The organism is Bacillus cereus group sp. BfR-BA-01355 (assembly GCF_022663675.1).
In the GTDB taxonomy this organism is placed as follows: Bacteria; Bacillota; Bacilli; order Bacillales; family Bacillaceae_G; genus Bacillus_A; species Bacillus_A thuringiensis_S.
In genome coordinates this window covers 1-57,671 of record NZ_JAKUFY010000029.1, presented here as the reverse complement: position 1 = coordinate 57,671, position 57,671 = coordinate 1, and the positions used below count along the sequence as shown (strand labels likewise).

Below are 57,671 nucleotides of genomic sequence, written 5' to 3'. Positions count from 1 at the left end.
ACTCTGTTGAACTACTGTCTAAAAAGAAGTTAGTCGACATTCGTACGAACGCGATTAAGATTAAGGATTACGAATCACAATGCGATGATATTCGTCGTCATGCGATTAAGCACTTATTCTCTCGTGAAAAAGATCCGATTAAGATTATTCAATTTAAAGAGATTTACGAAGAGCTTGAAGAAGTAGCTGATAGCTGTCAAAGCGTTGCAAACGTATTAGAAACAATTATTATGAAGAACGCGTAAGGAGTTTGATCATGGATACACTCTTGATACTGACCGTTTTAGTAGTCATTTGCGCTTTAGCTTTTGACTTTATCAATGGATTTCACGATACAGCAAACGCTATTGCAACGGCTGTTTCAACGAAAGCTCTAAAGCCTAGACATGCAATTATTATGGCAGCTATTATGAACTTTTTAGGTGCAATGACATTTACAGGTGTAGCAAAAACGATTACAAAAGATATCGTTGACCCATTTGCTTTACAAAATGGTTCTCTTGTAATTTTAGCTGCTTTGCTTGCGGCGATAGCATGGAACTTAATTACTTGGTACTACGGTATCCCAAGTAGTTCTTCGCATGCAATTATTGGCTCAATCGCAGGTGCAGCCATTGCTGCTGCTGGTATTAGCTCATTAAACCTTAAAGGATTCATTAAAATTCTTGAAGCTTTAATCATTTCACCAATTATCGCTTTCGTTATTGGTTATATCGTTTACAGTATTTTTAAAGTGGTCTTTAAAAACTTTAACTTAACGAAAACGAATAAAAACTTCCGTATATTCCAGATTTTCACTGCAGCATTACAAGCCTATACACACGGTACGAATGATGCACAAAAAGCAATGGGAATCATTACGATGGCTCTTATGGCTAATAACTATCATACTTCTAGCGATATCCCGTTCTGGGTACAATTATCTTGTGCTATCGCAATGGGACTTGGTACTTCTGTCGGTGGATGGAAAATTATTAAAACTGTCGGTGGACAAATTATGAAAATTCGTCCTGTAAATGGTGTAGCTGCCGATTTATCATCATCACTTGTTATTTTCGGTGCAACATTCATTCACTTACCGGTTAGTACGACGCACGTTATCTCTTCTTCTATTTTAGGGGTTGGTGCTTCTCACCGTGTGAAGGGGGTAAAATGGGGAACTGCAAAACGTATGTTAATTACATGGGTTATTACACTTCCTATTTCAGCTTCTTTAGCTGCTCTGTTTTACTACCTATTACATTTTGTTTTCTAATCAAAAGTCGTCTTCCTTATTTTTCTAGGAAGACGACTTTTTTGTGAACAAGCCTATTTCTCATTAAAAAGCGTGTATAATAATTGGTGGATAAGTTATTTAGAGGAGTTGGCAATTTTGGAATACATCATGTTACTTTTCATCGGACTAATCGCCGGGACAGTCGGCAGCCTAGTTGGGCTTGGAGGCGGAATTATTATTGTTCCGTTATTAATTGGATTACACAGTTTATCACCACAACTTGCAGTAGGGACTTCTATGGTAACAGTCGTTTTCACAGGACTATCTTCTACCCTTACTTACATGAAGCATAAGCGAGTGGATTATAAAAGTGGACTTATTTTATTTATCGGAAGCGGTCCTGGTGGTATTATCGGATCATGGGCAAATAAATTTTTAAACCAAGACACATTTTCTTTATACTTTGGGATTTTCCTTATATTCGTCTCAATTCTACTTATGCTTCGAGACAAATTAAAACCTCTTTCCCTCTCAAATACGTCTGTAATTAAGCGTTCTTTTACAGATAATGATGGAAATGCTGTACACTACCAATTCCCACCGTTTCTTGCTATCTTTATCGCCTTTATAGTTGGGTTTATATCTGGGTTATTTGGAATTGGTGGCGGTGCCTTACTTGTTCCAGCAATGATGCTTCTTTTTGCATTCCCAGCACATATTGCAGTAGCAACTTCAATGTTCATCGTATTTCTATCAGCAATTGTAAGTTCTGCAACTCACATCTCACTTGGAAATGTCAGCTGGATTTATGCATTAATCCTTATTCCTGGTGCATGGATCGGCGGAAAAATCGGGGCTTACATTAATACAAAACTGAGTGGTAACGCCGTAATTAATTTATTACGTATTACGTTAATTATTCTTGGAACTAGATTAATCATTATTTCCCTTTTATAACGTATTCTTTTTAGAATGCGTTTTTCTTATACACATGAATATAAAAATCCTCCGAGGAGAACAAATAAAATTAAACAAGCACTTAATAACATATAATTTGAAATATGTACTTTCTTCAAGTTGACCACTCCTATAACTGCGACTGTTATCTTTATGATAGCGAAAAAATAGTTCACTTGCAGTTACAGAGTGCTAACAATGCAAAATCAATTATTACAAATTTTATCCTTATATTTCATTTCTTTGTATATTCTATCGATTTAATAAAAAAAGATGTCATATTGACATCTTTTTTAGTGAAGAAGTGACCATCCCATAAAGTCTTCATGTACTTGGCACGCCCTCTTATCGTTTCGATCATATAATTCAGCATAACTATCTGTTTCTTCATCATAAGCCATCGTATAAATAATTTGGCCGTCTACTTCAACGGATAAAACGACTCCACCTTTCATCTCTTCTACATGAATGATAGCATTCGCCGGAATTCTCATATCCGTCATTCTTATCGCATCTAACAATATACTAAACCCCCTACAGCGTATTCATTGCTAGTACTATTACACACTAAATAGTATACTACTGTAATAGCATACATTTCGTCAATGAAATTGCTGTTGAAATAGCATATTGTCTATATACATATACGCTAAAATAGAAGAAATAGAAACATATTAATGGGGGGCTAACATTGATTCTACACAAAGGAGATGTACTATTCCGTCAAGGCGAGGACGGTCCTTTATACTTTATAAAAACAGGCTTATTAAAAGTAGTTCGGCTAGAAGAAGACGGAACACCATTTTTATTCAACATTATCGTTCCAGGTGAAACGATACCTCATCATTCTTTAATTTCACCGAAAGAATATCACGGTACAGCTATCGCTTTAATAAAGACAGAAGTGGAACCGATCACTAGTAGTGAATGGTACGAGAGACTTCAAGCAAATCCCGAATCGTATGCCAACATCGCTATGCAATTGCAATCTAAATTAAGAATGATGCAACAACGAATTGATCAATTGACAACTGTCTCTCCGAAAGAACGTCTTCATCGTTTACAAGAATGGTTCACATTATATTTAGGTGACATTCCTATATATGAAATATTAACACAAACTGAAATTGGTCAACTGATAGGCATACGCCGTGAAACAGTTAACCGTTTATTACGAGAACAAATAAAAAACGAGGTAAAATAAATACCTCGTTTTTTTGTTTATTCTCATCTGTCTTATTGTAAGCTTGTTGCTGGGCCGAAAAATTCATAATGAATATGCTCTTGTTTCACACCTAAATCAGTTAGTGCAGCATTTATATGCTTCATAAATGCTACTGGACCACAGAAATAAAATTCTGCTTCAGTTGTCTGAATAATAGTTTTTAACCATTCGCTTTCAACGAAACCTTCTTTATCAAAGTTCTTCATTTCTAAATCTTTTTCAGTCGGTGCAGAATAACAAGTATATGCTTTAACTTGTTCATATTCATTTTCTACTGCCTTAACGTGTTCTTTCATTGCATGTGTATTACTATTTATTGCTGCATGAATAAAATATACATTACGTTTTGAATCTTGTTCAATTAACGTATTTAACATACTCATCATCGGTGTAATCCCTACGCCACCACTAATTAGTACAACTGGTAATGTTGAATCCATATTTAACACGAAATCTCCCGCTGGTGCACTTACTGGTAAAACATCTCCTTCTTTTACATGTTCATGTAAGTAATTAGACACTTTACCGTCTGGTGTATCTACACCTTTTTCTTTCTTTACACTAATACGATAATATTCTTTCCCAGGTGCATCGGATAAACTGTATTGACGATTATGTGTATATGTCTCACCTTCAATATTGATTTGAACCGTTACATATTGACCTGGGATGAATGAAGAAACTTTCCCTCCATCTTCAGGTTTCAAATAAAATGACGTAATAACATCGCTTTCCTTCACTTTTTTAACAATCACAAAGTTACGGAAGTCTTTCCATCCACCTTCTTTATGTGCAGCTTCTTCATACATCTCTGCTTCAATGCTAATAAATGCATCAGCAATGACACCATATGCTTCTCCCCATGCATTTAAAACTTCATCAGGTGCACCTGCGACCTCTTTAATGGCACGTAGTAAACATGTACCTACAATCGGATAATGCTCAGCTTTAATACCTAAACTTCTATGCTTATGACCAATTTGTTTTACAACTGGAATAATTGCTTCTAAATTATCAATGTACGTTGCAGCTGCATAAACAGCATTCGCTAACGCTTGTTGTTGTCTTCCCTTTTTCTGATTCGTATGGTTGAAAATATTCAATAACTCCGGATGTTCTGAAAATAAAATTTCATAAAATCTCGTTGTAATTTCAACGCCTTTTTCTTGTAATAATGGTACTGTTGACTTTACGATTTCAATTGTTTTTGCACTTAACATTGTATCCCACTCCTCTATTTCCTTAACTGTTTTTAGTTTAACTGAATCTTATAATGCAGATTGTGATTTTAATCACTATTAACACGTTGTTTTTGTGAATAATATATGAACATTGTACTTACAAAAGAAAATAAGCTAACTAGAATTCTAGCTAGCTTATTATTTTGTTTGTATAGCTTGTTCAATTACTTTTATATCTTTCCCCTCGCCAAACTCTGTATACCCCCAGATATTCGTTTCCCACCTATATTTATTTACGATAATATCCAAGTCATGATATACACGGTGGGCATACACTACATACTCAATATTTTGAAGTTCCACACCTTTTTTTACAATTTCATAGCTTCTATTTACATCGCGTTTTATTTTTTCATTCTTTATTTCCGTATGTATATTTTTTAAAGATGGTTCTTGTTGTTGAAACCATTGCTTAAATTGATTCCAATCCCCGTCTGTATAATTCTCTGCTTTACCGTAATTTAAGAAATTATTATAGCTTTCATGTGTCATTCGAATAAAATCTAGCACTTTTGTCTCTTCTTGCACATCTTCTACTTGAGCTATTGTATTTACCTCAGCAGGCTTATTCGCATAATGTAACAGCACTTTCATAAGACTATAACTCGCGATGATCATTACGATAATAATCCCGAATACACGTAGCAATTTCTTCATATACAGAACTCCTTCTCTACTAAAGATATTATAATGTATGGCTATACTTGTAACATTCTCTCGTAGAAATATACTTCCTGTATAAATTCTTCCTATCATTTCGACAATATTTTTCTATACATTTCTCGTTGGCAAATGTTCTTGTAAAACAATATATCCTTCATAAGCTGTGTAACCGAGTATAGCCATTAATCCGATATAACAAGCAAATACTGTCCATTTCGTTTTCGCATCCACTTTATAATAGTTTTCTTGTTGTTCTTTTTCTATTTTCCATTTATTTAATTTTCTTTCTGACGCTTCAAATGCTTCCCTTATGTGAATTGTATACTCATCTTTTTCATCTTCATATGGAACATAATCTAACGGTTCGAACTTCGGTAAAAGATACTCTAACACTTCCATTTTTTGAAGTTCACCTATTTGTAACTCTTTTTCCCGTTCTCTTTGTCTTAATGCATTCATCTCATGATGCATCATGTATATAGTCCGATGTACAGCACCCGTTTCTTTTAATTCCTCTTCAATCCTAGCAACATATTCTTTCATCCCATCAATTTTATGCCCTAATTCCTTAATCGGCTCATCTCTCTTTATCACTCTATATAATTCCATACAACCGATAATAACAATAAATCCTCCCAAAATACTTTTAAAGTAAATTGAATAGCCAAGTAATAAAATAAGGCCTGCTCCCCAAATTTTAGTGCTGACAACTGAAATAATTCGCCCACCATCTAGCGGCGAAACGGGAATTAAATTAAAGAAATTAATCATACTTCCAAGCAAAATAACAAGCGCCCAAAATGGTTCTTTCGTCATTATGTAAAGCGGTATCGCGGGTAAATATGACAGAAGCCCGAAAAGCGGACCCATATAGGCAATGTAAGCTTCATCTTTTGCATTTTTCGGCATCTCTTTCATTCCAATAAGAGCCCCCATAAATGGGATAAAGATTGCTGGCGATGTTGGAATCCCTTTTCTTTTCGCAGCCCATAAATGGCCCATTTCATGAACAAACAACAAATAAATGAGCGCCACCCCAAATTTCCAACCATATAGAACTGCGTATGCGCCAAGCGATAGAAACATACTAAATACCGTTGAAAACTTTGCTAATTTAAAAATTGCAAATACCCACTTTAACTTAGACAGTAAAAATAATCCTATGGCAACAATAATTCCCCATAATCCTTTTTTATTATTTTTCATCTCTCTCCTTTAACCCCCTGTAACGAGTCATACAAGCTCATCAAAAATTATTCTCCTCTTTATTATGACATATTTTTTTCTATTGTTAGAAATAATGTTTATTTAATCCATTTTTAGCCAAAAATATAAATAAAGGAGGTATATACGAATGAATTTACAATCTCTCATAATAAGTGTTTTATCATTTTTAGCTTCAACTCTTATTTTTTATACAGTGAGCTATGTATTATTATTAGATTGGTTGCCAAATCACTTACTTATCACTCTTATCATTCTTTCCGCTCTTATGATTTCATTTCTTATTACACGAAAATCAATGAATGAGCCATCTGCAAAAGCAAAATAATAGAGAGGGTGTTCTTCTCCCCTCTCTATTATCATTTCCTAGGAAAGGCTATATAGAATTTACAATTCAGTTACAGCCAATAAGGGCCTTACCCCAAAATTCAGTTGAAACAAAGAAGTTAAGTGAGAGTCAACGCCGAATTGGCAAAGACTATTAATCAATGAGAAATGAGCAGCCTCCGCCGATTAAATTCTCACTTTATCTTTGGAAATTCATTTTTTCACCATACTCTTTAACGATTTGAATTATATTTTGAAACACACCTATTTTTTCTTTTTCACTGTTTAATATTTTAAAATCATACTTTTCGTAATATGTTTCTAATGATTTTAATTGTGATTCTGAAGCGCCTTTTACCTGCACAGTAGCATGCAATTCATATTGCTTATACCCTTCCTTTACTTTTTCACCTAAAATCATTTCACTCTCTTTTGCTCCAATTAATTTTTGAACTTTTTCTGGGAAAGTGAGTTGCAAATAATATTCTTGTTCCTTCACTAACTTGTTGTATAGTGATTGTGAAATCGTATACCGTACCATATAATTCACGTTTTGATCGCCTGCTTTAATATGAAACGCGGTAATCTGCAAATCTTTTTTTGTTACCTCCGTTAAAGGACCTACCTGCATCTCTTCTTCTTTTTGTTCTGAAACATTTGGAAATATAGCCAAAAGCTTTTCCGTATCTTTTTCATTCAACATATACATAACTTTCTTATATTGCACCCATCCTCGTCTATCTTCTCCCCTTAACCATGCATAATAAGTTTCTTTTTTCCCCTCTCTACTAATTTGTATTTCATATTCAGGTTCACCGAAGCTTCCGGTTATTTCTTGTTTCTCAGCTTTATCCAAAATGTCTATTACTAACTTCGCTTCTGATTCCTGCAACTTTTTCTCTTTATGTTTTTTTTGTATAACGGTTACCCCTATTGTTTCTTTCACTTCATTCACCGTCTCTTCTACTTTTTTTGTTTCTTGTTTTTGCTCAGCTTGACCACAAGCTGCTAGTAACATAACAAATAACAACAATACATATTTCCCTTTCAAATTAATCCTCCTTTTACGATAAGAAATTCTTATAATCTTCATACATAAAACAAAAACGTGACATCCTATTAAATAAGTTATACTAATCATTGAAAGGAGGTCTTTATCATGTCCATTAATTTTCATGATGCAAATAATAAATACACATACGCAACAAGAAACGCTCATATTTCTTGGGCTGAAATGGTAAAAAACATTACAGACATACAAAACAAGCAAATAATTGATATTGGCTGCGGTGGCGGGATTTATACGAAAGAACTCGCTCTTATGGGAGCCAAAAATGTTGTGGGACTTGATTTTTCAAAAGAAATATTACAAGCTGCAAAAGAAAATTGCAACAATTTCCCAAATATTTCTTTCATCCACGGTGATGCACATAATATCCCATACCCTAACGAAACATTCGACATAGTTATTTCGCGCGCAGTTATTCATCATTTACAAGACATTCCTACATTTTTATGTGAAGCTTCTCGTATATTAAATAAAAACGGTGTACTTATTTTACAAGATCGAACGATTGAAGATTGTACAGTTCCAGGAAGTCCCGAACACATTCGTGGATATTTTTTCTCTATATTTCCAAAACTCATTGAAATAGAGTCAAAAAGACGTCCAAAAACCAACACGATACAGAAAGAATTACAAAAACATTCTCTTCACGTGCTTCCCACACAAACACAATGGGAAGTACGAAAAATACATGATTCTGTAGAAGCATTGCTACAAGATTTATCTCCTCGAACAGGTCGATCCATTCTATATGAGTTAACAGATGATGAACTTTCTCAACTTCTACAACATATACAGACCACATTACAAAACGTCTCTCCTATTATTGAAAGAGATCGATGGACAATTTGGAGCGCCATGAAGTTGTAAGGAAGGAAGCCTCACAAAATAATGTGAGGCTTCCTTTCTTTCATAATCTAATTTTGCAACACTCTTGATATCCTCCACTTCTGGCCTGTGCACTTCCACACTTCGGACATACTAAATATCTAGACTGATTTGTCAACAAACTACCTTTTTGAAAGAGTAAAACTTCTGCTTGTTTAAACGAACGCGAATAATATAACCACATAAAACCAATTATAGCAATAATGCCAAATAATACTCCCATCGCAAGCATTTCAGTCACCTCTTTTGGTTTGTTCTTTCCAGCAAGTGGATTGTTGTAATATTCTCTGTAAATTCAAATAATCCCTTCTTTACTCCTATAAATATCAACTTTCTCTATAAATTTTACAATTCTCCACAAATTTTTACTCCCATTTTACAATTCATTATTCCTTTTGCAACAACGAATATTACTTTCGATATTTCCGTATATAAATATATCTTTCAAAAAACATATTGACTTTCTAAAAAAAACATGCAACAATACTGTCAGAATACTTGAATAAAAATTCATTGACGAGAACGAGTACGTTATAGAACTGTTCCCCAGAGAGTTGGCGATTTGCTGAAAGCCAACGTTCAGTGCGTAACCGAAAATCATCTCCGAGAAGTAGAACCGAATGTTACAGTAAGTTCTTACCGGCCGTCCCCCGTTACAAGGAACACGTATCATGTTGTACGTTGCAAAGCCGTATACATATAGATTTATTTCTACATGTGTAAATTAGGGTGGTATCGCGGGTAAATATAACTCGTCCCTTTCTTTAGGGACGAGTTTTTTGTGTTCTTACAAATGAATTTAAAAAAGGAGGAAAAACAATGAACACTGTATCAAAAAAACATATTTTTTTCACGGGTCTTATGCTATTTTCTTTATTTTTTGGGGCAGGTAATTTAATTTTCCCTCCCATGCTTGGCCAAAACGCAGGTGAAAACTTTTGGCCCGCAATGATTGGATTTTTACTAACAGGAGTTGGCTTACCACTACTTACTGTTATCGCAATTTCTCTATCAGGAAATGGAATGCAGCAACTTACAAGTCATGTTCATCCATTATTCGGAATTTTCTTTACGGTAGTTGTATACATTGCCATCGGTCCATCCATGGGCATCCCACGTGTTGCAAATGTTGCTTATGAAATGGGTGTTAATTCTTTCTTACCAGAAACAATCCGCTCTAGCAGCCTAGTGCTATTTGTATATACAATCATATTCTTTACTATCGTATTTTGGCTGAGTTTAAATCCATCTAAACTTGTCGATCGTATTGGAAATATATTAACACCTATTTTATTACTCTCAATTTTCTTATTGTTTGTTAAAATTGTCTTTACACCACTTGGACAATCAGGACCAGCTATGCAAGAGTATCAAACTTCTCCAATCTTCAAAGGCTTTATGGAAGGGTACTTAACAATGGACACCATTTCAGCACTTGCATTTGGAATTATCGTTGTAAATGCAATTCGCTCTAAAGGTGTGAATGATCGTAAGTCCATTGCCATCGCCACAGCAAAAGCAGGGCTTATTGCCGCTACAGGACTCGTACTTGTATATGGTGCACTCGGCTGGCTTGGGACAACTAGTGTCTCTCTCGGATATGCAAAAAATGGTGGACAGCTACTTACTGTTATCGTACAACAATTATTCGGCCCATACGGTTTGCTCCTATTATCTCTTATCGTTACACTCGCTTGTTTAACGACATGCGTTGGACTCGTATCTGCGTGCAGCCAATATTTTTCAACATTATTGACTACATTTTCATACAAAACGTTCGCGAGTATCATTTGCGCATTAGGATTATTAGTTGCCAACTTAGGTTTAACAAAAATTATCGCAATCTCTGTTCCAATTCTACTTGTTGTATATCCAATTGCGATTGTACTCGTACTACTATCGTTACTTCATAAATACTTCGGTGGATATCGCTCTGTTTATGTAGGTGCTTTAATCGGAGCAGCAGTTGTGAGCGTATTTGATGGATTAAAACAAGGCGGTATTCCAGTCTCGTTTATCACGTCCAACTTTGAATTTATTCCTTTATATAATGAAGGAATAGGCTGGCTATTACCAGCATTAGCCGGAGCACTTATCGGATTTACTATCGCTAAACTAAGCGGTGCTAAAAAAGTTCCCTTAATAACCGACGCAAAAGCATCCTAAAAAAACTCCCGAAAGGGAGTTTTTTTACATTTGATAAGCAGTATGATTAAAACTACTTATTTTATACGCTTTCGTATAATATTCAATATTCGTATCAACTGTTTCTACCTTAACAACATCATAGCAGTCTTCTTGCTTTACTAAAAATAAATAGTATTCCTCTGTTGCCTCAATAATCGCAATTTTATCTGTTTCAACATTATATTGTTCACAAAGCGCTTGTAATGCGTTCACATAATCCCCTAATTTTTTAGACTTATCCATTCCGAATATAGTTTGAACTAACATATACATTCTCCCCTTTGTATGTACTGTTAACAACTTAATGATAACGCTTACATTTATTAGCGTCAATAAAAAGATTTGATGCAAACTAATAATCAATGGGGATAGTCCCCCACTGATTAAAGTTGCACTTTATCATTTCGTTAATTGATGTCTAAATGCATAAATAACCGCCTGTGTCCGGTCACTTACATTTAGTTTATTTAATATATTACTCACATGTGTCTTTACTGTTTTGAGGGCAATAAACAATTCATCTGCAATCTCTTGATTACTTTTCCCCTCTGCAATTAATAACAAAATTTCAGACTCTCTTTCTGTTAACTCCTCATGCAAAGGTTGCTCTTTCTTTTGACGCATACGGGACATCATTTTCCCGGTAACTTTCGGCTCTAATACCGTTTCCCCATCATAAGTAGCTCGTACAGCGTCCGCTATATCACTTGCTCTTGATGTTTTTAATAAATAACTAGTCGCCCCAGCCTCAATAACAGGATACAATTTTTCGTCATCTAAAAAGCTTGTTACAACTACAATTTTTGCTTCTGGCCATTCTTGAATAATAGCACGTGTTGCTTCGACACCATCCATCTCATCCATAACAAGGTCCATTAAAATAATATCCGGTCTTAATTGCAGTGCTAATTCTGATCCTTTTTTTCCATTTTCAGCTTCCCCGACCACTTCAATATCTGGTTGTGTAGATAAATATGCCGATACACCCATACGAACCATTTCATGATCATCGACAAGCAATACTTTTATCATACTTCTCCCCCTCTCTCAAGCATAATCGGTACTTTCACTTCTATTTGTGTACCTTTGGCCGGGAAACTCAGTACCTTGAGTGTCCCACCAATTTCATGAACACGCTCTTGCATCGATCTTAAGCCATAGGAACCGGCTTTATTAACGCCTACTTCAAACCCAACACCGTCATCAATGATTTTTAAAATCGCATATTGATCAATTTTTCGAAGGCGCACTTCTGTTTTCTTTGCCTTCGCGTGTCGCAACGTATTTGATAGCGCTTCTTGCACAATACGGAATAAATGATCTTCTACACCTTTTTTTAATTCTATTGGCTCAATAAGCCATTCAATTTTCATATGTTGTTTTCGCGATAATTCCGTTAATAATTCCTCTATACCTTCTGTCAGTTTCTTACCTTCCAATTGTACAGGACGTAAATGAAGGAGCAATGCTCTCATTTCTGATTGAGCATTTACAACCATATTTTCAACAAGTTGTAATTGTTTTTTTGTCACATCTGGAAATTCAGTTATTTGTTCATTAATCGCTGACATCATCATCGACATTGCGAAAAGCTGCTGACTTACTGAATCATGCAACTCCCTTGCTAAGCGATGCCTTTCTTGAGAAATCGCTTCTTGTCTCATCTCTTCATTCCAATGAGCTCGTTCATTCGTTACTTTTTGAAAGAGTCCAGCTTGCTCCTCTAATCGACGAGCCAGAACGATTACTTTTCGCTCCACTTCATGAAATTCATCATCCGCAGTAAACGAAACATCACTCGGAAAATTCCCTCGCTCTACTTCAAATAGAAAAGTATTTAATCCTTGTATACGCTGCTCTATATAGTAACCGATTGCATATCCTACAATTCCCCCGATAAGTAAACTTGTAGTCATAATAAACAAGCCAATTGGAACAGAAGCGATGGATTCCTTCCATAATAAATCATACACTTGTTGCTCGCTTTTCCATACATATACAATTGTACAAATGAGTGCGATACTAACAGAGGACAACATAGAATAACGAATATACATCCACGAAATATTTTTTTGTTTCTTCATTATACTTTCCTCACTTCCGTGTCGCCTACGACAAGCGAAGAAATAATTTTAATACGACGAGGAGCCTCTTTATACTGCTCTGTTCTAAATGTAACATTGCGGTTAAACCCTGTCTCTTCATGACCTGGCAAGAGCACACGGCCGACAATAACAGAGTGATTTAAAGAAAGTTCAATATCATATGGCACATATAAACGAATATTACCAACGACACCTCGAATAACAATTACTGTTTCTCCTTCTGGAATCATAGCAGTTGTTAAATCTATTTCCACATCACAAGCACCATATTGAACATTAATATCCTCAAGTTCATAAATATGATCCATCATTCGTACATTGCCTACAAACATATTTTTCAAATATGGTTCTGTACGATATATTTGCTTCTCTTCGTCTATAATCCCTTTTTCTTTAATTTCAACCTTCATTGCTTTTTGCTGATGTCCTTGTTGAATCAATTGATAACCAATTAAAGCTAAACAAGCAAATACGACAAGAACAAATGCTGCTGATGAAAATAAGAAAAATAAAAATACGATACCACCAACAAATAAAAATACATTCCCCCGTACATAACGATTCTTTTTACGATAATGCCTTCCAAACATAAGCATAATAAATGCAAAAATGAGACCACCTGGTTCAAAATGTCCAAGTATCATATCAAGAAAAAGACCGAACCCAAATATGATGAGGAGCATCCCCATTAATTGTGTCTTTGAAAAATGTTTCTTCACTTCAGCTCCCCCCCTTCTTGTCACATATACATAGAAGAAAAGGCATTGCTTTCCAACACCTTTTCTCCTATCACTATATCATAAGCCTGTTTTATAATATACTACTATTATTTTGTTAACTCTTTCGTTAACGATACATCATTCTTTTCTTTCATTTCACGCTCAAGTTTTGCAATTTTCATATCAAATGTGTCACGCTCATGCCCTTCATTCATACGAGTTTCTAAGTCACGAATGTGATCTTCAATTTCTTCAAATCGTAAGAACGGATTATTTTCATCCATTTTATGCATCGCAGTATTCATCCGACGATTTGCATGTGCCATATTTTCACGTGCCATTAGTTCCATACGCTTTGCGTGCATTTCTTTTAATTTATTTTTCATTTCAGAAAGACGACGCTCTAACTCATCAATTTGCTCTACAACACCTGCATACATTTCTTCTAATCGAGTTACTTGCCCTTCATAATAAGCTACCTCTTCTAACGCACGTTCGTGCAATTGTAATTCGCCTGCTTCTTGAGCAACGATAGCTTGCTTTGATCTTTTATTAACGAAATAACGTGCTTGCTCAAGCTCACGAGCGAAGTTAGATTTTAATGTTTTATGACGCTCAATTAACTTCTCAATTTTTGTTATTTCACGCTCACTATCACGTAAATATTGGTTTAACATCGCAATTGGATTTTTTCTTTCCTTCTCATCTAACACGTTATGAAAATCAGCTAAAATTGCATCGCGTACACGTCCGAATAAAGATTGTTTCATTATAAATCTTCCTCTCTTCTACTTTAATTATAATTTGATTTATTGTTTTAGTTTTTCATTAATTTGTTCCACTCATCTTCAAAGTTGCTATATGGTTTAGAACTTTCTGGAGCAGATTCAACAACTACATCTTTTTCTTTTTTCCACTCACGGTATCCGTAGTATAAAACCACTAAAGCAGCGATACCGATTAATGCTGGTGAATGAGAAAGTGCAATGGATAAACCGATTAAACCAACAATACCCCAAGCTAACTTTCCAAAAAATGATTTAGCTCGCACAAATGATTTATAGCTCCAATATACAACTCCTGCTCCGATTGCGAATCCTACAATACCAGCAAGACTACCAAGAGCAATTAAAGCCAAAATACCGGCTGCGATAAACGCTAGAAATTGTTTCATCTTGTGCTTGCCTCCCTTCGATTTGATACTCTTATCTTAACTATTTTTTCATCTTTCCATAACGAGCTTAAGAACCGTTTTTAACTCAGACTTAAGACCGAGTCATATTCAGCCCTTTACGCAAAAAAACGTGCAGAGTCTATTCTCTGCACGTTTTTTAATTACTAACGTTCATATTAGATTAAGCTGTTTTATGATACTTTTTTTTCTCAGCTACTTTCGAAAACCTTGGAAACCCAATTAAAATAGAAACAATCCCACATACTCCAACTAAAATTGGATAAAATGCATATGGTAACAATTCAACCGGAGATAACGCTGCAAATCCTGCTGCCGTTAACATTTGGGCACCGTACGGGATCAACCCTTGCACACAACATGAGAAAAGATCTAATACACTCGCTGATTTACGAGGATCTATTTCATATTGATCCGCAATATTTTTTGCAAGCGGGCCTGTAAAAATAATCGAAATCGTATTATTTGCTGTACACATATTCGTCATACTCACTAAACCAGCAATACCAAATTCCGCTCCTTTTTTCGAACGAATATTACGTGTTAATACATTCATTAAATATTGAATACCACCATTATATTGGATTAATTCAACCATACCGCCAATTAATATAGCAAGTAATACTAACTCCATCATACCGCCCATTCCAGTCGTTACACTTTTAAAGAAACTTTCTAACGTGTAACTTCCATCTATAAGACCGATAACACCAGATAGTACAGTTCCACCAGTTAATACGATAAGTACATTCCAGCCAAGTAGAGCTGTAATAAGTACTCCTGCGTACGGTAAAATCTTTATCCAATCAAAGCTATGCGCTTTAACCTGCGTATCACTTCCTGAAGTAACTATTACTAATAGTACAATTGTAATAATAGCCGCTGGTAATACAATTAAAAAGTTCGTTTTAAACTTATCTTTCATTTCTGTTCCTTGTGAACGAACAGCTGCGATTGTTGTATCTGAAATAAATGATAAATTATCACCAAACATCGCTCCGCCAACAACAGTAGCCATCGTAAGCGCAATTGAGATATCAGTTTGACCACTAATACCTACAGCAATTGGTGCTAACGCTGCAATTGTTCCCATTGAAGTCCCCATAGCTAATGAAATAAATGCACCAATAACAAAGATTCCAGCTACGATAAATCCTGGCGGTAAAATAGTTAACGCTAAATTAACAGTTGAGTCTACCCCGCCCATTCCTTTAGCAGTTTCAGAAAATGCACCAGCAAGCACAAAAATTAATACCATAATCATAATATCTGGATTTCCTGCACCTTTAGCGAACCGCTCTACTTTCACATTAAAACTTTCTTTACGATTCATCACTAAAGCAACTCCTACAGCAATTGAAATCGCTACAAGTATCGGCAATTTATAGAAATCACCTGTAATAATTCCAGAACCAATAAATAGCGCCAAAAATATCCCAAGTGGTAATAAAGCTAAACCATTTCCTCTCGTTTCTTTCAAAGTACCATCTCTCCCTAGTTTCAACCTTTTTCTAATGAATAACAAAAGACCTCTTCCGATGAGAAGAGGTCTTATACATCTATAAGAAACACTCTTCTCATCTTTCAAGCACACGCTTGCTGGATTTGGCACAGCACTCTGAAATCGAGTCCGCTGCCGAGGCATCGTAGGGCCAGTCCCTCCGCCTCTCTTTATAAGAAGGTTTCATATTTATTTTTTAATAATAATTTCTTCCCTAACTTTACTCGCTTACAAAACAAAAGTCAATTATTTTTTGTATAGATTTTTTTGGTAATTATACAAAAATTTGAATACAACAATCATTTTAACTTTTCGATTTCTTCTTCCAATATTGAAATCCAATAAAATTCACTATTTTTTATTGCTGCTAATATCCATTTCGTAGTGTACCAAGCTAACTCATACTCTTCCTTCGTGACATCGCCACTTTTATAAGCATCCTCTAGCTCTTCTTCATCTAATATATACACCTTACCGCTGGGTAATAATACTACATCTAAATATAAATCATCAAAATACGGTAAACCACGATCGTCTATTTCATATTCTTTCGTCACATCAATATAATATTGCACTAAATTGTGCCTATCATCTAACATAGCTGTAATCGCAAAGTTCTTTCCATTAATGAAATATTGAACCCACGTATACCCATCACTTGCAATACAAATTTCTTTACCATCATATTCTTTACAACTAGGCTCTCTCACTTTTTTTATATCCAGTATTCCGAGCATTCCCTCTTCCACTTGCTTAACCGTATAACTCTTTTCTATTAGTCTTTTCCACGAAGCACCGTCACCATATTTACGTTTCATTATGTCTGCTCCTCTTCTATATACAGAAAAGCTCCCACATATTATGTGAGAGCTTGTTCATATTATAATTAAGCAGCTTGACCCTTTTCAGAAATCTCTTTTAAATAAGCTTGTCCTTTTTCAGCGTCATATTGACCTTCCCACTTAGACATAACTACAGCTGCTAAAGAGTTTCCTACAACGTTAACTGCTGTACGAGCCATATCTAAAATACGGTCAATACCAGCAATGAACGCTAAACCTTCAGGTGGAATACCTACTGTACCAAGTGTCGCTAATAATACAACGAATGATACGCCCGGTACACCTGCGATACCTTTTGAGGTAACCATTAATACAAGTAATAATGTAATTTGTTGTGTAATAGATAAATCAATACCGTACATTTGCGCCAAGAAAATCGCCGCAATTGCTTGATATAAAGTTGATCCATCTAAGTTAAATGAATAACCTGTCGGAATAACGAAAGATGTAATTGCTTTCGGACAACCGAATTTCTCCATTTTCTCCATGATTTTCGGTAAAACTGTTTCTGAGCTTGCTGTAGAATACGCTAAGATCAGCTCGTCTTTTAAAATCTTAAAGAATTGGAAAATGTTAATTCCAAATATTTTCGCTGTAAGTCCTAAGACAACTACGACGAAGAAGATCATTGCTCCATATACGACAATTAGTAATTTCCCTAATGGAATTAATGAAGCAAGACCAAATGTAGAAACTGTAACACCAATTAGTGCAAACACACCAAATGGTGCAAATTTCATAACTTGGTTTGTTACATAAAACATTGCGTCAGCTACACCTTGGAAAAATTGAAGAACTGGTCTTCCTCTTTCACCAATTGCTGCTACACCTAAACCAAATAGTACAGAGAAGAATATAATAGCAAGCATATCTCCGTCAGCTAATGACTTCATAATGTTCGTTGGAACAATATTTACAAATGTATCTGCAAATGAATGACTTTGTACTTGCTCTGTTGTATGTGTATATTTTGAAATATCTGTCTTTGTTAACTGCTCCATATTCACGCCTTTTCCTGGTTGGAAAATATTCGCTATTAATAGACCAACAATAATTGCAATTGTTGTAATAATTTCAAAGTAAATAATTGTTTTTCCGCCTAGTCGACCTAGTTTTTTAACATCGCCAACACCAGCAACCCCAACAACAATACTTGCTACAACAATCGGTACAACGATCATTTTAATTAATCGGATGAAAATATCACCAATTGGTTGTAAATAACTCACTACAGCCGGATTGCCAAAGAAAATCGCCCCAACTGCAATACCAAGTGCAAGTCCTATTAATATTTGCCATGCAAGTCCTATTCTTTTCATATTTGTTGTAACCCCCTCTTCGATGTGTCACTCTATCTCTCATTCTATCTCTATAAAACTAAGAAATTAAGAGTATTACATATTATTCGACAATTCACTACATTTTGTCCCTGTTAAAAATCATAAATCAAAATTTAAAATCTGACAACAAAATAACTTTGCTCGAACACAAATAATTTTCTTGACAAAAAATAAACTCATGTCAGAAAACCTCACATGAGAACGATTCCTTACTAGTATTTCATTGGCTTTCTAAGTAATATTTCACCCCATAAAAACTCTTACTTCCCTCCTGCATTTTACAAATAAATCAAAAATTTACCTTTGTTACACATATAAATAAAATGTAAGTACTATGACAATTAAAGTTGAAAAATGATAAATTCCGACAAAACTTAGCAATTTTATAAAGTTTTCTTTACATTATGATTACAACGATAGACACCCTTCTTCTTATGATATATAACATTCATAGGGAAAGGAGTCAGACAACAATGAAAAAGAAATTTGCAGCGTTTAGTGTTTTAGCAGCAGGAACGATTTTTGCTTCCCCGTTACTTTCACCCGTATACGCTGAAACGAATCAAGATAAATTAACTAACATTCAATCTGAATTAGAAGGCAAACAAAGTGACTTACAAAATAAATCAGTCGAGAAAGAACAAATAGAAAAAGAAATTCAAGAATTACAGAAGAAAATCGATGAATTAACTACTTCTATTAATAAAAACGAGGCTGAATTAAACGATACAAAAAAAGAAATTAGCAAAACACAACAAGTAATTACTGACAAAAAGAAACATATAGAACAATTACAAACAAACATAGATACACGTCAGGAAGTTATTAAACAACGATTACAATCTATGCAAGAAAAACCGCGTACAAATATCATTACAGAAGTATTAACAAACTCTACAAACATTGCTGATCTTGTTGATAATATGTACTCCGTAAGTTTAATATTAAACAACGATACAGATATTGTAAAAAAACAAACATCTGATCAAAATGCTGTAACTACAGAAAAAGAAGCTGTTGAGAAAAAAGAACAACAACTGAAAGAATCTGAGCAAAAACTAGAACAAAAACAGCAAGAATTACAAAATAACCAACAACAGCAACAAACTCTTATTAACGATCTACATACGAAAGTAGCAAAAGTAGATTCAGAGATTGAAGGATTAGAAGAATCCAAAGGTATTTTAGAAAATCAACGTCAAGCTGTTCAAAAAGCAATTGAAGAAGAAAAACGTGCCGAAGAAGCTCGTAAAGCGGAAGAAGCTCGCCAGGCAGAAGAGGCTCGCAAACAACAAGCTACTAAATCTGCTCAAGCAACTCAAGCAGCTCCAACACCACATGATACAAATATCGGTGGCTTTATCAAACCAGCAGCTGGATCAAAAACATCCGGATTCGGTGTACGTTCTTTAGATAACCATAAAGGAATTGACATCGCTGCTTCGGGAACGGTTCCAATTATCGCTGCTGCAGATGGCGTTGTTATTCGCTCAGAATTATCATCTAGTTACGGAAACGTAGTGTACTTATCTCACCGTATAAACGGAAAAACATATACGACAGTATATGCTCATATGAATAGCCGTTCCGTATCGAATGGACAAACTGTAAAACAAGGCGATCAGCTTGGATTTATGGGGAATACGGGCCAATCATACGGACAACATTTACACTTCGAACTTCATCTTGGAGAATGGAATGTCGGCAAGACAAACGCAGTTGACCCATCTCCTTATATCGGATTATAAAAAACCTCGGTGCCTACCGAGGTTTTTTATTTACACTTCACACAATATAGGCATTCTACATAAACTATAACTAAATGCCTATAGTTTACGAGGTGATCCATATGAATACGCAATTACAACAAAAAATAGAAGAAGCTAGAACGACATATATCGGCCGGATATTTACATTTGGCGGCTCAGTTTTATTTTTAATCGGTTCATTCCTCGCAGTCACCACAGCCTATAAAGCGTATAATCGGCTATTACATTCATCAACATAAAAAAGACGGTAGATCCCCGTCTTTTTTATGCAAACATTTTAAATATACCTATCGCATTTAAAAATACAATTATTACAGTTACCGGAATGACATAACGAAGTAAGAAGAACCAAATGTTAAATAACGTTTTCCCTTTCGTTTCCGTCACTTCTAATTCTTTCATCAACAATTCTTTACTCATTTTATTTGGTACAAATAATGAAATAGCTAGTACTCCTAACGGCAGCAATACGTTACTTACTGAAAAGTCGACTAAATCAAAAAATGTTTTCCCGAATATTTTCACGTCACTCATTATTCCAAATGATAACGCTGATGGAATACCGACTGCAAAAATAAGAATACCAATTAATAATGATGCTGACGGACGCTTCTTCTCATTACCTTTCGCAACAGATGCTACTACAATTTCAAGCATTGAAATTGCTGATGTTAAAGTCGCAAAGAAGAATAAAATTAAAAACATAATAAAGAAAAATTGACCAAATGGTATTTTTGCAAATACTGCTGGAAGGACGATAAACAGTAATCCCGGTCCTTCAGTCGGTTTAACTCCTAATGCGAAAATCGCTGGGAAAATTGCTAATCCTGCAAGTACTGTAACAAAAACAGTTAAACTTACAATAGATGTTGCTGATTTCGCTAAATGTTCTTCTTTCTTTAAATACGAACTATACGTTACCATTACCGAGGCACCTACAGTTAGCGAGAAGAAAGATTGTCCCATCGCATATAAAATCGTATCTGCTGTAAGCTTTGAAAAATCTGGCTTTAAGAAGAACTCTACTCCAGCAAAAGCACCATCGAGTGTTAACGCACGAACAATAATCGCTATAAATAAAATAAATAATAGCGGCATCATGTACTTACTTGCCTTTTCTATACCTTTCTCTACACCTTTACTTACGACAAAAATTGTACAAAGCATAAAGATAAATTGTGCTCCAATCGCACTTAACGGATTTGAAATCGTTTCACCAAACAATTGTCCATAATCAGCTACTCCATTCCAGAAACTGCCTGTCACACTATAATATAAATAAAGTAAAATCCATCCACCTACAACACTATAAAAAGATAGTACACTAAAACAAGTAACAACTCCCATACGACCAATCCAAGGATATAATTTGCTATTTGGCACTAATACTTTATAAGCTGTAACCGCCTCTTTTTGCGTGCTACGTCCAATAACAAACTCCGCTATTAGAAGAGGCATACCTATAAATAAAGTTAATAGTAAAAATACAAGGAAGAATGCTCCTCCCCCGCCATTACCTGCAACATATGGAAATTTCCATATCGCACCAAGACCTACTGCGGCTCCGGCTGCTGCGAGTACAAAGCCTATTTTCGACGTCCATTGCTGTGTTTCTTTCATCATAAATTCTCCTTTTCTGAATATTTAAACTTTTGTTAATTATACACTTTCATTTCATACTCGCACACCTCCTTTAGAAAATAAAAAAGTCCCCTACACGCAAATATGCATGTAGAGGACGATATATGTAATGTAAATACCGTGGTACCACCTCAATTGGATTGATAAATCCCACTTGTTCAAGTACAGGAATAATTCCGATACTCTATCCTTTTAACGGCGGAACCCGGGTTGCCTACTACAATGTTCAACATACCTCTCGCAAGCCCATTCTGTATAATTTATCGTACCGGGCTCCCACCTAACCCCAGCTCTCTGAACGCATCAAATATACGTACTCTTCTTGCTCATCGATTTCATCTATTGAAGTTACTAGTGATTATAAATTATATTTTTATATTTGTAAAGCGCACTTTATCTTTTATTATTTTAAAACCTTTTCCTCTAATTCTCGCAAAAAACTTTCTCTTTTCCCCTCGTTTTGCATATATACTGATTTCAACACTTCCTGGAGCAATATATTTCGTTCCCTCTTTTCTAACTGTAAATCTTTTAACTTCACCCTTACTTCATATAAAAAATCTAAATACGATTCATATGTCTCATCATATTTATTTGCAATCTCATCTCGAATTTTTTTTGCGAGCTTCGGGCTCGCTCCCCCAGTAGAAACTGCTATATTAAGCAAACCACGATGAATCGCTGCCGGAAAATGAACATTACCACTTTCCGGATTTGTAATAACATTTACTAATTGATTCTCCGCGGCATCTTCAGCAACTTGTTCATTTAATATTGAATCACTACTCGCTGCAACAACTAAAAAAGCACTTTTAATATCACTTTTTTCATATTCTCTTTGATACCAACGAATTTTCTTTTCTTCCACAAGTTTTACTAAATTCGCATCTAATTCTGGACTGATTACAACTATATCTGCACCTTGTTTGAGTAAAGGAATAATTTTAAATCCTGCAACTTTTCCCCCACCAATAACAACAACACGTTTCTCATTAACTCGCACTGTAAGTGGATACATACTGATCTCCCTTCAATAACTCCGTCGTTTTCTGAATTAACATATCTTGAAACGCTTCATTCTTCCCTAAATATGGACTGATTTTTATCTCTTCCAATTCATATTGGCGCACTTCTTTCTCAATATGTTTCATAAGTAAACCTGTAAATAACAAGTAAGGCAGTACAACGATGTTCTTTTCTTTTCGTTCTACAACTTCCTTTAACTTCTCCTCAAATTTTGGCTCTGCAGCCGCTAAATAACAAACTTCTACTTTTTTAACCTTCTCTTCCGTTTGAAATAAAGAAGCAATCCAGTTTATATCTCTTAATACTTCAGGATCACTGCTCCCTCTTGCAACGAGAAGTAACGTCACTTCATTTTTATCTTCCTGTTCGATGCCACTTCCGCTATACACCGATTTAACAAGTGTTTCTGACACACCAAACGGATTACCATAAGTCACTTTAACATTCGGATATTGATTCTTGAGCTTTACCAATTCAAACGGGATATCTTTTTTTACATGACCTGCCGCTAATAAAAAAACTGGAATAACAATAACCTCTGTAGCACCACGCTTCAAACATATACGGAACCCTTCATCAATATTTGGATTCGCTAACTCTAAAAAACAAACTTCTTGAATATTCGCTTCTATACGACTCATACACGATGTAATAAATTGAATCGCCTCTTCTTTTGCTGTCTTCAAACGACTTCCATGACATATATATAAGACGGCTTTCATTTTACAACACTCCACTTACTTGATAAGCATTTTCCGTTTGCTTCTCAAACCAATGGATTTTTTCTCTAAAACGGACAACTTCTCCAATTACAATCATGCTCGGATTTTGAATTTGCTCTTTTTTCGCAACATCTACAATTGTCCCTAACGTTCCAACAACTGTGCGCTGCATAGACGTCGTCCCCTGCTCAATAATAGCAACTGGCGTACTTTTATCTTTTCCATGCTTCATCAGTTGTTCGCATATGTAGGGTAAATTACTAACCCCCATATATACAGCTAACGTCTCTACACCTTTCGCTAAATTTTCCCATTTCACTTCTTCTTTAGCACCTTCTTTCCTATGCCCAGTCACAATAGCAAAACTTGCACTTGCATCACGGTGCGTCACTGGAATACCAGCATAAGCAGGTACAGCTATTCCAGACGAAATGCCTGGGACGATTTCAAATGGTACACCTTGCTTTGCTAATGCTTCCGCTTCTTCTCCTCCTCTACCAAATACAAATGGATCACCGCCCTTAAGCCTCGTTACAACTTTTCCTTTTTTCGCATACTTAATAAGAAATGTATTAATTGTTTCTTGCTTCATCGTGTGATAATTCGGGAGTTTCCCGCAATAAATTAAATCCGCATCAGGCTTTGCGTGTGAAAGCAGCTCTTTATTCACAAGGCGATCGTATAAAATAACATCTGCCTTCTCAATACATTTCAATCCTTTAACAGTAATTAAATCTGGATCGCCAGGACCCGCTCCAACAATATAAACCTTTCCCATCATCTCTCCTCATTTCTTCTATTAAAATGAAACTTCCATTCGTATATAAGAATGGAAGTTTTTATTTTTTCGTATTACTGATCTCTACTCATGAATAACAAAGCCCGCACCTTTTCGAATCTTCTTTTTTTCAAACAAAGAAATCTCTTTTACCTCTGGCAACGGTAAAAAATGCTTTTCAAGCTCAATCTCCGCAAGCTTAAATGCCTGTTCTTCACTTTGAGCAACAACAACAATCGGAACAATATCACTCACTAATACAGCTTCAAATCGATATAAATCCATATTGTCCTCCCTAAGACGCTATGACATCTTCTAACACGTTATTTAACGCTATTTGTAATGTATCTACACCAACACGACCTACAAAATCATAAAATGTTTCGGCTGGTAATTTATTCTCTTTGAAATAACTTATAAATGATGCGAGTACATCAGGTAAATCCTCGCCATCTATTTTTCCTTTTAACTTTTGATTGTAGGCACCGCCATCTAACAACGTTCCACCTACGTATATTTCAAACGCTTCAACAATTCCCTTTTCCTTCGTTTTCATTTTCACCCCTTGTAATCCAATGTCAGCAATTTGACGTTGACCACATGAATTCGGGCATCCTACCATATGAATTCGAACTGGAACATCAAGTGCAATTTGTGTATCTAAGTATTCTGCAATTTTTCGTAATCTTTCTTTCGTTTCTACTAGTGCAAGATTACAATATTCAATACCAGTACATGAAACCGCATGACCAATAAATGATTTGGGGCTTGCAGATATCGCTTCAAACAACGGTTCACTAAGTAATCCTTTTACATTTTCCGGCGGAACGTTCGGAATAATAAAATTTTGTGAATTACATGTACGAATTTGTCCATTTCCATATTGCTTTGCGATTCTTGCAATCTCAAACATTTCTTCTGCATGTAAACGACCTACTGGTACATTAAAACCTACATATTTTAATCCCTCTTGTTTTTGGTCTTGAACACCATAAAAATAGCCTGCATTCCATCCTTTGAGTGCACTTTCCCCTTTACTTTGTAAAGGCCCTGTATACTCTATTAGTTTCTCTTTAAATCTCTCTGCTCCCCAGTCCGCAACAAGAAATTTCAAACGGGCTAAATGACGTTTCTCACGATATCCAAAATCACGGAATATAGTAGCAATCGCAATCGCCACTTCCTTCACTTCTTCTGGTAAAACAAACACATCTAATTCATCAGCTAAATATGGACGGGCTGATAACCCTCCGCCTACTTTTATATGAAAACCAACTTTTTTCTCACCATCTATTTCTTTCGTAGCAGGTGTAAATGCAACACAGTTAATCTCTGCGTTTGCTGAGTTATAAATATTAGAACTAATAGACATTTTAAATTTACGTGGCAAGTTAGAAAACTCTTCATTATGTTGGAAGTAGTCATATACTTCTTTCACAATATGTGTCGTATCAAATAGTTCATTTGCATCAATTCCAGCAAGCGGATTACCTGTAATATTCCGCGTAATATCACCACAAGCCCCCGCTGAAGATAATCCAACTCTTGCTAATCTTTTAAAAATATCTGGAATTTGCTGAATTTCTAACCAGTGAAACTGAATCGCCTGTCTCGTAGTAATATCTATTACATCACGTCCATAATCCTCAGCGATAGAAGCAAGTACTTCTGCCTGCGCATTTGTAATAATCCCTGACGGAATATTTACCCGCATCATAAAATAACCAGCTTCTTTTGGACGTTGTAAATACAATCCTGCCCATTTAAAGGCATCCCACTCTTCTTTCGGAATAGATTCAAATCCATTTTCCGCATAGTAAGGAATATCATTAAAAATTTCTAAACCATCTTTTTCTAATTTATTTTTCTCCGTCTGATTTAATTTTTCATTGTTAGCCCATACTTTTTCATAACTCATTTTTAAATCCCCCTATATAAAGTGAAACTTTAATCAGTAGAGTTTTGTTCATCCCACGCTGATTATTAGCCTTAACCAATCGGGTATTTACGGGCAACCCGACTCCCACCTAACTTCTTTGCCCCAACCGAATTTTGAGGTGGGAATTTTACTTCCCGGCAAATAGCGGGATAAAACTACGCTCTTGTAAGTACTTCACGATTTGTTCTGCACATTCTTCAATAGAATATTTGTGCGTTTCTACAATTAATTCTGCTTGTTCTGGCTCTTCATAAGGCGAATCAATACCTGTGAAATCCTTAATATCACCTTTTCTTGCCTTTTTATAAAGCCCTTTCGGATCACGTTTCTCACACTCTTCAATCGGACACTTCACAAAAATTTCAATAAATTCATCTGCCGCTAATAAATCTCTTACTTGTTTGCGATCTACTCGAAATGGCGAAATAAACGCTGTAAGGACAACTGTTCCTTGATCTACAAATAACTTTGCCACTTCGCCAATACGTCTTATATTTTCCATGCGATCACTTTCAGAAAATCCTAAGTCTTTATTTAAACCGTGGCGAATGTTATCCCCATCCAGCACATAATTTCCAATATTCTTTTCAAACAGTTTACGAGCGACCGCATTCGCTACTGTAGATTTACCCGAAGCTGATAAACCAGTAAACCAAATTACAAAACTGTGATGTCCATTCTTCACTCTTCTATCATCTTTTGAAACCGAAGCTATATGCCAAGTAATATTCGTATCCATCTCGTTCTCTCCCTATTCTGTTACTACTTCTTTTTTTAAACCTTTAATTAGCACTTCTACTACTTCTTTACGACTAAATGTACTTGGCGGAATCTCACCGTTTCTTAATAATTCTCTTACTTTCGTACCCGATAAAATAACATGATCTTCTTTTCCGTGCGGACATGTTTTCGTTGAAGCCATCGCTTCACATTTCGTGCAGTAAAAACTATGTTCAAAGAATAGTGGTGTAATGCCTAACTCTTCTATCGTAAAATTCGTGAAGATTTCTTGCGCTTCGTATGTTCCGTAATAATCTCCTACTCCGGCATGATCACGCCCTACAATAAAGTGTGTACATCCAAAATTCTTTCTTACTAACGCATGAAATATAGCTTCCCTTGGTCCTGCGTAACGCATTGCAGCAGGAAATACACTTAAAAAGACACGATTTTTCGGATAATAGTTTTGAAGGAGTACTTCATAGCTTTCCATTCTTACATCAGCAGGAATATCATCCGATTTCGTTTCTCCAACGAGTGGATTTAAAAAGAGACCATCTACAATTTCAAGAGCAGATTTTTGAATATACTCATGGGCACGATGTACCGGGTTTCTCGTTTGAAATCCGACTACTGTTTTCCACCCACGTTTTTTAAATTCTTCTCTCGTTTCAATTGGGTCTAAACGATAAGAAGGAAATTGATTATTTTCAAAGCGTTTTGTTAGAATAATAGTTCCTCCAACGTAAACGTTTGGCCGTTCATATAACTTTTTCACTCCTGGATGAACCTCATCCGTTGTTTTATATACAAGTAACGCTTCTTTTTCTTTATCTGGTACGAAAATATCTTCTATTTGAATAACACCATATATATTTCCATTGTTGACAAGCTTTACTTCCTCTCCAGTCTTCAGGCTTTCTGCGACTTCTTCTGTTACCGGTAATGTAATCGGTATACTCCACACACTACCATTTGCTAAACGAAGCGTTTCTACGACTGAATCATAATCTTCCTTCCCTAAAAAACCAGTAAGCGGGCTATATCCACCTGTCGCCAATAGTTCTAAATCACTTAAAGCAATATTGTCTAATTTAATTTCTTTTTCAATTTGTGATACCTCATATGTCTCATCTATACGGTTTACTAATTCGTTTACTGTGCTCATTTTCTATATCCCCTCTTAGCTTTATTTCAAGATTCATCTTATTGATAATGAAGACCACATTCGGTTTTCATTTTCCCAGCCCATCTACCATCTCTTGAATCGCCACCATCCCCTACAGGTAAAGTACATTTCTCACACCCAATACTTGGATAGCCAACATCATGCAACGGGTTATACGGCAAGCTATGTTTGTATACATATCGCCAAACTTCTTTCCACGTCCAATGAATGAGTGGACAAACTTTAATAGATTGAAAACGATGATCTTGATTTATAAACTTTGTATGCTTACGTGTTTCTGATTGTTCCCTTCTTAAGCCCGATATCCATGCTTTTTCCACGACTAATGATTTTTCTAAAGGTAAAATTTTTCTAATCTTACAACAAAGATTCGGATTGCTCTCCCACAGTTTTTCACCATGCAACTTCGCCTGTTCATCAAGTGTAAGTTCTGGCTGTTTTTCTATAATATTCAATGAAGGAAATCGTTCCCTCACTCTTTGAATTAATTCATACGTTTCTTGAAAATGAACATTTGTATCTAAAAATACAACTTTAGCAGATGGATTTACTTGGTTTATAAGGTGCAGCAATACCATACCTTCCACCCCAAAGCTACATGCATAGACGATTTCATCTTTATACTCTTCATAAGCCCAATTTAATACTGATAACGCGCCTTTTGTTTCATCTTCTTCCGAAAATGAAACAACATTTTCTTCCCACGTTTCATACGTCAACATGTTTTTTCCCCCTGTAAAAGCAAAAAGACGGTTTTAACCTAATGAAAATAGGTTAAAACCGCCTCTAGTTTTTCTAGTCAGCGCTTTTCACTTTAAACGTACTTTTTCACTTTTCTCTAACTGAATTACTTTTCCATCTTGCACAACAATTGTAATTGAACCATATTTCATATCAGCAAGCATCGCTTCAATCTTCTCGGATACTTCATCAAAATGTTCCCGTACACTCACGCGAACAGCCCCCCTTTTTATTCATAAAAAAAATCTTTCCCATTTCGAAAAGACTGTTCGGTAATATATTTTACCTTATCTTTCAAAATGGATTCCATTTTGCTGGATTTAGCACCTTGCTTTCTATAAGCAGGTTGCCGAGCTTCTTCGGGCCAGTTCCCTCCGCTTCTCTTGATAAGCTTTGTATTTGTATTTTATCACAATTCTGATTTTTTTCAATCCTAGTTTTCCGATATATTTTAATTATTTTATTTTACAAAAAAGGAATTGCCCATCCGAACAACTCCTTTTCTATTTAGACAAGCTCTTTAATACGTATGCGATCGTTCCCAATAATATTTTCATATGTTTCGCGTTCCACAACTACTTGCGATGTTCCGCCTTTTGCAAAGACCACGGCTGGTCTTCGAATCCGATTGTAATTATTCGCCATCGAATACCCGTAGGCTCCTGTACAGGAAACTGCTAGTAAATCAGCAGAAGCGACTTTTGGTAAATGAATATCCCAAATCAACATATCTCCACTCTCACAGCATTTCCCAGCAATCGAAACGAGTTCCTCATTCTCATCATTCCCTCGATTCGCTAACATTGCTTCATAACGCGCACTATATAAAGCAGGTCTTAAATTATCTGTCATTCCACCATCGACTGATACATATTTCCGAATACCAGGAATATCTTTCACAGATCCAACTGTATAAATTGTTGTCCCAGCATCACCTACAATGCTACGGCCTGGTTCAATCCATATTTCTGGCAATGGATATTCACATACAGTAAATTGTTCTCTCACTGCACTTGTTACAGCTCGCACATATGTCTCAAGAGTTAATGGTGTATCCGACTCTGTGTAGCGTATTCCAAATCCCCCGCCTACATTTAACACTTTTACTACATAGTTTGTTTGCTCTCTCACTTCTTCTAAAAATTGGCGAAGAACTTCAATTGCTCGAACAAAACCAACTGTTTCAAATATTTGCGATCCGATATGTGAATGAATCCCTAGCACATTATAATTTGATTTTTGTAAAGCAAATCCAATTGCCTGCATCGCTTGACCGTTTGAAACGCCAAATCCAAATTTCGAATCATCTTGGCCTGTTGTAATATATTCATGTGTGTGCGCCTCTACTCCAGGCGTTACACGAATTAATATGTTCACAAATTTTCCATGTTGCATCGCTAAATCGTGTAAAATTTCTAATTCAAAGAAATTATCTACGACAAAACAACCAATATTCGCCTGAAGAGCCATCACTATCTCTTCTTCTGTTTTATTATTTCCATGAAAATGAATACGTGATGCTGGAAATCCTGCTTGGAGCGCAGTATATAATTCTCCCCCAGAAACAACGTCTAATGACATATTCTCTTCACGAGCTACTCGGCACATCTCCATGCACAAGAACGCCTTGCTTGCATATGCTACTTGATAAGAGAAACCACTTTCTTTAAAAGCACGATGAAACGCTCGGCATTTTCCTCGAATAGACTCTTCATCGTATACATAAAGTGGTGTTCCGTATTGCTTTGCTAGCTGCGTCGTATCGCACCCTCCAATTTCTAAGTGTCCTTGCCCATTAATTCGGCTTGTGCCGTGTAAATACATTTAAATTCCTCCCTTATTTCCTCTAAAACTCATAACCCCAATCTTCTATTCATTGCAGCACGCTTTTAGATAGACAAAAAACGCGCGGAACAATGTTCACACGCGTTTCTTATTAGGAAAAATATATATTGAAAAAATAAACGAGTTGTTATCTCCTCAAAATAAGAAACCGCATCAACATCTCCAAATAGCTCTCCATAAAATAAATCTTATGACAGTACTACATTTATTCAATGTAGTCCCAATATATGAATAAGATGGTTATTCTTATATTTCGGCAATAGTCCCTTTCAACCTATGATCACAGATTCCATTAAATCTCCCATAGCTTACTCTTTCCTATCGCGGCCTCTACCTTTGAGAGTAGATGAGGTAAGTCTATTTAATTTTCAAACATCTAATTGTTGCTATTAACAATACCAAAGGACCATTTTATTTGTCAAACAATTTTTTATATTGTTTTTTTACAGTTTAATTTTGTATCGTTTGGTAAGCGCTTTACTGAAATCTTTGTCACTTCCCATTCGCCTTCTTCGTTATTAAATGTAATCGTTACCTTCTCAAATGGTGGAGCAATTTTCCCAGCAACACGTTCATACTTTGTCACTTCAATACTTGCTTGAAATAAATATGTACCGCTATACACTTTTTTTAAACTAATAATTTTAGGACATTGATAAGGTTTCAAACTTCCATATTGTTTTTCAATTGCTTTATTTATTTTTGGAAATAAAACAGAATAAAGTGCATCTTCCATAAGAGGTGCATCATATTGAGCTACCGACACACTCGGTGAAGTAAAAAGTATAACACTACTGCATGCTATAAAATATAATAATTTTCGCATTATAACCTCCGTATATCACGCGATTCTTTCTACGTACGATAATTATCATACATAGAAATTCTGTTTTATTGTCTCCCACCAATCTTTTTCTACTCGATTATTATAAAAAAGCCCACAACCCCCTTTTATTTTCGTATAATGATACTCATAGTATAATAATCATAATAACAAAGGACTGTTCGTATATATAAAAGGAGTCGTTAAGCAAACTGACTCACAAGAACTGTCATGCTTTTTAGGAGAGGAGTATATTATGCTACAACATCTGTTTCCAAAACTGCGATTTGCACTCGTTGCAGTCGTTTTACTATGGATTAAAACATATATTGTGTACAAGCTAGCATTTGATATTAAAATTGATAATTTCTTTGAAGAATTCATGCTTTTTATTAATCCACTAGCTGCGTTACTTTTATTTTTCGGCTTAGCTTTACTTGCATCTAAGCACCGAAACCGAATTATAATTGGAATCAGTTTTATACTGTCATTTATTTTATTTGGAAACGCAATGTTTTATGGGTTCTATAACGATTTCGTTACTTTCCCGGTTTTATTCCAAACAAACAATATGGCTGATTTAGGGACAAGTATAAAAGAACTCTTTACGTACAAAACATTACTTTTATTTGCAGATGCAATTATTTTAATGTTTATTTCGCGTAAATTCCCATCATTTGGCGACAAAACACCACTTTCCCGCTCAGAGAAGCGAACTTTCTTTAGCGGTGTAACAGCTTTATTAGCACTACAAATTGTTGTATCAGTTATTTATAAACCACAAATGTTCTCACGCTCATTTGACCGTCAAACTGTTGTGAAAAATTTAGGTTTATACACATATCATCTATTTGATATTACACTTCAATCCAAGTCTTCAGCTGAGCGTGTATTTGCAAGTGGCGATGGATTTTCTGAAATTAAGAACTATACAGACTCAAAAGACAAGCAAGTTGATAAAAACTTATTTGGAGCTGCAAAAGGTAAAAATGTAATTTTAATTTCAATGGAATCTACACAAAGCTTTGTTATTAATAAAAAAATAAATGGAAAAGAAATTACACCATTTTTAAATGAATTTATTAAGGATAGCTTCTATTTCGATAACTTCTATCATCAAACTGGACAAGGTAAAACTTCTGATGCTGAATTTATCGTTGAAAACTCACTTTACCCACTAGATCGTGGTTCTGTATTCTTTACTCATGCAACAAATGAATACACAGCTACACCAGAACAATTAAAGAAATACGGATATTCTTCTGCCGTCTTCCATTCAAACGATAAAACGTTTTGGAATCGGGATGTAATGTATCCTACACTTGGATATGATCGTTACTTTAATTTAAATGATTACGTAGGAACGGAACAAATGTCTGTCGGTTGGGGATTAAAAGATAAAGAGTTCTTTGAACAATCTATTCCAAAGTTAAAATCTTTACCGCAACCGTTCTATACAAAATTTATTACATTAACAAATCATTTTCCGTTTCTTCTAAATCCGGAAGACCAATATGTTGATGAATTCAACTCAGAAAGTGGTGTTGTAAACCGCTACTTCCCAACTGTTCGTTACACAGATGAAGCTCTTAAATTATTTATTAAACAATTAAAAGAAGAAGGACTGTATGATAATTCCGTTATTGTCATTTATGGTGATCATTATGGTATTTCCGAAAACCATAACGCAGCTATGGCACAGTTCCTAGGAAAAGATACTATTACACCATTCGATTCTATGCAATTACAACGCGTTCCTCTTATTATTCATGTGCCTGGTCAAGAAGGAAAAGTTGTTTCTAAAGTATCTGGTCAAATTGATATTAAACCAACGCTCCTTCATTTACTTGGTATTAAAACAAATAAATCCGTTGAATTTGGAACTGACTTATTTATTAAAGAAAAAGACCCGCTTATGGTAATGCGTGATGGTAGCTTTGTTTCTGAAGAGTATGTTTATACAAAAAATATGTGCTACAAAAGAAGTACGGGTGAAGAAGCTGACATGACGCTATGTCAGCCGTATGTTGAAAAAGCAAAAACAGAATTAAAACTCTCCGATAAATTAATTTATGGAGATTTATTACGTTTCGATCCTAATAATCGATATAAAACCGGAACGATGACAACGAAATTTGAATAGTAAAGGAAGCAACTTTATACAAGTTGCTTCCTCTTTTTATTTTCACTTAATTTATTCCTCATCCTTCTATGAAATCTTTCACAAATTGGTAATTTCTTTCGTATGAGGAATAAATTTATGGTATGATAAAATAAGTAAACTTTCATACACTAATTAAGAATTTATTACAGAAAGCAAGGGATCAGATTTTGTATAGAGCAGCTATTCCAAACTTATTTACGCTCGGAAATTTATATAGCGGATTTTTATCAATCGGCTATGCATCTTTAGGATATTATAAATCAGCTGCTATTTTAGTACTTATCGGGATGATGTTAGATAGTCTTGATGGTCGTGTTGCTCGTTTATTACGTGTTGATTCACAAATGGGAAAAGAGCTCGACTCGCTTGCAGATGTCGTAACATTTGGTGCAGCACCTGCTGTTTTAATGTATTACACATCTTTCTCAAACTACGGAATCATCGGATTATACATAGCGGGATTATTCCCTCTTTTCGGGGCATATCGTTTAGCACGATTTAATGTAACACCATCTTCTACTTCAATGAAATATTTCACTGGAGTACCGATTACAGCAGCGGGAGGGCTTGTTGCTTTCTTAACATTATTTTCACATACCATTCCAAAAATCGTTCTTATTACCGTATTTGTAACGTTCGCATTTTTAATGGTGAGCCGCATTCGTATCCCAAGTTTAAAAGATGTACCAATTCCACGATATAGCATCATTATTACACTATTTTTAGTTGGAATCATTATTACAATGTATCAAACAGGATTTGGCAATTTTTCTGTTTTCTTATTCATTGCCATTCCACTATATATTTTGTACATGTTATCTCAATTCATTAGACAAAGACCGTCTAAAAAAGCGAATAAAGAAAAATAAGAAACCTTCCGAGTCCGGAAGGTTTCTTTTTATTTTGTGACTAATACCTTTTGATTTACAGGTGTTACTGGCTCTTCGCCGTTTAATACAGCTAAAATATTTCTGACAGCCATTTCAGCCATCGCATCACGAGTTTCAAACGTTGCATTCCCTACGTGTGGAGCAAGCACTACATTCTTTAATTCTTTTAGCTCTTCTGTAATTTTCGGTTCAAATTCAAACACATCAAGAGCTGCCCCTTCAATTTCATTCGTTTTTAATGCATGAGCAAGTGCCGCTTCATTCATAATTGGTCCACGTGAAGCATTTACAATATACGCTGTTTTCTTCATCATTTTAAACTGCTCTTCATCAATCATATGATGTAATTTTGGATTATAAGCACAGTTAATTGTAATAAAATCTGCTGTTTGTAATAATTCTTCCAACGTCACATACGTTGCTCCCAGTTCACTTTCAGCTTCAAGCTTACGATTTGGCCCTGTATATAAAACACCCATTCCAAATGCTCTCGCACGTTTTGCAACAGCCTTCCCGATTTCTCCAAGACCAATAATTCCAATTGTCTTACCGTGGACTTCTCGTCCTAAGAAAAATAACGGTGCCCATCCGTTAAATCCAGTCGTACGACATAACGTATCCCCTTCAGGAATTCTACGCGCCGCTGCTAAAAGAAGTGCAAATGTTAATTCTGCAGTCGCTTCCGTTGATACTTTCGGTGTATTCGTTACTGCAATTCCTTTTTCGCCAGCATACGTGTAATCAATATTGTCGTAACCAGCACCATAGTTTGCAACAATCTTTAAATGAGGCGCTGCATCAATAACTTCTTTTGGCACCTTTGTTGAAAGTAAACTTAACAATGCATCTTTATCTTTTACACGCTCTGTTAATTCATCTATAGAAATTAACTCCTCTTTATCGTACATTTCTACATCATGATCTTTTAATAGTTCTAATCCAATTTCTGGAATTTTTCCCGCTACTAATATTTTTGCCACTACTAACACCTCTTCTATAGAAAATAAGATATCTCTTATATTTCATTGTAAGAAATCCATATATAAAAACCAAGGAATTTGATTATAGTTTTGAAAATCGACACTTTTCCATAAAAAAAGAGGAGATACAACTCTCCCCTCTTCTTACGCTTTTTCCTGCGATTCTTTTCCGAGCTTCACATCAATAGTTCCTTCTGCAACCGTATCGCTAATTTGCTCCTCAATAACCGATTGAGATGCAGCATTCGTTTCAGACGTATAAGCTTGTTGCTGTGCAACTTGTACATTTTGTTTATTTTGTTGTTTCGCCATTTCTTACCCTCCTTTTCATTCTTTCTTATTTTGAACAAAAAGGACGGTTTTCATCAAAAAATCGCGTTTCATTTTAAATTTGTTACTTCTTCTTCAAGCAACCTCATTACTCTTGCTCGCTTCGTAAATGTTGCGACCTGAGTAACACCGTGAGCTCGTAATGTTTGTACATTTTCTTGTACATAATTCCCTAAATCATTTGGATAATGGGCATCCGAAGAAATCGTAATTGGAACACCATACTTAGCTAATACTTGTAAATATAGTGGACTTGGGCACATCTCACGAACAGGGTAACGATAGTACAGTCCTGCATTTATTTCTGTTGCCGTATTCGTTTCTACTAACGCACAGGCAATTTCCTTATAATAAGAAAGCTGTTCATTCTCATCCAATCGATAATTAAATACTTTTATATTATCAAGATGAGCGATAATATCAAATAACTCTGTATGAATCGCACTCTCAACTGTTTTAAAAAACGTATCGTATAATGTGCGTAGGTCATGCACCTCAAAATATTCTTTCGTATCCGGATTATCAAATCCCCAGCCATTTAGAAAATGAACGGAACCAATTACATAATCAAAGTCTCCTAGCGCTAATAATTCTTTTAACTCTCCTTCACAATCAAGAAAATAATCCGCTTCAACTCCAAGTTTAAGTGTGACACCTCTTTTACTCCATCGTTCTTTCGCTTCTTCAATTGCCTTTGTAAAATCATACAGTGAAACTACCCTTACTTGATCTAACCATTCCTTCTGTATACGACCAAGCTTAGAATCACTAATATCTACATATTTTTCATAATATCCTTTCGCTTCATGAAAACGATATAGATGATCAACAATTCCCACTTCTTTTATTCCTTTTCGCACAGCTTCTTCTAAATAGAGATCCATCCATTCTTTTGTAAATGGCCCTTCCTTCACACGCTTTTGCAAACGCTCTTGTGTTTTCATAAGCCAATCAATAGAATGCCTTTCTTGAAGCGGTTCATAACATTCCAACGCTTCATTTATTTTAGCAAGCCATCTTATTGAATACGGTCCTTCTTCTAAGTGAAGATGATAATCTACTTTCATATACATTCCCCCTTATAATGTATCTATTTCCCTTCTATCCCCAACTCTCGAAAGCTTTCCATTTCGTTCTTTCACCTCTCGCATGACATCTTCCAATGCAATATTTTTTTCAGCCAATAAAACGAAACAGTGATAAAATACATCAACCATTTCTTTCACTACTTCTTCTTTATCATTATTTTTACATGCGATAATTACTTCAGCGCACTCTTCACCAATTTTCTTTAAAATTTTATCTTCTCCTTTTGAAAATAAATAATTTGTATACGATTCAGGAAGTGGGCTTTCCTTTCGTTCTTCAATTGTTTTATACAGCAACTTAAAGGCATTTTCCATATGTATCCCCCCTATATAATTTGATAGTGAAAGCATGTCTTCTCCCCCGTATGACAAGCAGGCCCTACTTGTTTCACATTCACAACAATTGAATCTTGATCACAATCTAAGTATAGAGATTGCACATATTGAACATTCCCTGATGTTTCTCCCTTATTCCATAACGACTGCCTCGAACGAGAATAAAACCATGTTCTTTTCGTCTCTAACGTTTTTTCATATGCGTCTTCATTCATATAAGCTAGCATTAAAACTTCTTTCGTACCTTCTTCGATGACAATTGCTGGTATTAATCCTTTTGAAAAATTAGGTTTCATAACCGCACCTCAACATTTGCATCTCTTAATTTTCGCTTTACACTCTGCACTGTCGCCTCACCATAATGAAATATGGATGCCGCTAACGCTGCATCAACCGTTGTCTTTTGAAAAACTTCTATAATGTGATCCGTATGACCACAGCCCCCTGATGCGATGACTGGAATGGAAACACTTTTTGAAATCTCTTCTGTTAAACGAAGATCATATCCACTTTTCGTTCCATCTGCATCCATACTCGTTAACAAAATTTCACCCGCCCCGAGCTTAACAACACGCTTCGCCCATTCTATAGCATCCATTTCTGTGTCAACTCTTCCACCGTTGACGTATACGTTCCATTTATCTTCCGCTACTTTTCTAGCGTCAATTGCGACGACAATACATTGTGATCCAAAGTGTTCTGCCCCTTCTTCGATTAGCTTCGGGTTTCGCACTGCCGCTGAGTTTATTGAAACTTTGTCTGCTCCAGCTCTTAGTAAATTGTACATATCTTTCACACTTGAAATCCCCCCGCCAACCGTAAGAGGAATAAATACTTTTGCTGCTGTTTTTTCTACAACATCTATAATCGTTTTTCTTCCTTCATGGGTCGCCGTAATATCTAAAAATACGATTTCATCTGCCCCTGCCTCGTTATATGCTTCAGCTATTTCAACCGGATCACCGACATCTTGTAATCCTATAAAATTTACACCCTTTACGACTCGCCCTTCTTTCACATCTAGACATGGAATAATTCGTTTCGCTAACATAACTTCGTTACCTGTAATACTTCTTCTAAATCAATCTTTTTCTCGTAAAGCGCCTTTCCAATTATGACACCATATATATTCATATCATTTAACTTTTTCACATCTTGAATAGATGCCACTCCTCCAGAGGCAATGAGACGAATGCCCACACTTTTTTGAAGTAACGTCAATTGTTCAAAATTTGGCCCTGCAAGCGTCCCGTCTTTCGAAATGTCTGTAAACACAATCGTTTGAACACCTAAACTTTCCATTTGTTTCGCTAAACTAATATAAGAAATTTCAGACAAATCAAGCCAACCTCTCGTTGCTACGAAACCATTTTTCGCATCAATTCCAACAATGATTTTCTCTTTATATAGATGAACTGCTTCCTCTAAAAATGACTTATCATAAAGAGCCGCTGTTCCTAAAATCACTTTTTCTACACCTACTGACAATAACTTCTCCACCGCTTTAAGTGAACGAATTCCTCCTCCCACTTGCACAGGAATACGTACCGCCTTGCAGATTTTTTCAATGACGAGAAAATTTAGCGACTCGCCAGCAATTGCACCGTCTAAATCAACAATGTGTAGTATTTCCGCTCCAAGCTTTTCAAATATGATCGCCTGCGCTACCGGATCTTCATTCATCACCGTTTCTTTACTAAACTCTCCTTGATAAAGTCTAACGCATCGCCCTTCCTTTAAATCGATAGCCGGGAAGATTTCCATGCTTCTACCACCCCTTGAAAATTTTTTAATATTTGCATGCCAATTTCACCACTTTTTTCTGGATGAAACTGTGCACCAAATACATTTCCTTTCGCTACAAACCCTGGTACTTGCATTCCATAATCACTTACTCCGCATACAATTTCATCTGGACAATCCGCGTAATATGAATGAACATAATACACGAAAGAACCATCTACTAATCCATTCCAAAGCGGAAATTCTCTTTCCTTCCTTAATTCATTCCATCCCATATGAGGAATTTTATACGAAACTTTTAACTTACGAATTTCCCCTGGTAGTAAACCTAACCCACTACAACCTTTTAGTTCCTCACTTCGTTCAAATAAAAGCTGCATGCCCAAACATATACCGAGGAGTGGTTTTCCTATATCACAAACTTCTTTTAGTACACACACTAAATCTCTTTCTTCTAATACTTCCATCGCTTTCGGAAATGCACCTACTCCCGGTAAAATCACGCCATCGCTTCTCAATATCTCTTCTTTATCACTCGTTACAATGTGCTCTGCCCCAATATATTTTAATGCTTGCTCTACACTACGAATATTCCCCATTCCATAATCTATAATGGCAATCAATTACAACATCCCTTTCGTTGAATTTACACCAGTAATGTTGGCATTTTTTTCGACCGCTTCTCTAAGCGCTCTACCAAAAGCTTTAAATAATGCTTCAATTTTGTGATGTGTATTACTTCCATATAGAACGCGCGCATGTAATGTAATATTGGCAGCATGTGCAACTGCTCTAAAAAATTCTTCCGTCAATTCTGTATCAAAATCCCCGAGCTTCGGATTTGTTAATTCCCCTTGAAATACACAATATGAGCGTCCACTTATATCAATTGCGACAAATCCTAAAGATTCATCCATCGGTACATACGCTGAACCGTAACGATTAATTCTCTCTTTATTTTGCAATGCTTCTTTCAAGCAATTTCCGAGTACAATTCCAACATCTTCAACGGTGTGATGTGCATCGACAAATACATCACCTTCTGCCTCAACTTGCAATCCAAATCTTCCATGTCTAGCAAATAAAGTCAGCATATGATCGAAAAAACCAATCCCCGTTTGAATAGATACATTCGTACTTTCATCAAGCTGCAAACTTAATTTAATTTTTGTTTCTGTCGTCTGACGTACTTGACTGGACTGACGCATTATTTTTCCTCCTCAAACCTTATTTGGATTGCTCTCGCATGTGCATGTAACCCTTCTTTATTTGCAAGCTCTACAATATGATGCTGTACATTTTTTAATGCTTCCTCCGTATAAGAAATAAAACTTGATTTTTTCACGAAATCATCGACTGATAACGGAGAAAAAAATCTTGCCGTTCCGCTCGTTGGTAATACATGATTCGGTCCCGCCAAATAATCCCCGAGCGGTTCAGGTGCATATGGCCCAAGGAAAATAGAGCCTGCATGTTTCACATAATCTAGAGCATTCATCGGTTCTTTTATATGTAACTCTAAATGTTCTGGAGCAATTTCATTTGATAACTTTAGTGCCTCCTCTAAAGAAGGAACGATAAAGATGGCTCCATTTCTATTTATTGATTCACGTGCAATTTCACTTCTTGGTAACATTTCTAACTGTCTTTCTACCTCTTTTTCTACTTCTTTAGCTAGTTCCATATTCGTTGTAATACAAATTGCCGTTGCTCTCTCATCATGCTCTGCTTGCGATAATAAATCCGCTGCGATATATTTTGCATTACCTGTTTCATCCGCGACAACTACAATTTCTGATGGACCAGCAATCATATCGATATTTACTATTCCGTATACTTCTCGTTTCGCTAGAGCGACGTACAAATTTCCCGGTCCAACTATTTTATCCACTTTCGGAATCGATTCCGTCCCGTATGCTAAAGCCGCAATTGCTTGCGCGCCACCTATCGTATAAATTTCATCTACCCCCGCAAGATTTGCAGCAGCTAATATATGAGGATCAATTCCTTCTTTCCTCGGCGGTGTTACCATTACAATCTTTTTCACACCTGCGAGTTTCGCCGGCAATACATTCATTAATACTGAAGAAGGATATGAGGCTGTCCCACCCGGTACATATACACCTATATTTTCTAATGGCCGAATGAGCTGTCCTCTAATTATGCCTTTACTTTCACAATCGAATATTGAGTACTTCTTTTGCTTTTCGTGATACGAAACAATGTTTTTCTTCGCCTCTTTTAAAGCTTCTAAAAATGAATTCTCTACAAGCATACTCGCTTGCTGTATTTCTTCTTCACTTACACAAAAATCTTTCATCTCTACACCATCAAACTTTTTTGTATAGAAAGATAAAGCCTCATCTTTCCCTTCCCTTACATTTCTAATGATTTCTCTTACACTTCTTTGAACAGTTTCTTCTATTATATTAGCGTTTTCTCTTAGCACTTTTATTTTAGATAATGCCTCCTTAAAGTCTTCATAAATGATTTCCATTTTAAGTCCTCCTATTTCCCTGATAAGATTTCTTGCTCCATCATATTTACAATACTGAATATTTCGTCTTTTTTAGTTTTTAAGGCCGCCTTATTTACAATCATCCGAGCCGATATAGAGTGCATTTCCTCAAATACAATAAGTCCATTCTCTTGTAATGTTTTTCCTGTTTCAACAATATCTACAATTGCATCTGCCAATCCAAGAAGAGGAGCGATTTCTACAGAACCTTCTATTTTAATAATTTCTACGTCCTCTCCCTTATCATGAAAATAAGTAGAAGTAATATGTGGGTATTTCGTAGCAATTCTTTTCTTCCGGTAACTTTTCGGATTATACGTAGGAATAGAAGCAACACAAAACTTACAAATCCCTACTCCTAAATCCAGCATTTCATAAATATCTTTCTCGTTTTCCATTAAAATATCTTTTCCAACGATCCCAATATCAGCTACCCCATGTTCTACATAAGTAGCAACATCAACCGCTTTTACTAAAATAAATGAAACATTTGTATTTTTACTTTGAAATACAAGCTTCCGACCTTTATTTTTGAGTTCCGAACAATCAATTCCAATCTGCTCAAAGAGTGGAATTACATGTTTTTCTAATCTTCCTTTCGTTAACGCAATTTGAATGTTACGCATGAAGTCTCTCCTTCTTTCTGGACTACCCATTTCTCATTCCACACATATTCCACTAAGTATTCATTCTTTGCCTCAACGACCGTTCCTATTTTATTTTTTCTTGCAAATTGAAAGGTATCGCTTAAATTAGAGAATAGAGATAACCAGGCATTTTTCCCGTCCTTTCGAAGTAAATTTCGTAACCTTTCTGCTTCTGCTAATCTATTTAACTCATAATGAATCACAATATCAATTTGATTTCGTTCATATGGTTCTTGCTGCTCTTGTAGCGCCTTCACAATTTGATTTACTTGCACCGCGAGTCCAACAGCCGGCAGCGTTTCTCCAAAATTCCCAATTAGCTCATCATATCTTCCGCCACTAACGATTTCTTCTCCAATTTCATATATATATCCTTTGAAAATAACACCCGTATAGTAATCTAAGTGTTGAATCATGCCTAAATCAATTGATATGTAAGAACCATATCCTAACGTTTCCATTGTTTCATACATTTCTTTTACTCTTGCAATTGCCATTTTCATTTCATTACTTGAAGCAAGCTTTTCTGCTTCCTCAATAACTTCTAAATTTCCAAATAGCCTCGGTAATTTCTCAAGTAATCTTACTGTCTCATCGCATCGATCTAATTTCTTTTCTCCGATGAAATTTGAGAGGGCAGCATAATTTTTACTTTCTATATACGTTCTAAGTACCCTTTCTTCTTCATCATGGATGGAGAGCTTTTTTACAATACATTTATATAACTGTACTTGCCCAATCTCAATTGTAAAAGATTGCACATTCAACTTTTGAAGTGCTTGAATGACACTTATTACGCATTCAATTTCAGCTCTTACATTATCAATCCCGATAACTTCAATACCACTTTGTACGATTTCATTATATTTTCCAGAATGGGATTCATTTGCTCGAAATACATTCCCGCTATACGTCACTTTAAGTGGCGTATCCCATCTCTGTGTTCCAATAACTCTCGCTAAAGGAATTGTCATATCTGGACGTAAAACGATAATCCTTCCCTTTTCATCAAAAAATTTATACATCTTCTCTTCATCTATCGGTCTATTTTGAAATGCAAAAACATCATAAAATTCAATTGTAGGTGTTCTTATTTCCTCATAACCTCTCTCTAAAAAAGTAAGCCTTAATTTTTGCTCCACTTCTTCAATTAATGTACATTCTTCGAATAAATAATCTCTCGTTCCATTCGGGTTTGCCCGCTTCCATTTTGTCATCTAAATTTTCACACCTTTCCCCTTCTAATGTATGCCGATTTCATTCACCTAAGCCGAAAATAAAAAGAGCCTTGTAGACAAAATACCTACAAGGCTCTTCAATAGAGTGTAGGTACAACGGGAATACCCCTTGTACCTACACGTTTTCACGCTAGGTTCAAGGGTTTCATGTATGATGATGTAGTTGTGTAAGCATTGTAATAGATCGCACGATATTCATAATACTTACTCCCTTTCTCCTCTGATTTTCACATAGTATATAACAGTTAATTTTGAATGTAAATACATTTTTAATATTCCGTCACTTTTTTAATATAAAGCCACTTTTCTTTCATACTCTTTTATTTCTTGTTCATATTGCATTGTAATACTAATTTCATCTAAACCATTTAATAACTTCTCTTTCCACATTTTCTCGATTGTAAAATGGAATCTATGCGTATTCGTTGTAATTACTTCATTTTCTAAATCAACTGTGATTTGTTCCCTCGCATCTGTTTTAGCAAGTTGTTCACGCATATCTTTATCCATTACAATCGGTAACATGCCATTCTTCATACAATTCATATAAAAGATATCGGCAAATCCTCCAGCGATAATAACGCGGAAACCATAATCAGCAAGCGCCCATGGAGCATGTTCTCTTGACGAGCCACATCCAAAATTATCACCTGTAATTAATATGCTGGCTCCTTTTCTTTCTTGTGCATTAAGAGGAAAATTAGGGTTTTCTTGGCGATTATTATCATATCGCCACTCATCAAATAAAAACTTCCCAAACCCAGTTCTTTCAATTCTCTTTAAATATTGCTTCGGAATAATTTGATCTGTATCAATGTTATCATTCATCAGTACTGCGGCAGTACCTTTATGAATACGAAATGGCTCCATCATAACTCTCCTTTCTAATATCAACAAAATGACCATATAACGCAGCCGCAGCCGCCATTGCCGGGCTAACTAAATGCGTTCGTGCTCCCTTTCCTTGTCTTCCTTCAAAATTGCGATTTGACGTAGAGGCACAATGTTCTCCTTCAGGCACTTGATCTGGATTCATACCTAGACACATTGAGCATCCGGGCTCTCTCCATTCAAATCCAGCTTCTTCAAATATGCGATGTAATCCTTTATGCATCGCTGCTTCTCTTACCCTTTGAGATCCGGGTACAACAAGTGCTCGCACACCTTCTTTTACTTTCTTACCTTTCACGACAGATGCAGCAATTTCTAAGTCAGAAAGCCTAGAATTTGTACAAGATCCAATGAAAACATGTTGAACTGGAATGTCATACGTACTTTGTCCGGGACTCAATCCCATATAAGAAAACGCTCTTTCGTCATTTGCATCATACTTTTCTGGCAATTTCTCATCAATCCGAACACCCATACTAGGATTTGTTCCCCACGTAACGTACGGCGCTAAATCCGTAACATCTACTGAAATATGTAAATCATAAACTGCATCTAAATCTGTATAAAGTTCTGACCATTTTTTCTTAATAGATTCATAGTCTTTCGGCGCATATTTACGCCCTTTTACGTAAGCAACCGTTTTTTCATCTGGTGCAATAATACCAGCCTTTGCTCCCCCTTCAATTGCCATATTGCAAAGCGTCATCCTCTCTTCCATATCCATAGCATGAATGGTCTCTCCGTAAAACTCCATTACGTAACCTGTTCCAACTGCTACTCCGTACTTTGAAAGGAGATGTAAAATAATATCTTTCGCATAAACACCTTGCGGTAACTTTCCTTTTAACTCAATGCCCATCGCTTTCGGCTTTCGTTGCCATAACGTTTGCGTTGCCAATACATGTTCCACTTCACTCGTACCAATACCAAACGCTAGTGCACCAAAAGCACCGTGTGTTGCTGTATGACTATCACCACAAACAATCGTTTTTCCTGGCTGTGTGAGTCCAAGTTCTGGTCCTATAACATGAACGATCCCTTGCTCTTCATCTCCGATATCCGCTAATGGCACCTGAAATTGTTTACAATTTTCCCGAAGTGTATCTAGTTGCTGCTTCGCAATACGATCGGTAATATTCCAAACATCTTTCGTTGGAATATTATGATCCATCGTTGCAAATGTTAAATCTGGTCTGCGGACTCTTCGATTTGTAAGCCGCAAGCCTTCAAAGGCTTGCGGTGACGTTACTTCATGAACAAGATGTAGATCGATATATAATAAATCCAATCCATTTTCATTAGTCGCAACTACATGTCTTTCCCAAAGCTTATCTAGTAACCTTTTCCCCATTATTTTCCTCTCCCTACTAACGCTTGCTCTTCCATTTCTTGAATAACTGCCTTTGTAAATGAAATTGTCGTTTCAGTCCCCCCGATATCTGCTGTACATTTTCCTGATTTAAGGACTGCAGAAACTGCTTCTTCAATTGCATATCCTTCCCTCGTTAATCCGAACGATTGCCCAAGCATCATTGCAACAGAACGCATCATCGCAATTGGATTCGCCTTATTTTTCCCCGCAATATCCGGCGCTGATCCGTGAATAGGCTCGTATAATGAAGGCCCCTTTTCAGCGTGACTTGCTGATGGAAGCATTCCTAATGATCCAGCTAATACTGAAGCCTCATCACTTAAAATATCACCAAATAAATTTTCCGTTACAATAACGTCAAATCTTCCTGGATTTCGAATTAATTCCATAGCCGCTGCATCTACTAAAATGTGTTCTACTTCCACATTTGGGTAGCGAAGTGCTACTTCTTCTGTCACAGTTCTCCATAGTTTACTAGACTCTAAAACATTCGCTTTATCAATAGATGTTACTTTTTTCTTCCGCTTATTCGCTAATTGAAAAGCATACGAAACGATACGTTCAATTTCATGGCGATGATACGTAAGTGTATCTGTCGCCACTTCTTCCGTTCGCTCTTTCGGATAAGAAAAATAAATTCCGCCTGTTAATTCACGAACGACAACGAAATCAATTTCATCCGCATTTTTTAATGGTGATAAATGTGCAGTTGCACTTTCTACCGTTACAGGGCGAACATTCGCAAATACACCGAGTCCTTTTCTTAATGCTAATAATCCTTTCTCAGGCCTTTCTTTCGCACTATCCCACCTTGGTCCACCTACTGCTCCAAGTAAAACCGCATCACTCGCTAAACAGGCGGCAAGTGTTCGCTGTGGTAATGGTTGCCCAGTTAAATCGATAGCAACACCACCAAAGTACTCATCTTGCAAATGAAAATGATGTCCATATAGCCTTTCTACCATATGCAATACTTCCTTCGCACTTTCCATAACTTCTGGACCGACACCATCACCAGCTAAACAAACGATACGTTTTTCCATTTTTAACACTCCTTTTAACTGAATTTTCAGAACTTTAATTTGATAGGTGAGGAAAACTTCTCTCACCTATCAAATATTTATTTCACAAGCGCTATAAGAGATTTTAATTTCCCTGCTGCATGGACATAAGCTCTCGCCGACGCTTCCAATACGTCTTGCGCAACTCCGAAACCTGATATTTGGTGACTACCTTCTTTTAATTCAACATGAACGTGAGCAAGTGCATCTTGACCTTGTGTAATAGATTGTATGCGATAATCTGCCAATTCACATTCTAGTCCTAAAATTCTTTGAATCGCATTGTATATCGCTTCAATACTACCAGAACCAGTGGCTGCATCTTCATATACATTTCCTTCCTCATCCTTCAGCACAACTGTTGCGCATTGTGTACTATTTGATACGAAATGCACTTGTAATTGCGTAATGTTATATTGCTGGGCTGCAAATGCTGCTTCACCAAGCATAAGTGCACGTAAATCTTCCTCAGTAATTTCCTTTTTACGATCAGCCAATTTTTTAAACGCTTCGAATACCGCATCTCGCTCTTCATTTGTAAATTCATAACCAAGCTCTTTCATTTTTTCCGTAAACGCATGACGGCCAGAATGTTTCCCAAGTACAAAGAGATTTTGAGATTCTCCTATAAGCGCTGGTTCGATAATTTCATAAGTTGTTACTTCTTTTAGAACCCCATCTTGGTGGATGCCTGATTCATGAGCAAATGCATTCGCTCCAACGATTGCTTTATTTTTCGGTACAACCATACCCGTTAACCTGCTTACTAATGTACTCGTCGCCTTAATCTCTTTTAAAGTCATAGAAGGTTCTGCTTTATAAAAATCTTTTCTAATATGAAGAGCAACCGCAACTTCTTCTAACGCTGCATTCCCTGCTCTTTCTCCAATGCCATTAATCGTTCCTTCTACTTGCAATGCTCCGCCTTCAACCGCAGCTAACGAATTTGCTACTGCCATACCAAGATCATCGTGACAGTGACAAGAAAAAATCGCTTTTTCATATGATGGAACGGATTCTTGTAAGTATTTGAAAAGAGAATAATATTCTTCTGGATTCGTATATCCAACTGTATCCGGAATATTAATTACATTCGCTCCTGCGCGAATCGCAGTTTCTACTGCTTCAGCTAAAAATGCTCTCGATGTTCTTGTCGCATCTTCTGCAGAAAATTGTACTGTCGGAAATAATGATTTTCCAAGCGTAACCGAACGATGAATACTATTTAACACGTCTTCTTTTGACATACAAAGTTTATATTTCATATGAATATCACTCGTAGCTAGAAATACGTGTAGACGAGGAGATACAGCACCTTTCACTGCTTCATATGCTCTTCGAATGTCACTTTCTTTCGCTCTAGCTAAACTCATAACCGTAGCATTTTGAATTGTATTCGCGATGCGTTTTACTGATTGGAAGTCACCTTCGGAAGCTGCCGCGAATCCAGCTTCCATTACATGAATACCAAGCCTCTCTAATTGCCTAGCAATTTGTAATTTCTCTTGTTCATTTAAATTTACTCCTGGTGATTGTTCGCCATCACGAAGCGTTGTATCCATGAACAAAATCTGCTTCATATTATTTAATCCCTACCTTTACTCGCGGCTGTACGAAAGGCATCATTTCACGTAATTTACGTCCAACTACTTCAATTTCATGTTCATTCTCTTTCTCATTTGTCGCGTGGAAATTTGGTCTTCCTGCTTTATGCTCTGCAATCCAGCCTCTTGCAAATGTACCATCTTGAATTTCTGCTAATACTGCCCCCATCGCTTTCTTCGTATCTTCAGTAACAACGCGTGGTCCTGATACGAAGTCTCCCCACTGCGCTGTATCTGAAACTGAATATCTCATATTTTCAAGTCCACCTTCATACATAAGGTCAACGATTAGCTTCAGTTCATGTAAACATTCAAAATATGCAAGTTCAGGCTGGTATCCCGCATCAACTAACGTTTCAAACCCTGCTTTTACAAGTGCAGTCACTCCGCCGCAGAGTACAGCTTGCTCTCCAAATAAATCTGTTTCTGTTTCTTCTTTAAACGTCGTTTCTAATACACCAGCTCTCGTTGCTCCAATTCCGTCAGCATAAGAAAGTGCTTTTTCAGTCGCAACTCCTGTTGCATCTTGATATACGGCAAATAGTGCAGGAACAGCCCCGCCCTCGGCGAACGTACGGCGTACGAGATGCCCCGGTCCTTTTGGCGCTACTAGAAATACATCTACATTAGCTGGTGGTTTTACTTGATCAAAGTGAACATTAAATCCATGTGCGAACACGAGAGAATTTCCGGCTTGTAAATTTGGTTCAATTTCAGCTTTATATACTTCTGGTTGTAATTCATCAGGCAGTAGAATCATTACTACATCAGCTTTTTCCGCTGCTTCTGCTACTGTATATACAGAAAATCCATCTTCATTCGCTTTATCCCAAGACTTACCTTTTCTTAAACCTACTACTACATCAAATCCGTTATCACGTAAATTTTGCGCATGCGCATGACCTTGCGAGCCATATCCGATGATTGCTACTTTCTTTTCCTTTAATACATTTACTGTTACATCTTTCTCATAATAAACTTTTGCCATTTTCATTTCCCCCTATATTTAAATGATTATTGAATTAACATAACTTGCTTATCTTGTTTTTTCATACTACGTGTAAATGCTGTTACACCTGTTCTCGCAATTTCTTTCAAACCGTATGGTCTAAGTAATTCAATTAACGCTTCCACTTTATCTTGCGTACCTGTTACTTGCACAACTATGGAATCCTTCCCAACATCTATTACAGCGGCTCGAAACGGTTCAATTAAACTATATAATTCCGCCCTTGCTACAGAAGTTGCTACTTTAATAAGAGCAAGCTCTCTAGCAATCATCGCTTCTTCTGTAATATCTGATACTTTCAGAACATCGATTTGCTTATGAAGTTGTTTAATTAACTGCTCAACTTGCTGTTCACTTTCCACATGCACAACTATCGTCATTCGCGATATATCTGATGATTCCGTATGACCTACTGAAATACTTTCAATATTAAAATGTCTTCGTGTCATAACCCCTGTAATTCGGTTTAACACACCACTTTGATTTCGAACTGTCGCTGTAACAATTCTCTTCACCTTTTTTCCACTCCTTCCATTTGGTGAACGCCTTTCCCGGGCGCAACCATCGGCATAACTTTCTCAGATTGAAGTACACGGCAATCAATTAAGACTGGTTCTTTTAATTCAATCGCATGCTTCAACTGCTTCTTTGCAAGAAGTGGATCATCAATACGAACAGCTTTTATACCATACGCATTCGCAAGAGCGACGAAATCTGGTTGACACGACAATAAGGAATGTGAATATCTTTGATTATAAAATTCGTCTTGCCATTGCCTTACCATTCCTAAAGCTTCATTATTTAAAATAAATACTTTAACAGGTAAAGAATGTTCTTTTAATACACTTAATTCTTGTAGAGTCATTTGAAACCCAGCGTCACCAACAATTGCAATGACTAGTTCTTCAGGCTTTGCGATTTGCGCACCAATTGCTGCTGGAAATCCGAATCCCATCGTTCCCAATCCGCCAGAAGTTACCCATTTATCTGGATTTTTCAGCGGATAATATTGCGCTGCCCACATTTGATGTTGCCCAACGTCTGTTGTTACAATCGCTTCTCCTTTCGTGATTTCATATAGCATATCAATCGCGTATTGAGGTTTAATACTTTCAGAGTTTCGTTTATAAGAGAATGGATACTGTTCTTTTCTACTCTTTAATAAAGAGATCCATTCATGATGATTTTCTTTCCTTCCTTCTGGTTGAAGTAATACTTCCAATGCCCGCTTAGCACTTGCAACAATAGGAATTTCAGTCGGCACATTTTTTCCGATTTCTGCTGGATCGATATCGATATGCGCGACAGTCGCTCCTTTAGCAAAATAAGCTAAATTTCCAGTAAGCCGATCATCAAATCTCGCGCCTACATTAATGAGTAAGTCGCATTCATATAACGCCATATTGGCTGTGTAAGAACCATGCATTCCCCCCATCCCTAGAAAAAGTTCATCATCTGGCGGAAAGCCACCAAGACCAAGTAATGTATGCACAACAGGAATTTCATATTTACGCGCAAAACTTGTTAACTCTTTTGATGCTTTCGCATGCAATACACCTGCTCCAGCTAAAATTAACGGCTTGTTTGCAGCACTAATTGCTTGTAATAATTTGTTTATTTGGAGTAAATTCGGTTCATAATTTGGGTTGTATCCTGGTAAATCCATTTGCACATCATTACATCGTTCTCCTTGCTCTACTACCATATCTTTCGGAAGATCGATCACGACTGGGCCTGGTCTTCCTGTTTTAGCAATATGAAATGCTTCTTTAATAATTCGAGGTAAATCTGAAGCCTTTCGCACTTGATAGTTATGTTTTGTCACCGGCATTGTAAGCCCCATAATATCCGCTTCTTGGAAAGCATCACTTCCAATTAACGTTGTTGCTACTTGCCCTGTAAATACAACAAGTGGTAATGAATCAATCATCGCATCTGCTAGACCAGTAATCACATTTGTAGCACCTGGACCACTCGTTGCAATGACAACCCCTGGATTACCAGTAATTCTGGCATACCCTTCAGCAGCGTGAATTGCTCCTTGCTCATGCCTTGTTAAAATATGAGGAATTTCACAATCATACAGTGCATCATAGAGAGGTAAAACAGCACCACCAGGATAACCGAAAATCACTTCTACTCCTTCCTTTTCTAGCGCTTCTAACAATAGCTGTGCACCAGTTGCCAGTTTCTCTTCCGTTTTTGAAGACATTGTTCTTATAAGCCCCCTTTTTGAAAACCTTTATCAATAAAAAAAATCCTACGTCCACACTCCAGCTATGTGCTGAAGGGACGAAAGATTTCGCGGTACCACCCTTCTTTGCAAGAATACTCTTGCCTCAGTGACCCATAAATGGATCTAGCTAATAACGGAGCTACCGTCTAAGCCTAGACAAATGCTTCAGCTTAGCACTCAAGGGCGATGTTCGTCGACGTGAACCATCGGTTTTCAGCAACCACCGACTCTCTGTGAGGCTTCACAATCAACTACTCCTCCCTCTCAACGCTTTCTTATGTTATAAAAAGTTGTTATCCAACTTTATTTTCTTCGTAAATTTTCTCTCCATCTTCTATAACTAACTTTCGGAATTCTTCCAATAAACGATTCGTATGTGGACCCGTTTGCCCTAAACCAATCGTTCTACCATCTACTGTCGTAACAGCAATAACTTCAGCAGCTGTTCCTGTTAAAAACACTTCATCAGCTACATATACATCATGTCTTGTAAATAACTCTTCTCTTACGTCATATCCAAGTTTTTCGCCGATTTCTAAAATGGCGTTTCGTGTAATACCTTCTAATGCTCCAGCAGAACTTGGTGGTGTAATTAATTTATTTCCTTTAACAATAAACACGTTATCTCCTGATCCTTCAGCTACATATCCTTGATCATTTAACATAAGTGCTTCTTGTACTCCAGCTAATTTCGCTTCAATACGAACTAAAATATTGTTTAAGTAATTTAAAGATTTTACTTGAGGGGATAAAACATCGGGACGATTTCGGCGCGTTGCAACTGTTACAACTGGAATCCCTTTCTCATAATATTCTTGTGGGAATAAAGATAATTGTTCTGCAATTACTACTACATTCGGCTTCTTACATGAATCGGGATCCAATCCAAGATTTCCTGCTCCTCTTGATACAACAAGGCGAATGTATCCATTAGATAATTTATTTTGTCGAATCGTCTCAACAACAATATTCGTTACTTCATCTAATGAATATGGAATTTCTAAAAGGATTGATTTTGCTGATTCATACAACCGGACAAGATGCTCTCTCAAACGGAAAACATTACCGCTATAAACTCTAATTCCTTCAAATACTCCATCGCCATATAAATAGCCATGATCATATACCGAAACTTTTGCTTCATCTTTCGGAACAAATTCTCCATTTAAGAAAATCCATTGCTCATTCACTGGAAGTGCCTCCTATGTTCTATGAATTTTTTATTGTTTCCTAGTTTACTCTCCTTTTTAAATAAATCAAGTGAATTTTTAGAAAATTTATAATTTTTAATCGTACGTACATCTTTAATTATATTGATTTAACAACATTGTTAACGTTTACAAAAAGTCTGAAAATTTTTTTCGCCAATTTTCACTAAAAAAATATTTGTTTAAAAGAAGGATTTTCATCAATTAATACGAATCTATTGTATTCAATAAACGGACGTCCGATTTTATAAATCCGGGAATATATAACGACTTTTGCTGAAAAAGGGGGAAAATAACAAAAATAGCGCTGTCTAAAAATAACATTCATATTTTTCATTTCGTAATCATAATCCTATTTTTAAAAAACAATTTGTCAAAATGAAGGAGGAAATAAATATGGCATGTGTACAAATTAAAGGAACGAGACAAGAGGTAGTAGAAATGTTGCAATTATTTGATCTAATGGACACGAAAGGTTTTTGTAAATTCGATAATTACGTAGAGGTAGAACCAAACACGCAAGAACATAATCATTTTATTGCTTCAATCGACATCCATTCAAATACTTCTTCTGCACAAGATACATTAAACGATCAATTCGTTAGTCAAATGCTTACTGGCGTATATAACGACTAAACAAAGATTTACTTCCTACCGTCTTTTCATAAATATATGCAGTGAACTTGAGCATACTAGCAATTAGATGGTAGGAGGTGAGAATTATGGCTAGAATTGGCGTTGAAAACTCATTAACAGACGTTCAACAAGCTCTTCAGCAACAAGGTCATGAAGTTGTTACACTTAACTCAGAACAGGATGCACAAGGGTGTGATTGTTGCGTTGTAACTGGGCAAGATTCTAATGTGATGGGCATTGCAGATGCATCAATTAAAGGATCAGTCATTACAGCTCACGGTTTAACAACGGATGAAATTTGTCAACAAGTTGAAATTCGCACTTAAAAAAAGAAAGAGGACTCCTTTTGAAAAGGAGTCCTCTTTTTTATATTCACCTAACGGGAAAGTAACATATACTGGATGAAAGCCCTACCTCTCTCTCATCATTACGGTTCCACTGACCGCTCCTTGATTCACTAGTATACCTATAAAGCTTACACTTATAATTTATAGGGTTTGTTCACAAAAGTTGTTGGTAAGACTACCCGATCTTTCGCAAACTTTTCGTATTACATTTATAAGATTTATTTACTTTATACTAGCTGTAACCGAGACACGAATTAAAATTTTAACATCAATAAAATAACTTGTCAACATTTTTTGTAAATTAAAAACAGACAGTAACGGTTTGTCTGTTTTAGAATGGAGCTTTTTCTTTTATTACATATACAACAAAACCGCTTACTAACATACATAAACCAACTACTAAGTTTTTGATATTAATCATAAATTCCTCTCCCTTATTCCACACATCATATATATTTACAGTTCAATTATTCCGATCATCCTAAAGCGCACTTTTTCTAATATATCATAATTCCTAAAAAATGCAAGTTCACTTTTGGCGACCATTTACAAATTTATCTACAGTGCTTGGTACCGTATTTAAAGCCTTTTCAATTAAATGTGTACTACTATTGAGGTGTAATACTTGCACACCGTTAGAACCGACTACTAAAAAAGCAACTGGGCTAATAGAAACCCCAGCCCCGCTTCCTCCTCCAAATGGATGCCCTTGCTTTTTCTCTTTATGCTGATTTTGCCCACCGTTATGTTTTTCAGTAATGAAATCCCCTTTAAAATCACTTCCACCAGCTCCAAAACCAAAAGCCACCTGAGATACTGTTAATACTACATTTCCGTCAGCTGTTGAGACCGGGCTCCCAACAATTGTATTTACATCTACCATCTCTTTTAAATTTGTCATTGCCGTTTTCATTAAATTTTCAATTGGATGTTCCATTATGTATTGCACCCTTTCCTCATTATTCCTTTTTATACTTTCCAAAATAGAGGAAGTCATACTAACTTTTCCTATTTCAAGAAAACATTTTCCTCCTTTTAAAAGATACTACTCCCTGTACATGCTCCGGTATAGTGAAACTTTAATCAGTAGGATGTGTACGTAGCTCGACTCCCACAAATAGCAGGATAAAAAAGAAAAAGAGATACATACTACTATTGAACCTTGTTATGAAAGGAGTCATGACTTTGACTGAGAAATTTGATGATTATAAAAGAAGAGATAGAATAGATAGTGACTATAAAGAAGAGTACGCCGCTGAGGTTGCACCACAACGCATTGATTATGATTACGATGATAAAGACGATAAAGATGTTGTAAAATCATCCGCCGCTGGATCAACTGCTGGTTTTATCGCTCTTGCGCTATCTATCTTATCGCTATTTACATTCCCAACACTATTTGGTCTTGTTTCTGTTTTACTCGGTATTTACGCTTATAATCGCGGAGCTACTGTAACTGGCGGTATCGCTGCAGTTGTCGGTGGGATTGCTGCACTTATCGCAATTTTATTCCGAGTAGCACTTATTGGTTTATTGTTCTCCCTGTTCTAAAAAAGAAAAAGGTATCTCGCTTAACGCGGGATACCTTATCCTGTAAACACATCTTCCGATGGATATTTTATTTTTTGTTTTGCTGGTCGCGCTAAAGAAAACACAAGTGTTAACGGTCCAATTAATCCGCAAAACATAACAAACATAATAATACATTTTCCGAATGCCGATAGCTTTGCAGTAATTCCCATCGTTAATCCGACTGTGCCAAACGCTGATATTGTCTCAAATAATAATTGAATAAAGCTGAAGTTTTCTGTAAGCATTAATATAAATACCGCTGTAAAAATAAGTATTTGACTGGCAACAGCAATCGCTAAGGCCCTCGTTACTGTCGACATTTTAATTGTACGCTGAAATAAAACAATTTCTTCCTTTTTTCTAAAGAAAGAAAGGACAGATGTAATTAAGATAACAAACGTTGTTAATTTAATTCCTCCACCTGTTGATACACTTCCTGCACCAATAAACATTAAAATCATCGTAAATAATATAGATGATTCTTCCATACCTCCATAGTCAATCGTATTAAATCCAGCTGTCCGCGGGGTAATACCTTGAAAGAAGGAAGCCCATAGTTTTTCATTTAAAGATAAATTCCCTAACGTCTTCACATTATTATATTCCAATACAAAAATTACAATCATTGCTATAACATTTAACACTACTGTTCCAATAATCATTATTTTTGAGTGAAGTGATAATTTTCGAAAACTGCGACTATACCATATATCAATTAATACGGTAAAACCGAGTCCACCTATTACAATTAAAGAGCAAATCCCAATATTAATAATGGGATCCCCTACATATCTTGTTAAATTATCTGGCCATAAAGCAAATCCTGCATTATTATAAGATGCAATTACATGAAAAATACTATAGTATAAACCTTTTCCAAAACCAAACTCTGGAATAAAGCGAAACGATAAAAAGATGACCCCAATAAGCTCAATACAAATCGAAAATATAAAGACACGCTTTACTAATTTTACAAGACCACCTATATTTGTTTGATTAAATGCTTCTCCAATTAATAAACGATGGCGTAATCCGATTTTTTTGCCTAATACCCAAACAATTAAAATGGCAATTGTCATAAGACCTAGACCACCTGTTTGAATTAAAAACATAATAACAATTTCGCCAAACATCGTAAATGTACTTGCTGTATCCACTACTCCCAAACCAGTTACGGTCGCTGCTGACGTTGCTGTAAAGAAAGCATCTACCCAACTAATATGTGCTTTCGTTGCGAATGGTAACTTTAATAACAAACCGCCAACCACAATTAAGCAGAAAAAACCTAATGCTAATATTTGTGGTGGGTTTAATCGTATAAGACGATTATACAGCCCTTGTTTTTTTGTTACTTCCATATCACTAACTCCCTTATTAAAGTGAAGCTTTCCCCTCATAAATAAAAAGCTTTTAAAAAGCCCTTAAACAATTGGGACAAACCTTATATTCTTATAATATAGTTGAGCATAATCCTTTTTTTCATAGATTACAACTTTTATTTATATTCAGATTCCTTTTTGTTTTATGCTGGAAAACTATATATCCTAGCTCAATATTGCTAGCAATAACAATTTCATATGTACTATTTTTCAAATCCCCATATCTTTCACTCTATGTTCACATAGAGGTCACATCCACCTTTTATAGTATATGTATCGAAGCTGTTCCTCCCTAATTTTTAAGACATTCCCCAGTGTCTTTGAATAGCTTCCATCCCTAATTAAATTGACATAAATTGTCCCCTTCCTTGACCATCTTATAAATGATGGTCTTATTTTTTTGTCTTTCTATCTTTTCTTTAAAACTCCCTCTCTCTTTCACTCTATGTTCACACAGAGGTCACATCCACCTTTTATAGTATATGTATCGAAGCTGTTCCTCCCTAATTTTTAAGACATTCCCCAGTGTCTTTGAA

64 protein-coding genes, 3 riboswitches and 3 other annotated features (1 of these 70 running past the window's edge) are annotated in these 57,671 nt (G+C 36.0%); of the genes, 14 read left to right on the top strand and 50 right to left on the bottom strand.

The genetic code is table 11. From position 1 onward, the window contains the following. From MR167_RS12470 to MR167_RS12460, 3 genes are all read left to right on the top strand, one after another. On the top strand, positions 1 to 245 hold the 3' portion of the coding sequence (locus MR167_RS12470) for a DUF47 domain-containing protein (protein WP_000231445.1). It extends 376 nt beyond the left edge of the window; only the last 245 of its 621 coding nucleotides appear in the window; its start codon lies beyond the left edge, outside the window; the stop codon is at positions 243 to 245. A gap of 11 nt (positions 246 to 256) precedes the next feature. Continuing rightward, positions 257 to 1,255, top strand: a complete 999-nt coding sequence (locus tag MR167_RS12465; RefSeq protein ID WP_000380276.1) for an inorganic phosphate transporter — start codon at positions 257 to 259, stop codon at positions 1,253 to 1,255. A gap of 117 nt (positions 1,256 to 1,372) precedes the next feature. Then, the gene (locus MR167_RS12460) at positions 1,373 to 2,173 is read left to right on the top strand and encodes a sulfite exporter TauE/SafE family protein (protein WP_000455760.1); all 801 of its coding nucleotides are present in this window, start codon (positions 1,373 to 1,375) and stop codon (positions 2,171 to 2,173) included. 293 nt (positions 2,174 to 2,466) lie between these two features. Here the strand turns inward: MR167_RS12460 and MR167_RS12455 are convergent, their stop codons facing one another. After that, on the bottom strand, positions 2,467 to 2,694 hold the full coding sequence (locus MR167_RS12455) for a hypothetical protein (protein WP_000882911.1): 228 nt from the start codon (positions 2,692 to 2,694) through the stop codon (positions 2,467 to 2,469). A 170-nt stretch (positions 2,695 to 2,864) separates the two neighbouring features. On the opposite strand from MR167_RS12455, the gene MR167_RS12450 reads away from it, so the two are divergent. Beyond that, positions 2,865 to 3,377: a Crp/Fnr family transcriptional regulator gene (locus MR167_RS12450; protein WP_000600585.1), complete on the top strand. Its 513-nt coding sequence runs from the start codon at positions 2,865 to 2,867 to the stop codon at positions 3,375 to 3,377. 32 nt (positions 3,378 to 3,409) lie between these two features. On the opposite strand, the gene hmpA is transcribed toward MR167_RS12450, so the two are convergent. The 3 genes from hmpA to MR167_RS12435 form a co-directional block, all read right to left on the bottom strand. Next, the gene (gene hmpA, locus MR167_RS12445) at positions 3,410 to 4,618 is read right to left on the bottom strand and encodes an NO-inducible flavohemoprotein (protein WP_000947319.1); all 1,209 of its coding nucleotides are present in this window, start codon (positions 4,616 to 4,618) and stop codon (positions 3,410 to 3,412) included. Positions 4,619 to 4,777: 159 nt separating this feature from the next. Further along, the gene (locus MR167_RS12440; protein WP_242314755.1) at positions 4,778 to 5,296 is read right to left on the bottom strand and encodes a hypothetical protein; all 519 of its coding nucleotides are present in this window, start codon (positions 5,294 to 5,296) and stop codon (positions 4,778 to 4,780) included. A 114-nt stretch (positions 5,297 to 5,410) separates the two neighbouring features. Beyond that, on the bottom strand, positions 5,411 to 6,508 hold the full coding sequence (locus tag MR167_RS12435) for a site-2 protease family protein (protein WP_000794496.1): 1,098 nt from the start codon (positions 6,506 to 6,508) through the stop codon (positions 5,411 to 5,413). Positions 6,509 to 6,656: 148 nt separating this feature from the next. On the opposite strand from MR167_RS12435, the gene MR167_RS12430 reads away from it, so the two are divergent. Beyond that, entirely contained in the window at positions 6,657 to 6,854 is a 198-nt protein-coding gene (locus MR167_RS12430; RefSeq protein WP_001053359.1) for a hypothetical protein, read from the top strand. Positions 6,855 to 7,052: 198 nt separating this feature from the next. On the opposite strand, the gene MR167_RS12425 is transcribed toward MR167_RS12430, so the two are convergent. Beyond that, the gene (locus tag MR167_RS12425; protein WP_242314753.1) at positions 7,053 to 7,904 is read right to left on the bottom strand and encodes a YhfM domain-containing protein; all 852 of its coding nucleotides are present in this window, start codon (positions 7,902 to 7,904) and stop codon (positions 7,053 to 7,055) included. A 108-nt stretch (positions 7,905 to 8,012) separates the two neighbouring features. On the opposite strand from MR167_RS12425, the gene MR167_RS12420 reads away from it, so the two are divergent. Next, positions 8,013 to 8,789 carry a class I SAM-dependent methyltransferase gene (locus MR167_RS12420; protein ID WP_000026263.1) on the top strand — a complete coding sequence of 259 codons (777 nt, stop codon included), beginning with the start codon at positions 8,013 to 8,015 and terminating at the stop codon, positions 8,787 to 8,789. A gap of 40 nt (positions 8,790 to 8,829) precedes the next feature. On the opposite strand, the gene MR167_RS12415 is transcribed toward MR167_RS12420, so the two are convergent. Further along, the gene (locus MR167_RS12415) at positions 8,830 to 9,039 is read right to left on the bottom strand and encodes a hypothetical protein (protein WP_000880630.1); all 210 of its coding nucleotides are present in this window, start codon (positions 9,037 to 9,039) and stop codon (positions 8,830 to 8,832) included. 272 nt (positions 9,040 to 9,311) lie between these two features. Then, positions 9,312 to 9,570, top strand: a binding site (T-box leader). Positions 9,571 to 9,626: 56 nt separating this feature from the next. Here MR167_RS12415 and brnQ3 point away from each other — a divergent pair. Next, positions 9,627 to 10,973 carry a branched-chain amino acid transport system II carrier protein BrnQ3 gene (brnQ3, locus tag MR167_RS12410; RefSeq protein ID WP_242314751.1) on the top strand — a complete coding sequence of 449 codons (1,347 nt, stop codon included), beginning with the start codon at positions 9,627 to 9,629 and terminating at the stop codon, positions 10,971 to 10,973. Positions 10,974 to 10,997: 24 nt separating this feature from the next. Here the strand turns inward: brnQ3 and MR167_RS12405 are convergent, their stop codons facing one another. The 9 genes from MR167_RS12405 to gltP all read right to left on the bottom strand — a co-directional run bounded on the left by MR167_RS12405 (position 10,998) and on the right by gltP (position 18,672). Further along, a complete protein-coding gene (locus MR167_RS12405) occupies positions 10,998 to 11,336 on the bottom strand; it encodes a DUF3922 domain-containing protein (RefSeq protein WP_118961699.1) in 339 nt (112 codons plus the stop codon). Positions 11,337 to 11,393: 57 nt separating this feature from the next. Next, positions 11,394 to 12,026 carry a response regulator gene (locus MR167_RS12400; protein ID WP_000598702.1) on the bottom strand — a complete coding sequence of 211 codons (633 nt, stop codon included), beginning with the start codon at positions 12,024 to 12,026 and terminating at the stop codon, positions 11,394 to 11,396. Then, positions 12,023 to 13,078, bottom strand: a complete 1,056-nt coding sequence (locus MR167_RS12395) for a sensor histidine kinase (protein ID WP_000744327.1) — start codon at positions 13,076 to 13,078, stop codon at positions 12,023 to 12,025. Before MR167_RS12395 ends, MR167_RS12400 begins: the two co-directional genes overlap by 4 nt. Continuing rightward, a complete protein-coding gene (gene liaF, locus MR167_RS12390; RefSeq protein ID WP_000716094.1) occupies positions 13,078 to 13,818 on the bottom strand; it encodes a cell wall-active antibiotics response protein LiaF in 741 nt (246 codons plus the stop codon). Before liaF ends, MR167_RS12395 begins: the two co-directional genes overlap by 1 nt. A 107-nt stretch (positions 13,819 to 13,925) precedes the next feature. Then, positions 13,926 to 14,588, bottom strand: a complete 663-nt coding sequence (locus MR167_RS12385; RefSeq protein ID WP_000814131.1) for a PspA/IM30 family protein — start codon at positions 14,586 to 14,588, stop codon at positions 13,926 to 13,928. 47 nt (positions 14,589 to 14,635) lie between these two features. After that, on the bottom strand, positions 14,636 to 14,992 hold the full coding sequence (locus MR167_RS12380) for a lmo0954 family membrane protein (RefSeq protein ID WP_000808640.1): 357 nt from the start codon (positions 14,990 to 14,992) through the stop codon (positions 14,636 to 14,638). A 181-nt stretch (positions 14,993 to 15,173) separates the two neighbouring features. Further along, a complete protein-coding gene (locus tag MR167_RS12375) occupies positions 15,174 to 16,490 on the bottom strand; it encodes a Na+/H+ antiporter NhaC family protein (protein WP_000665498.1) in 1,317 nt (438 codons plus the stop codon). Between the two features lie 94 nt (positions 16,491 to 16,584). Further along, positions 16,585 to 16,690: riboswitch (SAM riboswitch) on the bottom strand. Between the two features lie 120 nt (positions 16,691 to 16,810). Beyond that, positions 16,811 to 17,329, bottom strand: coding sequence for a ribonuclease FAU-1 family protein (locus tag MR167_RS12370; protein WP_000824630.1), 519 nt, complete (start codon positions 17,327 to 17,329; stop codon positions 16,811 to 16,813). 68 nt (positions 17,330 to 17,397) lie between these two features. Then, the gene (gene gltP / locus MR167_RS12365) at positions 17,398 to 18,672 is read right to left on the bottom strand and encodes a glutamate/aspartate:proton symporter GltP (RefSeq protein WP_000821134.1); all 1,275 of its coding nucleotides are present in this window, start codon (positions 18,670 to 18,672) and stop codon (positions 17,398 to 17,400) included. Between the two features lie 494 nt (positions 18,673 to 19,166). On the opposite strand from gltP, the gene MR167_RS12360 reads away from it, so the two are divergent. Together MR167_RS12360 and MR167_RS12355 are read left to right on the top strand one after the other, a co-directional pair. Beyond that, positions 19,167 to 20,441 (top strand): murein hydrolase activator EnvC family protein, encoded by a 1,275-nt coding sequence (locus MR167_RS12360; RefSeq protein WP_000726091.1) that lies wholly within the window; start codon positions 19,167 to 19,169, stop codon positions 20,439 to 20,441. 101 nt (positions 20,442 to 20,542) lie between these two features. Continuing rightward, positions 20,543 to 20,701 (top strand): hypothetical protein, encoded by a 159-nt coding sequence (locus MR167_RS12355; RefSeq protein WP_001096007.1) that lies wholly within the window; start codon positions 20,543 to 20,545, stop codon positions 20,699 to 20,701. Between the two features lie 25 nt (positions 20,702 to 20,726). Here the strand turns inward: MR167_RS12355 and MR167_RS12350 are convergent, their stop codons facing one another. The 12 genes from MR167_RS12350 to MR167_RS12295 form a co-directional block, all read right to left on the bottom strand. After that, positions 20,727 to 22,082, bottom strand: a complete 1,356-nt coding sequence (locus tag MR167_RS12350) for a sodium-dependent transporter (protein WP_000665434.1) — start codon at positions 22,080 to 22,082, stop codon at positions 20,727 to 20,729. A 111-nt stretch (positions 22,083 to 22,193) separates the two neighbouring features. After that, positions 22,194 to 22,442, bottom strand: a binding site (T-box leader). 64 nt (positions 22,443 to 22,506) lie between these two features. Beyond that, entirely contained in the window at positions 22,507 to 23,121 is a 615-nt protein-coding gene (locus tag MR167_RS12345) for an NAD(P)-binding protein (protein WP_000283361.1), read from the bottom strand. Next, a complete protein-coding gene (locus MR167_RS12340) occupies positions 23,096 to 23,851 on the bottom strand; it encodes a sirohydrochlorin chelatase (RefSeq protein ID WP_042597455.1) in 756 nt (251 codons plus the stop codon). Before MR167_RS12340 ends, MR167_RS12345 begins: the two co-directional genes overlap by 26 nt. A 1-nt stretch (position 23,852) precedes the next feature. Next, positions 23,853 to 24,629, bottom strand: coding sequence for a uroporphyrinogen-III C-methyltransferase (gene cobA, locus MR167_RS12335; protein ID WP_042597454.1), 777 nt, complete (start codon positions 24,627 to 24,629; stop codon positions 23,853 to 23,855). A gap of 84 nt (positions 24,630 to 24,713) precedes the next feature. Then, on the bottom strand, positions 24,714 to 24,914 hold the full coding sequence (locus MR167_RS12330; protein ID WP_242314749.1) for a DUF3906 family protein: 201 nt from the start codon (positions 24,912 to 24,914) through the stop codon (positions 24,714 to 24,716). Between the two features lie 10 nt (positions 24,915 to 24,924). Then, complete coding sequence (locus MR167_RS12325) at positions 24,925 to 26,547, bottom strand: nitrite/sulfite reductase (RefSeq protein ID WP_242314748.1); 1,623 nt, start codon at positions 26,545 to 26,547, stop codon at positions 24,925 to 24,927. Positions 26,548 to 26,695: 148 nt separating this feature from the next. Beyond that, positions 26,696 to 27,307: an adenylyl-sulfate kinase gene (cysC, locus tag MR167_RS12320; protein WP_042597452.1), complete on the bottom strand. Its 612-nt coding sequence runs from the start codon at positions 27,305 to 27,307 to the stop codon at positions 26,696 to 26,698. Positions 27,308 to 27,319: 12 nt separating this feature from the next. Beyond that, positions 27,320 to 28,456, bottom strand: a complete 1,137-nt coding sequence (gene sat / locus MR167_RS12315) for a sulfate adenylyltransferase (RefSeq protein WP_000108784.1) — start codon at positions 28,454 to 28,456, stop codon at positions 27,320 to 27,322. A 38-nt stretch (positions 28,457 to 28,494) separates the two neighbouring features. Then, positions 28,495 to 29,199 (bottom strand): phosphoadenylyl-sulfate reductase, encoded by a 705-nt coding sequence (locus tag MR167_RS12310; protein ID WP_000959017.1) that lies wholly within the window; start codon positions 29,197 to 29,199, stop codon positions 28,495 to 28,497. An 87-nt stretch (positions 29,200 to 29,286) separates the two neighbouring features. After that, positions 29,287 to 29,430: a YezD family protein gene (locus MR167_RS12305; RefSeq protein ID WP_000116158.1), complete on the bottom strand. Its 144-nt coding sequence runs from the start codon at positions 29,428 to 29,430 to the stop codon at positions 29,287 to 29,289. Positions 29,431 to 29,502: 72 nt separating this feature from the next. Continuing rightward, positions 29,503 to 29,611: riboswitch (SAM riboswitch) on the bottom strand. A gap of 114 nt (positions 29,612 to 29,725) precedes the next feature. Then, a complete protein-coding gene (lysA, locus tag MR167_RS12300) occupies positions 29,726 to 31,042 on the bottom strand; it encodes a diaminopimelate decarboxylase (RefSeq protein ID WP_242314747.1) in 1,317 nt (438 codons plus the stop codon). 180 nt (positions 31,043 to 31,222) lie between these two features. Next, positions 31,223 to 31,404: riboswitch (Lysine riboswitch) on the bottom strand. Between the two features lie 89 nt (positions 31,405 to 31,493). Then, positions 31,494 to 31,889, bottom strand: coding sequence for a DUF3888 domain-containing protein (locus MR167_RS12295; RefSeq protein ID WP_001228823.1), 396 nt, complete (start codon positions 31,887 to 31,889; stop codon positions 31,494 to 31,496). 253 nt (positions 31,890 to 32,142) lie between these two features. Here MR167_RS12295 and MR167_RS12290 point away from each other — a divergent pair, with 253 nt between their 5' ends. After that, the gene (locus MR167_RS12290) at positions 32,143 to 34,029 is read left to right on the top strand and encodes an LTA synthase family protein (protein WP_000939085.1); all 1,887 of its coding nucleotides are present in this window, start codon (positions 32,143 to 32,145) and stop codon (positions 34,027 to 34,029) included. A gap of 188 nt (positions 34,030 to 34,217) precedes the next feature. Further along, a complete protein-coding gene (gene pssA / locus MR167_RS12285) occupies positions 34,218 to 34,919 on the top strand; it encodes a CDP-diacylglycerol--serine O-phosphatidyltransferase (RefSeq protein WP_000285417.1) in 702 nt (233 codons plus the stop codon). 29 nt (positions 34,920 to 34,948) lie between these two features. On the opposite strand, the gene MR167_RS12280 is transcribed toward pssA, so the two are convergent. The 20 genes from MR167_RS12280 to ilvE form a co-directional block, all read right to left on the bottom strand. Further along, positions 34,949 to 35,920 (bottom strand): NAD(P)-dependent oxidoreductase, encoded by a 972-nt coding sequence (locus MR167_RS12280; RefSeq protein ID WP_001062837.1) that lies wholly within the window; start codon positions 35,918 to 35,920, stop codon positions 34,949 to 34,951. A 144-nt stretch (positions 35,921 to 36,064) separates the two neighbouring features. Continuing rightward, entirely contained in the window at positions 36,065 to 36,232 is a 168-nt protein-coding gene (locus tag MR167_RS12275; RefSeq protein WP_001118893.1) for a DUF4025 domain-containing protein, read from the bottom strand. A gap of 68 nt (positions 36,233 to 36,300) precedes the next feature. After that, positions 36,301 to 37,317 carry a histidinol phosphate phosphatase domain-containing protein gene (locus MR167_RS12270; protein ID WP_242314746.1) on the bottom strand — a complete coding sequence of 339 codons (1,017 nt, stop codon included), beginning with the start codon at positions 37,315 to 37,317 and terminating at the stop codon, positions 36,301 to 36,303. Positions 37,318 to 37,329: 12 nt separating this feature from the next. Then, positions 37,330 to 37,653 carry a phosphoribosyl-ATP diphosphatase gene (gene hisE / locus MR167_RS12265; RefSeq protein ID WP_000426355.1) on the bottom strand — a complete coding sequence of 108 codons (324 nt, stop codon included), beginning with the start codon at positions 37,651 to 37,653 and terminating at the stop codon, positions 37,330 to 37,332. Between the two features lie 11 nt (positions 37,654 to 37,664). Then, on the bottom strand, positions 37,665 to 37,970 hold the full coding sequence (gene hisI, locus MR167_RS12260) for a phosphoribosyl-AMP cyclohydrolase (protein WP_000803959.1): 306 nt from the start codon (positions 37,968 to 37,970) through the stop codon (positions 37,665 to 37,667). After that, entirely contained in the window at positions 37,967 to 38,725 is a 759-nt protein-coding gene (gene hisF / locus MR167_RS12255) for an imidazoleglycerol phosphate synthase cyclase subunit (RefSeq protein ID WP_000880105.1), read from the bottom strand. The genes hisI and hisF overlap by 4 nt, the downstream gene beginning before the upstream one ends. Further along, positions 38,719 to 39,438 carry a 1-(5-phosphoribosyl)-5-[(5-phosphoribosylamino)methylideneamino]imidazole-4-carboxamide isomerase gene (gene hisA / locus MR167_RS12250; RefSeq protein WP_000402290.1) on the bottom strand — a complete coding sequence of 240 codons (720 nt, stop codon included), beginning with the start codon at positions 39,436 to 39,438 and terminating at the stop codon, positions 38,719 to 38,721. The genes hisF and hisA overlap by 7 nt, the downstream gene beginning before the upstream one ends. Continuing rightward, positions 39,411 to 40,040: an imidazole glycerol phosphate synthase subunit HisH gene (gene hisH / locus MR167_RS12245; protein ID WP_000560346.1), complete on the bottom strand. Its 630-nt coding sequence runs from the start codon at positions 40,038 to 40,040 to the stop codon at positions 39,411 to 39,413. The genes hisA and hisH overlap by 28 nt, the downstream gene beginning before the upstream one ends. Then, the gene (hisB, locus tag MR167_RS12240) at positions 40,041 to 40,625 is read right to left on the bottom strand and encodes an imidazoleglycerol-phosphate dehydratase HisB (RefSeq protein WP_001249962.1); all 585 of its coding nucleotides are present in this window, start codon (positions 40,623 to 40,625) and stop codon (positions 40,041 to 40,043) included. It lies immediately after the preceding gene. Continuing rightward, complete coding sequence (gene hisD / locus MR167_RS12235; RefSeq protein WP_000402915.1) at positions 40,625 to 41,914, bottom strand: histidinol dehydrogenase; 1,290 nt, start codon at positions 41,912 to 41,914, stop codon at positions 40,625 to 40,627. The genes hisB and hisD overlap by 1 nt, the downstream gene beginning before the upstream one ends. 11 nt (positions 41,915 to 41,925) lie before the next feature. Beyond that, positions 41,926 to 42,561, bottom strand: coding sequence for an ATP phosphoribosyltransferase (gene hisG / locus MR167_RS12230; RefSeq protein ID WP_001244492.1), 636 nt, complete (start codon positions 42,559 to 42,561; stop codon positions 41,926 to 41,928). Then, positions 42,537 to 43,799: an ATP phosphoribosyltransferase regulatory subunit gene (locus MR167_RS12225; RefSeq protein WP_000170302.1), complete on the bottom strand. Its 1,263-nt coding sequence runs from the start codon at positions 43,797 to 43,799 to the stop codon at positions 42,537 to 42,539. Before MR167_RS12225 ends, hisG begins: the two co-directional genes overlap by 25 nt. A 309-nt stretch (positions 43,800 to 44,108) precedes the next feature. Further along, positions 44,109 to 44,690, bottom strand: a complete 582-nt coding sequence (gene leuD, locus MR167_RS12220; protein WP_000433191.1) for a 3-isopropylmalate dehydratase small subunit — start codon at positions 44,688 to 44,690, stop codon at positions 44,109 to 44,111. Next, positions 44,668 to 46,062 carry a 3-isopropylmalate dehydratase large subunit gene (gene leuC, locus MR167_RS12215; protein WP_000518094.1) on the bottom strand — a complete coding sequence of 465 codons (1,395 nt, stop codon included), beginning with the start codon at positions 46,060 to 46,062 and terminating at the stop codon, positions 44,668 to 44,670. The genes leuD and leuC overlap by 23 nt, the downstream gene beginning before the upstream one ends. Further along, positions 46,062 to 47,126, bottom strand: coding sequence for a 3-isopropylmalate dehydrogenase (gene leuB / locus MR167_RS12210; protein WP_000415383.1), 1,065 nt, complete (start codon positions 47,124 to 47,126; stop codon positions 46,062 to 46,064). The genes leuC and leuB overlap by 1 nt, the downstream gene beginning before the upstream one ends. Before the next feature lie 77 nt (positions 47,127 to 47,203). Further along, positions 47,204 to 48,724: a 2-isopropylmalate synthase gene (gene leuA, locus MR167_RS12205; RefSeq protein ID WP_000809594.1), complete on the bottom strand. Its 1,521-nt coding sequence runs from the start codon at positions 48,722 to 48,724 to the stop codon at positions 47,204 to 47,206. 1 nt (position 48,725) lies between these two features. Next, positions 48,726 to 49,736 (bottom strand): ketol-acid reductoisomerase, encoded by a 1,011-nt coding sequence (ilvC, locus tag MR167_RS12200; RefSeq protein ID WP_001151745.1) that lies wholly within the window; start codon positions 49,734 to 49,736, stop codon positions 48,726 to 48,728. 26 nt (positions 49,737 to 49,762) lie between these two features. After that, positions 49,763 to 50,272 (bottom strand): acetolactate synthase small subunit, encoded by a 510-nt coding sequence (ilvN, locus tag MR167_RS12195; RefSeq protein ID WP_000822952.1) that lies wholly within the window; start codon positions 50,270 to 50,272, stop codon positions 49,763 to 49,765. After that, a complete protein-coding gene (ilvB, locus tag MR167_RS12190; RefSeq protein WP_000095837.1) occupies positions 50,269 to 51,969 on the bottom strand; it encodes an acetolactate synthase large subunit in 1,701 nt (566 codons plus the stop codon). Before ilvB ends, ilvN begins: the two co-directional genes overlap by 4 nt. A 73-nt stretch (positions 51,970 to 52,042) precedes the next feature. After that, positions 52,043 to 52,270: a binding site (T-box leader), on the bottom strand. Positions 52,271 to 52,286: 16 nt separating this feature from the next. Continuing rightward, complete coding sequence (gene ilvE, locus MR167_RS12185; protein WP_001005485.1) at positions 52,287 to 53,183, bottom strand: branched-chain-amino-acid transaminase; 897 nt, start codon at positions 53,181 to 53,183, stop codon at positions 52,287 to 52,289. 414 nt (positions 53,184 to 53,597) lie between these two features. On the opposite strand from ilvE, the gene MR167_RS12180 reads away from it, so the two are divergent. Together MR167_RS12180 and MR167_RS12175 are read left to right on the top strand one after the other, a co-directional pair. Beyond that, on the top strand, positions 53,598 to 53,837 hold the full coding sequence (locus tag MR167_RS12180; protein WP_000752514.1) for a DUF3911 family protein: 240 nt from the start codon (positions 53,598 to 53,600) through the stop codon (positions 53,835 to 53,837). A gap of 86 nt (positions 53,838 to 53,923) precedes the next feature. Next, positions 53,924 to 54,163, top strand: a complete 240-nt coding sequence (locus tag MR167_RS12175; protein WP_000101020.1) for a YkuS family protein — start codon at positions 53,924 to 53,926, stop codon at positions 54,161 to 54,163. A gap of 352 nt (positions 54,164 to 54,515) precedes the next feature. On the opposite strand, the gene MR167_RS12170 is transcribed toward MR167_RS12175, so the two are convergent. Beyond that, positions 54,516 to 54,605, bottom strand: coding sequence for a hypothetical protein (locus MR167_RS12170; RefSeq protein WP_000608225.1), 90 nt, complete (start codon positions 54,603 to 54,605; stop codon positions 54,516 to 54,518). Between the two features lie 108 nt (positions 54,606 to 54,713). Continuing rightward, positions 54,714 to 55,181: a GerW family sporulation protein gene (ytfJ, locus tag MR167_RS12165; protein ID WP_002083119.1), complete on the bottom strand. Its 468-nt coding sequence runs from the start codon at positions 55,179 to 55,181 to the stop codon at positions 54,714 to 54,716. Between the two features lie 188 nt (positions 55,182 to 55,369). Between ytfJ and MR167_RS12160 the strand changes: the two genes are divergently transcribed. Beyond that, positions 55,370 to 55,735 carry an imidazole glycerol phosphate synthase gene (locus tag MR167_RS12160; protein ID WP_072939640.1) on the top strand — a complete coding sequence of 122 codons (366 nt, stop codon included), beginning with the start codon at positions 55,370 to 55,372 and terminating at the stop codon, positions 55,733 to 55,735. A gap of 35 nt (positions 55,736 to 55,770) precedes the next feature. On the opposite strand, the gene MR167_RS12155 is transcribed toward MR167_RS12160, so the two are convergent. Beyond that, complete coding sequence (locus tag MR167_RS12155) at positions 55,771 to 57,114, bottom strand: TrkH family potassium uptake protein (RefSeq protein ID WP_000454114.1); 1,344 nt, start codon at positions 57,112 to 57,114, stop codon at positions 55,771 to 55,773. Positions 57,115 to 57,671: the final 557 nt, after the last annotated feature.

Coding starts and splice junctions, on each gene's coding strand:
- MR167_RS12465 (WP_000380276.1), top strand. CDS start 257: ATGGATACACTCTTGATACTGACCGTTTTAGTAGTCATTTGCGCTTTA.
- hmpA (WP_000947319.1), bottom strand. CDS start 4,618: ATGTTAAGTGCAAAAACAATTGAAATCGTAAAGTCAACAGTACCATTA.
- MR167_RS12440 (WP_242314755.1), bottom strand. CDS start 5,296: ATGAAGAAATTGCTACGTGTATTCGGGATTATTATCGTAATGATCATC.
- MR167_RS12435 (WP_000794496.1), bottom strand. CDS start 6,508: ATGAAAAATAATAAAAAAGGATTATGGGGAATTATTGTTGCCATAGGA.
- MR167_RS12430 (WP_001053359.1), top strand. CDS start 6,657: ATGAATTTACAATCTCTCATAATAAGTGTTTTATCATTTTTAGCTTCA.
- MR167_RS12420 (WP_000026263.1), top strand. CDS start 8,013: ATGTCCATTAATTTTCATGATGCAAATAATAAATACACATACGCAACA.
- MR167_RS12415 (WP_000880630.1), bottom strand. CDS start 9,039: ATGCTTGCGATGGGAGTATTATTTGGCATTATTGCTATAATTGGTTTT.
- brnQ3 (WP_242314751.1), top strand. CDS start 9,627: ATGAACACTGTATCAAAAAAACATATTTTTTTCACGGGTCTTATGCTA.
- MR167_RS12400 (WP_000598702.1), bottom strand. CDS start 12,026: ATGATAAAAGTATTGCTTGTCGATGATCATGAAATGGTTCGTATGGGT.
- MR167_RS12395 (WP_000744327.1), bottom strand. CDS start 13,078: ATGAAGAAACAAAAAAATATTTCGTGGATGTATATTCGTTATTCTATG.
- MR167_RS12385 (WP_000814131.1), bottom strand. CDS start 14,588: ATGAAACAATCTTTATTCGGACGTGTACGCGATGCAATTTTAGCTGAT.
- MR167_RS12380 (WP_000808640.1), bottom strand. CDS start 14,992: ATGAAACAATTTCTAGCGTTTATCGCAGCCGGTATTTTGGCTTTAATT.
- MR167_RS12370 (WP_000824630.1), bottom strand. CDS start 17,329: ATGAAACGTAAATATGGTGACGGTGCTTCGTGGAAAAGACTAATAGAA.
- gltP (WP_000821134.1), bottom strand. CDS start 18,672: ATGAAAAGAATAGGACTTGCATGGCAAATATTAATAGGACTTGCACTT.
- MR167_RS12360 (WP_000726091.1), top strand. CDS start 19,167: ATGAAAAAGAAATTTGCAGCGTTTAGTGTTTTAGCAGCAGGAACGATT.
- MR167_RS12355 (WP_001096007.1), top strand. CDS start 20,543: ATGAATACGCAATTACAACAAAAAATAGAAGAAGCTAGAACGACATAT.
- MR167_RS12350 (WP_000665434.1), bottom strand. CDS start 22,082: ATGAAAGAAACACAGCAATGGACGTCGAAAATAGGCTTTGTACTCGCA.
- MR167_RS12345 (WP_000283361.1), bottom strand. CDS start 23,121: ATGTATCCACTTACAGTGCGAGTTAATGAGAAACGTGTTGTTGTTATT.
- MR167_RS12340 (WP_042597455.1), bottom strand. CDS start 23,851: ATGAAAGCCGTCTTATATATATGTCATGGAAGTCGTTTGAAGACAGCA.
- cobA (WP_042597454.1), bottom strand. CDS start 24,629: ATGGGAAAGGTTTATATTGTTGGAGCGGGTCCTGGCGATCCAGATTTA.
- MR167_RS12330 (WP_242314749.1), bottom strand. CDS start 24,914: ATGGATTTATATCGATTTGAAGCTGTATTAGTGAGTGATATTGTTCCG.
- MR167_RS12325 (WP_242314748.1), bottom strand. CDS start 26,547: ATGAGTTATGAAAAAGTATGGGCTAACAATGAAAAATTAAATCAGACG.
- cysC (WP_042597452.1), bottom strand. CDS start 27,307: ATGGATACGAATATTACTTGGCATATAGCTTCGGTTTCAAAAGATGAT.
- sat (WP_000108784.1), bottom strand. CDS start 28,456: ATGAGCACAGTAAACGAATTAGTAAACCGTATAGATGAGACATATGAG.
- MR167_RS12310 (WP_000959017.1), bottom strand. CDS start 29,199: ATGTTGACGTATGAAACGTGGGAAGAAAATGTTGTTTCATTTTCGGAA.
- lysA (WP_242314747.1), bottom strand. CDS start 31,042: ATGTATTTACACGGCACAAGCCGAATTAATGGGCAAGGACACTTAGAA.
- MR167_RS12295 (WP_001228823.1), bottom strand. CDS start 31,889: ATGCGAAAATTATTATATTTTATAGCATGCAGTAGTGTTATACTTTTT.
- MR167_RS12290 (WP_000939085.1), top strand. CDS start 32,143: ATGCTACAACATCTGTTTCCAAAACTGCGATTTGCACTCGTTGCAGTC.
- MR167_RS12275 (WP_001118893.1), bottom strand. CDS start 36,232: ATGGCGAAACAACAAAATAAACAAAATGTACAAGTTGCACAGCAACAA.
- MR167_RS12270 (WP_242314746.1), bottom strand. CDS start 37,317: ATGAAAGTAGATTATCATCTTCACTTAGAAGAAGGACCGTATTCAATA.
- hisE (WP_000426355.1), bottom strand. CDS start 37,653: ATGGAAAATGCCTTTAAGTTGCTGTATAAAACAATTGAAGAACGAAAG.
- hisI (WP_000803959.1), bottom strand. CDS start 37,970: ATGAAACCTAATTTTTCAAAAGGATTAATACCAGCAATTGTCATCGAA.
- hisF (WP_000880105.1), bottom strand. CDS start 38,725: ATGTTAGCGAAACGAATTATTCCATGTCTAGATGTGAAAGAAGGGCGA.
- hisA (WP_000402290.1), bottom strand. CDS start 39,438: ATGGAAATCTTCCCGGCTATCGATTTAAAGGAAGGGCGATGCGTTAGA.
- hisB (WP_001249962.1), bottom strand. CDS start 40,625: ATGCGTCAGTCCAGTCAAGTACGTCAGACGACAGAAACAAAAATTAAA.
- hisD (WP_000402915.1), bottom strand. CDS start 41,914: ATGGAAATCATTTATGAAGACTTTAAGGAGGCATTATCTAAAATAAAA.
- hisG (WP_001244492.1), bottom strand. CDS start 42,561: ATGCGTAACATTCAAATTGCGTTAACGAAAGGAAGATTAGAAAAACAT.
- MR167_RS12225 (WP_000170302.1), bottom strand. CDS start 43,799: ATGACAAAATGGAAGCGGGCAAACCCGAATGGAACGAGAGATTATTTA.
- leuD (WP_000433191.1), bottom strand. CDS start 44,690: ATGGAGCCATTTCGTATTCATAAAGGTACTGCCGCAGTACTGATGAAT.
- leuC (WP_000518094.1), bottom strand. CDS start 46,062: ATGGGGAAAAGGTTACTAGATAAGCTTTGGGAAAGACATGTAGTTGCG.
- leuB (WP_000415383.1), bottom strand. CDS start 47,126: ATGGAAAAACGTATCGTTTGTTTAGCTGGTGATGGTGTCGGTCCAGAA.
- leuA (WP_000809594.1), bottom strand. CDS start 48,724: ATGAAGCAGATTTTGTTCATGGATACAACGCTTCGTGATGGCGAACAA.
- ilvC (WP_001151745.1), bottom strand. CDS start 49,736: ATGGCAAAAGTTTATTATGAGAAAGATGTAACAGTAAATGTATTAAAG.
- ilvB (WP_000095837.1), bottom strand. CDS start 51,969: ATGTCTTCAAAAACGGAAGAGAAACTGGCAACTGGTGCACAGCTATTG.
- MR167_RS12180 (WP_000752514.1), top strand. CDS start 53,598: ATGGCATGTGTACAAATTAAAGGAACGAGACAAGAGGTAGTAGAAATG.
- MR167_RS12175 (WP_000101020.1), top strand. CDS start 53,924: ATGGCTAGAATTGGCGTTGAAAACTCATTAACAGACGTTCAACAAGCT.
- MR167_RS12170 (WP_000608225.1), bottom strand. CDS start 54,605: ATGATTAATATCAAAAACTTAGTAGTTGGTTTATGTATGTTAGTAAGC.
- ytfJ (WP_002083119.1), bottom strand. CDS start 55,181: ATGACTTCCTCTATTTTGGAAAGTATAAAAAGGAATAATGAGGAAAGG.
- MR167_RS12155 (WP_000454114.1), bottom strand. CDS start 57,114: ATGGAAGTAACAAAAAAACAAGGGCTGTATAATCGTCTTATACGATTA.